The sequence below is a fragment of the Myroides sp. DW712 genome (assembly GCF_046557355.1).
In the GTDB taxonomy this organism is placed as follows: domain Bacteria; phylum Bacteroidota; class Bacteroidia; order Flavobacteriales; family Flavobacteriaceae; genus Flavobacterium.
Window position 1 is genome coordinate 1 of the sequence record NZ_JBKFDO010000011.1, and the last position, 57,671, is coordinate 57,671.

Sequence of the window (57,671 nt, forward strand, 5' to 3'; positions counted from 1 at the left end):
AGCGTTTTGCCGTTGTCGCTGACATCACGGGATATGAAAACCGATCGGCAACGATTTGCTACTGGTATGACAGTCGTAATCGGGCTCGCGATATTGTGGAGTTGCATCGCGATACGATTCACTTTGACCCTCAAGGGAAAGGCACGCATCAGATACTTCCCTTTTCTAATTTTTGGAAGACTTTTGAACAACAAGTTCCCGAAGGCAAGGGAGAGGAATACGCCATCTTTTTTACCTTGTCTGAAGAAATTGGTTTATCCAATGTCAAAAGAGAACTATTCAAGCAACACGAGGGGCTACTGGGGCATGTTTTTCCGATGGATACGGTGAATACTTATGGGTATATTCCCAAAAAATACCGCATTGAGGCCTATTTTAACACGGCCAACCACCGCCGTCTAATTCGACCGATTCTGTATAAAGAACCCATTGAGGTTGAGGTCATCCGCATTTTGGGGCGTTATGATCAGCATGAAATTCTCCCTGATACTGTGAAGGTAACCTTATATGAAAATACCAATCAGCGTTTTTTAAAGTTGGTATTTAAGGACAGAGAAGCGGCTTCGTTTTCCCTTGCTTTTCCCAAGGGAGAACACGTGATTTATCACCCTTTAGACACGAGTGATCACGCGATTTACAAGGGTAATACCCATAAAAAAGACAAGGGATTGGGAAGTAATCCCCGTGTGTTTTACCTGGGAATTAGCTATGAAGCCCAGACCAAAGACCCTTTATATGGCCAAACGAACTATTTCATAGAGAAAAAGAATGTAGAGGTTTTATACCCCAAGGGATACGAGCGAAACTGGGCCAATGATCACCTGTTGATGCAACCGTTTAAACCCGAAATAGAAAAAGGATTGCCTCGTACAGTGGCACAAAAAAGAGCCCAAGAAAACCTCCTTCATTTAGCTGCCTATCACAAAGACCATAAACGGGGCTACCTCTACCTGCATCAACTCAAACTGGTTCAAGAATTTGTGTTTAGCCAAACCTTTAAGGAACACAGCGTACCGATTGTGGTGGAGCGTAGACCAACAACGAAACAGGAAGTTGTACCTGATTCCCATTCCGATTGTCCAAGATGCAAGGCTCCTGTAACAAGCGTCCAATTAATGCAACTCTTTCCAGGGTCAGATGCGGTTGTTCTAGACGCCATCGCAAAAGCTTACACGGATTATATGGCTGTTTTTGAGATGAATACCTGTTGGAACAAAGCGCATTTTTTTGCACAAGCGGTTATAGAGTCCGGTCGACAAATAAATATCAAAAAAGGAGAGTCCTTTGCTTATGATTTCAGTACAGCAGCAAAAAGAAAATATTTCTTGAATTTATTTTGTTCGGTTTTTTTCAAGGGAAAAAAAATAAACAACAAATGGGTTTCTGAGCGCGATCCCTTAGCCTTATTCAAAGATGAAGAAAACCGAGTATTTAAATCTGAAGAAGTCTACAATACCTATGAAGAGATTCGAGTAGCTAGCAATGGAGTAAACCGAGAAAAAGAACAGCTAATTGCCAATTTTGTCTATGGTGATCGATTGGGCAATAAGAAAGATATCTCAGGAGAAGGATGGCGATTCAAAGGCAGAGGGCTTTGTCAGATTACAGGAAGAACCAATCATACCAATGCGTATGACCACATCAAAGATCATTCTGCATTTAAAGGTTTGCAAATGGCAATTCAAGAAGACGCAGATAAAATTGTTGCTCTTCTGGATGCAAATGCTTATTTGATTACGGCGTTTTCTATGGCACATTGGAAAAATGCAGTATTAAATCACCGATCAAATGGAGAGGAAGACACCAATCAAATTTCCCCCTTGATTGGTACTGATGTCGCTTGGGGTGAAAAGAAAAAAGTATTCGATACAGAAACTTCAGTGCTATTTGAAACCAACACCTGCACTTTTACCTACTTTCCCGATTATGGAGACGGCGTATTAGAAATGATGAAGCGCTATGCCGAGAAGGGAAATAAATATAAAATGGACAACAACCGTACCAGTTTGAAATACAAAGATATTGTTGAAGTTGATTGCTCAGAATTTGTCTGTATTTATTTGCATTTGTTGGGTGTAACAAAACAAGTTGCCCATATAGTTACTCGAGGAATGATAACAGAAGAAATATTCCGTAACAATTTAATCTCTACATTCAATGAAAATTGTACCCTTGATTTTGTGTCAGGTAAAAATCCTGATTTTGAGCCTTGCCCTGGAGATATTTTTGTATGGAGTATATCCTCCTCAAAAGGTCATTGTGGTATTGTATATAAATATGATAAAGAAAAAAAAATAGTTACCGTTCTAGAAGCCTTAACTGAAAGTGCTGATATGAATACACATTTAAATAACAAATTTCCCAATTTGGATAAAAATGAAAAAAATAGAATAAAAGAATTAGGAATGGATAATAATCATACTCGAATTTCATATTATTTACTAAAAGGAAAGGCGCTACAGGGACATGATGGTTGGGTTGGGTATTATCGCCCTAGAGGTTATAGTAAAAAACTAAAATAGAATAAAATGAAGATTAATATAGTGTTCATATTACTGAGTTTGACTAGTTGTCAACAACAAAATACAAAGTTAGCTAGAGTAGAACAAACAATAGGCACAGAACAGCGAAAGGAACAAGAAAAAATACATTGGAAAGACTTACCCCAGTATTTTGATCCTAAAGATCCTTTATTTAGAGAAGTCATGAAGGGAAGAGAAACAAAATATCAAGAAGCCATGGAACGAATAGAATATGCAGGATTAAATGAACCTCCTGCTTATGGCTATAAAGAATCTAATTACAGTTTAGATGATCTTAATTTATTAAATGAATTGTATTATGAGGGATTAAAGAATCATGGTTTTCAATTTCCAGACGAAGCCACTTTTGCCGAAGGAATTCTAAAAGTGTTTGGGGTAGATATATATGCAGATTACACTAATAACCCACACATAACGACTATTGGAGATTATTTAATTTTATCTTCTAAGCTACACACTGAGGATTTATATAGGAAAGTTCCCTTTCTAAGAGTTTCTTATCCTAATTTCATTTTCGATCGTAAAAATAGATACTATATTGATGGAGTGACAGGGATTTTCGAAGAAGAAGATGATTTTGGAGAATCGTATTATATATATCCTATAGGAAATCAAGATGTAGCTAGTAATAATTATATCTTTTATGAAAGTAAAGCAGCATTAAATAGTATTTATTATTCGTTTTTTATACCACAATTAGTTGAATATGGTGGTTATGAGGGATTTCCGTCAGACTATGACAATTTATACAAAAGAATTCAAATCAAATGCATGGATGAATACAAAAAAATGAGTAGCCTTTCTCGCGAAGGCTGGGATTATCGCATGTATGATCGTTTGTTTTTTTCTCGTGGGTTTGATGGAAAACTAATTGTCAAGAAGAAAATGCTAGCTGCGGCTGTAGAATTAGCCAAAGAAGAGGAAGCCTATATTCGCGTGCCGTTGAACTACTATTTCATTCAAATGACAACAAAGTATATTCCCAATGAATATGCCGCTGAATACAGCGAAGTAGATAATTACTTCACCCAACGAGAACCCTACTATACTCCGGAAGAGCGTGCCATGATTTGGGTGTATACTTCTCTTTTGGAATTGCATCTCCCTCCGAGTGAAACGAATACTTCACCTTATACCTTTATTGGCCTAGCCTTAAACTTTCCTGAATTATATGAAGTAGCCAAAGAACATAACTTCTTTGGAGAAGATATGTCAGAGGTGTTGTCGTATTTGTAAGTAGTGAATCGTGAATAGTAAAGAAGGGAAATAAGAAAATGGTAACAAAACAACACTCTAGTTGACTAGTCAACTAGAGTGTTGTTATATCTTCTAAATCACAGAAGCTCAACCTTCTATTTCTTGACGATTTTTTCGGTTGTTTTGATTCCATTGGCAAATACAATGGAGAAAATATACGTTCCTGAAGGTAGCGCTTTACAATCAATAGTTGTTGTGTTTTTAGTCGCTAGTACCTTACTTCCGCTCATATCATACACTTCAACAGTTTTCACTTCTTCTGGGGAATGAATACTAACGAAAGCAGTAGTCGGGTTCGGGTAAATTTGATAGCTCACTTTCTCGAATTTCTCCGTGTTTAACACTCCATTCACCCCTTGGGCAAAATAATACAACGACAGCGGAAAATCTCCTTGTCCGTCTTTAAATTGCGCATCGGGTACGGTAATTTTAAATTCGTGTACCCCCTCCTTTAGATTCGCAATTGGCAATATTCGATTGGGAATCACATCTCCTGGACACCAGTTGTTCCAACTGGTCCAATCTTCTTCTGTCATTGGGCGTGTGCTATAAATTCCATTGCCTTGGGTATTGTACTGACGATAAGGCTCACACGATTTTCCACCAGGTGTATACGTTTCGATTAATTGCCCATCCAAATACACTTGATGCGTACGGCGTATATATTCTTCCCCTCCTTGATTAGCCCCGTGATTGGAGGTAATCAAGTGAAAAAACGATTCGTTAATTTCTTCATCTAGGATAAATCGATACATCTTTGTAGTGGTACCAACGACATCTGTGGCATTGTAATTATTAAAGGAATCTCGACTAGCTAGAGGTGCCAATAAGAAAGTATCCATCGGATTTCCGTTGTCTTCCGACTTTATTTTCAAGGTTCCCTCAAAGACATCGCTTCTCCCTGCACAACCCGAAACTTGGGTATTAGCCGCATAAGGCACGCCAAAAACGTTAAATTCTATCCAAAAATCATAGGCAGCAAAAGAGGTATCTTTAAACAACGGCACTAAATGTGTCAAATCAAAGACATAAGGCACTGTGGTTGGCTGGCGATTTTTATTCATAAAAGGCGTGATAAAACGACCAATTTCAATAGTTCTTTTGTTTTGCTCCGTTAGGGGCTGTCCTTCACGTACAAGGGAGAGGAATACCCCTCCAATGCGATCATAATTATCGCAAAGTGCCCCTATCGTTACCTCTACTTCTAGCGTACTCAGAATTGCCTGGCGTTCTGCTGTGGTCATTTTTTTTGCATACAGCGAATTGCTCAATCGCACCACACCAGGTGGTGTAGCTTCTTCCGATGGAGTGGCATAGCCATCGTAAAAAACAATTTTGTCAAAAATTGTCGTTATATATGTCTGTTCTTGAGCAAAACTCAAGGTGGTCAAAAAGCATGTTGTTACCAAGCTTAACAAGGGTAGTTTTTTCTTCATTTATTTTAAATTAATCGATTGGTTTTCTAATTGTCGTCTGAGGATATTTTTATTGAACTCACTCAACTTATACTCCCCATCACTTCCTTTGTTTTGCTTCACTTTTCTTCCAATCAACAGCACCTTAAACAAAAAAAATCCACAATAATTAACTTAAAATTATCACAAAACAACGAGAAAACAAAACTTATCTACCCTAAATAGCGGCCCTACTCTTACTTTTTCATAACCATCAAAAAAAGCCCACAAAAGTAAAAGTACTTCTGTGGGCTTGTTTATTGTTATAGCTCAATTTAATTCAGCTCATATTGCATCCAAACATTGGGTTCTATATATGTCCCTTTGTTTTTTTCGAGATCTATTTCAATGGGATTCAAGGCAAAGTCAATGACATAGTGCCCAGAGCTTTGAAAGGACTGTCGAGTCCATCGTTCCCATTCTTGTACCGTTCCTTCAACAGCCATTGCTTTCGAACAAACATTGACAATATGCGCCCCATTTTTTTCATGGGTGCGAATCCAAGGATCATAGGTCTGCTCTTTTTCATTTTTCCACCTTATATACTCTTGCATCGATTGCAGCGGATAACGGTGCTTGAGTGTCGGGCGAATCGGTAAAATAAAATGGTTAAATCGTTGTTCCTGCGCAATAGCTTTCATGAAACGAACAAGCATCCCACTAATTCCTTGTCCCTGATAGCTTGGATTAATCCCGATTTGCAAAGCACACAGCGTATTGGGTTTCTTTCCTGCTTGTTTATCCAAGAATGCACGTTCTAAAGCCCAGTCCCACCCTTCTTTAGGTAAGTGTTGCAATTCCTCCTCAGTCAAACTTAAAGGCACGCAATTGCCATTACCTACAACCTCTTGCCCATCGAGCAGAAAAAACTGATACATCGGAAATTCAACATACAATTCTTCCCAATACTTTACATTCATGCGATCCTGTAGAATAAATTCAGGCCAAACACTATAAGCATTAACCTTTTCTAACAACACATCGTATTGAGGTAAATACGTTTTTGATGTTCTTATAAAAGAAAAATGACTTGTATCTCTGTCCATGATTTTAAATTTGCATATTATTAATTGGGTTCCTATTTAATGAGCTCAAAGATAGTCTTTCTTCTTTAATCCCCTCGCCCTTTGATTTTTTTATCTCCCTATTTGTAGGGGGATTCCATAACTCTTGTTCTTTTCTTAACTAAAGCGTAAAGTCTTATTCTTTTCTATCTAAAAATAATTCACTAATTTAGAAGAACTTAAACGCTTTAGATCGTTCATTTAGAAAAGGAAAACTTTTCTTTTTGAAAAAAAGTATCTAATAGTATGCGTGCATATTATTTTTTTCTTATATTTGAGTTTAACCAACTTGAAATGAAGGACAAAACAATAGACTATACTTTACGAGCAACTTGGCAGGCCGTGGCTAGAATGTATAACGAAGAAGCTGCAAAATATGACGCTACGATGTCATTGGCTTTTGCTTTATTAAGTATTGATAAGAACGGTACACCTTCTACTCTATTAGGTCCCAATATGGGTATGGAAGCAACGAGCTTAACTCGTACGCTAAAAAAGATGGAGGAAAAAGGATTAATCACAAGAGAAAAAAACCCCAACGATGGTCGAGGGGTTATCATTAAGCTTACTCCTTTAGGTTTTGAAAAAAGAGAACTCTCAAAAGAAAAGGTAAAGCGCTTCAATGAAGCCATACGCAAACACCTAACGGAAGAGCAAATTGACAACTTCATTACTGTTACAGAAACAATCAATCAATTAATTGCAGACAAGGCCATATTTGATTCGAAGAAGTAAGCATACAACTACAAAAAATAGTATTAACCATAGGAATTATATAAACACATGAAAAGAAGAATTAAAAAAGTGGCTGTCATTGGTTCAGGTGTGATGGGATCAGCGATTGCATGTCACTTTGCCAATATTGGTGTTGAGGTATTGTTAATGGATATTGTTCCCAATGCTTTAACTCCAGAGGAAGAAAAAAAGGGGTTAACCTTAACTGATCGCGCGGTTCGCAACAAAATTGCACAAACGCATTTAACAAATGCTTTAAAATCAAAACCTGCTCCTATTTATACGCCGCGTTTTGCCAATCGTATTACGGTAGGAAATCTAGAGGATGATTTAGCTAAGATTAAAGATGTCGATTGGATTATTGAAGTGGTCATTGAACGATTAGACATTAAGAAATCCGTTTTTGAAAATATCGAAAAACACAGAAAACCAGGCACATTAATTACTTCCAATACTTCTGGTATTCCTATGAAATTACTGGTTGAGGGTCGTTCAACCGATTTTCAACAACACTTTTGCGGAACGCACTTCTTTAACCCTCCGCGCTATCTACCTTTATTCGAAATTATTCCTGGTCCACATACTGCACCAGAAGTTATCGATTTTTTCCAAAACTACGCTCGTTTGTATTTAGGTAAAACTCCTGTTTTATGTAAGGACACACCTGGTTTTATTGGAAATAGAATTGGGGTATACTCTATGGCGATGGTCATGCAATTGACGCAGGAAATTGGGCTTACAATTGAAGAAGCAGATACATTAACAGGCTCCTTCTTAGGTCGCCCAAAAACGGGAACGTTTAAATTGGGGGATTTAGTTGGTTTAGATACTGCAATCAACGTCACGATGGGATTAAAACAAAACTGTCCGGATGACGCGATGATTCAAGAGCTAAAAGACAACGCAGCGTTAAATTTCTTACTTGAACATAAATTCTTAGGAGACAAAACCAAAAAAGGGTTTTACTATAAAGAAACAGATAAGGAAGGTAAAACCAATCGCTTTGCCTTAGATTTAACTACCTTAACGTATAGACCACTTGAACGTGCGAAGATCGAAGCGGTTGAAACAGCTAATCAAGCGGGTGGTACAAAAGCCAAATGGTCGGTATTACTTGCTGATCAAGGAAAAGGAGGAACCTTAATTCGCAAACACTTCGCCTCTCTATTTGCCTATGTATCCCAACGTGTTCCTGAAATCACGGATACGCTATTCTCCATTGATGATGCTATGCGCACAGGATATGCATGGAAATACGGTCCTTTTGAAACATGGGATGTATTGGGCTTACAAAAGGGAATTGATTTAGTGGAAAAAGAGGGGTATCAGGTAGCTCAATGGGTCAAAGATCTTGCAGCTACAGGAGCTACTGGATTCTACAAGATTGAGCATGGTAAAAAGTTATTCTACAATCAACAAACAAAAACATTTGACGCGATTCCAGGGCAAGAGGCTTATATTATCTTAAATAACATTCGCAATACAAATAAGGTGTGGGGCAATAGCGAAGCTACCCTACTCGATTTGGGTGATGGTATTGTAAACCTAGAATTCCATTCCAAAATGAATACCATCGGCGGTGGTGTTTTAGCTGGGTTAAATAAAGCAGTTGAAATCGCTGAGCGTGATTTTGATGGTTTAGTGGTTGGAAACCAAGGATCAAACTTCTCAGTTGGTGCGAACTTGATGATGATTTTTATGATGGCGGCAGAGCAAGATTGGGATGAATTGAATATCGCAATTAAGATGTTCCAAGACACCATGATGAAAATGCGCTATTCGGCTATTCCTGTTGTTGCTGCTCCACATGGTATGACCTTTGGCGGTGGATGCGAATTGAGCTTACATGCGGATAAAGTTGTTGCAGCGGCAGAAACTTATATTGGCTTAGTTGAATTTGGTGTTGGATTAATCCCTGGCGGTGGTGGTTCAAAAGAAATGACGGTTCGCGCTTCGGATTTATACCGCAAGAATGACGTAGAGCTAAATACACTACAAGAGCATTTCTTAACAATTGGAATGGCCAAAGTAGCTACTTCTGCAGAAGAAGCATTTGATTATAATATTCTTCAAAGAGGAAAAGACGTGGTAGTAGTCAACAAAGACTTACAACTAGCACAAGCGAAACGAGAAGCTTTAGTATTAGCGCAAGCGGGATATACACAACCTGCTAAACGCAAAGACATCAAAGTACTAGGTCGTCAAGCCCTAGGGATGTTCTATGTTGGAACCGACAGTATGATGGCTGGAAAATACATCTCTGAACACGATCACAAGATTGCTAATAAGCTGGCCTATGTGATGGCAGGTGGGGACTTATCAGAAGCGGCACTTGTATCCGAACAATACTTACTTGATTTAGAAAGAGAAGCATTCTTGTCTTTATGTGGAGAACGCAAAACCTTAGAGCGCATCCAACATATGCTAAAAACAGGTAAACCTTTGAGAAACTAATTAACCAACTAATTACAGAAACATGAAAACTGCATATATAGTAAAAGGATATAGAACAGCTGTAGGTAAAGCTCCTCGTGGTGTTTTTCGCTTTAAAAGACCCGATGAGTTAGCAGCAGAAACCATTGAATATTTAATGAATGCGCTTCCCGAATTTGACAAAGCTCGTATTGATGATGTCATGGTAGGGAATGCTATGCCTGAAGCGGAACAAGGGCTAAACATGGGACGTTTAATCTCATTAATGGGGTTAAAAGTAGAAGATGTACCTGGCGTTACCGTTAATCGATACTGTGCTTCTGGAATTGAAACTATCGGAATGGCAGTAGCTAAAATTCAGGCGGGAATGGCCGATTGCATTATCGCGGGTGGTGTGGAGAGCATGAGTTATATTCCCATGGGGGGATATAAACCTGCGCCAGATTATACCGCTGCGAAAGCGGGACATGAGGATTATTACTGGGGTATGGGATTAACCGCAGAAGCTGTAGCAAATGAGTTCAAAGTATCTCGCGCCGATCAGGATGAATTTTCCTATCAATCTCATATGAAAGCTTTACAAGCACAAGCAGATGGGAAATTTGTGGATCAAATTGTACCCATTACTGTAAACGAAGTATTTATCAACGAAAAAGGAAAAAGAGAAAGTAAATCCTACACCGTTACACAAGATGAAGGACCTCGTAAAGGAACTTCAGTTGAAGCCCTATCAAAATTAAGACCTGTATTTGCTGCAGATGGATCAGTAACAGCAGGGAATTCTTCTCAAATGAGTGATGGAGCTGCTTTTGTTATGGTAATGTCGGAAGAAATGGTGAAGGAATTGAATATTGAACCTATTGCGCGTATGGTCAACTATGCAGCGGCAGGGGTTCCTCCTCGCATTATGGGAATTGGCCCAATCAAGGCTATCCCTAAAGCACTAAAACAAGCAGGATTACAGCTAAAAGATATTGACTTAATTGAACTAAATGAAGCCTTTGCTTCTCAATCCTTAGCCGTAATTCGAGAATTGGGAATTAATCCCGAGATCGTCAATGTTAATGGTGGTGCAATTGCGCTAGGACATCCTCTAGGTTGTACAGGAGCAAAACTATCGGTTCAATTATTTGACGAAATGAAACGCAGAGGCTCTAAGTACGGTATGGTTACCATGTGTGTAGGTACAGGTCAAGGAGCAGCTGGAATTTACGAATTGCTATAATCTACTATTAACCATAAAAAAATTAACCATGAATACAGCTATAACAAGAGGAGGTCAATACTTAATAAAAGAAACAAAAAGTGAAAATATCTTTACTCCTGAAGATTTCACTGAGGAGCAACTCATGATGCGTGACTCGGTCAAAGAATTTATCGATAAAGAAATTTGGCCCAATAAGCAACGCTTCGAAGACAAAGACTATGCTTTTACCAAAGAATGCATGCAGAAAGCTGGAGAACTGGGGCTTTTAGGGGTTGCAGTTCCTGAAGCATACGGTGGTTTAGAAATGGGATTTGTATCAACCATGCTCGTTTGTGATTATATCTCTGGAGCAACAGGGTCGTTCTCTACAGCTTTTGGAGCGCATACTGGAATTGGAACGATGCCAATTACCCTATACGGAAATGAAGAGCAAAAGAAAAAATACGTTCCCAAATTAGCAAGTGGTGAGTGGTTTGGTGCTTACTGTCTAACAGAACCAGATGCAGGATCAGACGCTAACTCAGGAAAAACCAAAGCTGTTTTATCGGAAGATGGCAAATACTACAACATTACGGGACAAAAGATGTGGATTTCCAATGCGGGATTCTGTAATGTATTCATCGTTTTTGCTCGTATTGAAGACGATAAAAATATCACGGGATTCATTGTTGAAAATGACCCATCGAATGGAATTTCTCTAGGAGAAGAAGAACACAAGTTGGGAATTAAAGCTTCTTCGACGCGTCAAGTGTTTTTCAATAATACGAAAGTATCTGTTGAGAATATGCTTTCAGAGCGTGGAAATGGATTCAAAATTGCTATGAATGCACTAAACGTAGGACGTATTAAACTAGCGGCAGCTTGTTTAGATTCTCAACGTCGCTTAATTACAGAGGCAATTAAATACGCCAATGAACGCATCCAATTTAAAGTACCTATTTCTAGTTTTGGTGCGATTCGCACAAAGATTGCCGATATGGTGACCAATGCCTATGTTGGAGAATCTGCTTCATATCGCGCAGCTGGAAGTATCGAAAAGCGAATCAACCAACGCATTGAAGAAGGAAACACACACCAAGAAGCTGAATTAAAAGGAGTGGAAGAATTCGCCATCGAATGTTCTATTCTAAAAGTTGCAGTTTCAGAAGATGTACAAGCGTGTGCAGATGAGGGAATTCAAATTTTTGGAGGCATGGGATTCTCTGAAGATACGCCAATGGAAAGTGCGTGGAGAGATGCTCGTATTTCTCGTATTTACGAGGGAACGAATGAAATTAATCGCATGCTTGCCGTGGGAATGTTAATTAAAAAAGCAATGAAAGGACATGTGGATTTATTAACTCCAGCCATGCAAGTAGCGGATGAGTTAATGAGCATTCCTAGCTTTGACACCCCCGATTATACAGAACTGTTCACAGAAGAAAAGGAAATGATCGAGAAATTGAAAAAAGCCTTTTTGATGGTAGCTGGAAGTGCCGTTCAAAAATTTGGTCCTGATTTAGAAAAACACCAGGCTCTGATGATGGCTGCTGCGGATATGATGATCGAAATCTACATGGCCGAAAGTGCTATTTTAAGAACAGAGAAATTAGCGAAGAGCAAAGGAGAGCAAAACATCAAAGAAGAAATCGCCATGGCTCAACTCTATTTGTACCACGCAGTTGACATTGTTGCACAGAAAGGAAAAGAGGGAATTGCTTCTTTTGCAGAAGGAGATGAACAACGCATCATGTTAATGGGACTACGAAGATTTACAAAATATGTAAACCTTCCGAATGTAAATGCATTACGCGAAACTATTGCTCAAAAAGCAATAGATGCTAACGAATATGTTTTCTAACGAAAACAAACGATTGGTTTAGTTTGTTAAAAAAAAGACCGCTTCTTTCGTTTAATCGAAAGAGCGGTCTTTTTGATTTAGTATAAAAAGCAAAAGAAAAATAATCGCCATTATACTCATCAAATGTTTTTTACCCATATTTTTTGTAAGTTATGTATGTTTTTTATAAAAAAATACTAAAATAACTGATAAAATCATTTTTTTAAAACAATAAATTTATCTTTAGCCTATTAATCAAAACAGACACAATGTATAATGGGGACCTCAATAAACGGCAATTATTTGACATTAATGGAGAGAAGAAAGAATTTATTATCACCAAGCTACAACATACGTTGCGGCTGGAGAATAGCTATACAACTAAAATGAGCAAAGATGATTTTTTTCAGCTCATTTTCATCACTGGAGGTACAGGCGTTCAATATATCGATTTACAAGCTTATGAAGTTAAAGCTGGAGATGTTATTTTTTTAAATACGTGGCAACAACACCGCTGGTCCTATAACACATCGACTCAAGGTTACCTTCTTCGTTTCACCCCTAGCTTTATCACGCAATTCGTTTCAAATCATCTCTTCGTTCACGACTTGCCTTTTTTCAAACGATTTACTCATCATCATGTACTTAGCTTGGAAGGTGATTTGAATACAACCTTACGACTAACAGTAGAACGCATGCTCAAAGAATATGAAACCGAAGATGGGGAGTATCTTAATTTACTGCGAACCTATCTCTTGGAGGTTTTATTGTTGTGTAAAAAAGAAATCGATCATACATCTTTTGTCAGTCTAACTGAAGCAAAATCAAATGAATTAATTAAATCGTTCGAATTGCTCATAGATAAACATTTTTATGAATATCGCTTTCCAAAAGAATATGCCAAAGTACTCTTAATAACTCCGAATTACTTAAATGCTATGTGCCAGAAAATTAGACAAAAATCTGCAGGAGACCTGATTCGCGATCGTATTCTTATTGAGTGCAAGCGACTGCTTATTCACACCAATCTCTCCGCTAGTGAAATTGCCTATCAATTGAATTTTAAGGACAACTCCTACTTCTCTAAATTCTTCAAAAAACACATTGGTATTTCGCCCGATGAGTTTAGACGGAGATAGGGAACAGTTTACGGTTGACGGTTGACGGTAAACGGTTTATTGTCAACCGTCAACCGTAAACTGTCAACTATTCCCCCCACGGCAGTGCAGGGTTATACCATAATTTTCCTTGTTTTACTTCTAGGGGAGCCTCTATGTTATTGGTATATAAAGCACCTGTTCCCAGACCTTGTGGCATGGAATTATTCAACGTAAACGTCCATTGAGCAATCGCATTAAGTCCAATATTGCTTTCTAACGCAGAAGTAATCCACCATTTGATTTGCAAATGCTCAGCAAGTTCTATCCACTCTTGACTCCCTCTAAATCCCCCAACTAAGCTAGGTTTTAAAATAATATACTGTGGGCGAATCGCTTCGAGTAGCGCTCGTTTAGCGTCATAGGTTGTTACGCCAATTAACTCTTCATCTAAAGCAATGGGCAATTCAGTGGTTTGGCAGAGCTTAGCCATATCTTGAATTTGCTGTTGCTTGATTGGTTGTTCGATGCTATGAAGATTTAGCTGTGCCAATTGTTTTAGTTTAGCAGGCGCTTCTGCTTTAGTAAATCCTCCATTGGCGTCTACTCTCAATTCAATTTGATCTACGGTATATTGTTTTCGAATATTGCGTAACAAATGAAGTTCTGCATCAAAGTCAATCGCACCAATTTTCAATTTCACACAAGAGAAGCCTTGAGCTAATTTCTCGTCAATTTGTTCTTTCATGAAGCTTTGTTCTCCCATCCAAATAAGTCCATTGATGGGGATGGCCTGTTCTCCTCTCGTAAATGCAGAAGGAAAAAGTAGATAGGGCGTATCACTTGCCAGCGACATAAAAGCTTGCTCAATACCAAATTGAATCGATGGCCAGTCGCGCAGTTCTTCCCACAAAACCTCTTTTCCTAAATGGATGTGATCCACCACCCATTTTAACTTTGCTTCATAATCTGGACGATCATCAAAACTTAGGGAACGCAATATTCCACACTCCCCTATTCCAATTTTGCCATTTTTCTCCAATTTAAGCAACCAAGTTTCCTTTTCAGTCATTATCCCTCTAGAGGTGCCAGAAGGTCGCTTAAATTGAAGTATATACTTGCTATACGTTGCTTTCATCTTTCTTATAGCGTTAAGCTTTCTCCAATAGCTAAAAGCATCAGATCTTTCCCTGATTCAAAAAATTTGCGTTTTGCCTCTTCGTGGTCAATTTCAATATAGCCAAACGTATCAAAATGATACCCCAATATTTTGTCACACTGAACAAAATCTGCAGCAATTACTGCTTCATCTACTCCCATAGTAAAATTACTCCCGATAGGAAAAACAGCCAAATCTAGAGCAGTAAATCGAGGAATTAATTTCATATCCATCGTCAGTGACGTATCTCCAGCAATGTAGATATTTTTATTTTTACTTTCAATAACAAACCCGCCAGGTTGACCACCATAACTTCCATCGGGAAAAGAACTCGAGTGAATAGCTGGTGTATATTTTACTTTACCAAAATCAAACGACCAGCTTCCTCCGTGATTCATTGGATGTGCATTAAAACCTTTAGCTTCATAATGCCCTGCAATTTCGGCATTAGACACAATAATTACCTCGGGGTTATTTTGGGCAATCAATTCGACATCTGCAATGTGATCCCCATGTGCATGCGTCAACAAAATATAATCTGCTTTTATCCCTTTTACGTCAATTGCCTTTGCTTCTGGCAAAGGATTTCCTGTAATAAATGGGTCGACAACAATGTGAATATCTTCTATTTGGATGCCTAAACAAGCATGCCCATAATACGTTATTTTCATAATTTTTATTTTATAAGATTAAAGCTAAGGAAAAAAGGACAGAAACCAAAAAAGTACTCAAGGCTACTATTTTCATTTGGGTATCTAATTCTTTCGGGCTAGTATTGTTTTTCACATAGATTAGGTGTTTGACAAAGGGAATATACCCTAGAACAAAGGCAAAGTTATACCACGGTTTTGCACTGTGAATAGCGTAGATAACAAAGGCCAGCAGCGCGAACCCAATAATACAATAATGGTAGTACTTTGCTTTTTGACGGCCTAATTTTACAGCGAGTGTATTTTTACCGACCATTTTATCCGCGTCTAAATCGCGCATATTATTAATGTTCAATACCGCAATGCTTAGATTACCAACAGCTACCGCGGGTAAAATAATCCAAGGAGTCAAGGTTTGTCCATATAGATAAAAGCATCCCATCACACTGACTAATCCAAAGAAAATAAAAACAAACAGATCCCCCAAACCGCGGTATCCATATGCAGATTGCCCCACGGTATACTTAATGGCTGCTGCTACACAACTAATCCCCAAGACAAAGAAAAACAACGAGGTAAGAAAATGATCTTTCCCAAAGGCGAGATAGATTAAAATCATCGCAGAAACAAGCGATAATCCTGCGGTAACGATAATCCCACTTTTCAAGGCTTCTTTGGTCAACAACCCGCTTTGCAAGGCACGTTGAGGACCAATTCGATTTTCGTTATCTGTTCCCTTTACCCCATCCCCATAATCATTTGCGAAATTGGACAGAATTTGAAACAACAAAGTCGTCAAAATAGCAAAGAAAAAAATCAAATAGAAATTAGCGTGGTTTCCATAGTATGGAAATGCACAAGCCGTTCCGACAATAATTCCAGATATGGATAAAGGTAACGTGCGCAATCGCGCAGCAGAAACCCATGTTTTTATTTTTGACATATATACACGTTCAACGGACAAATACCCTCATTTGTCTCCTTGCGCAAAATTAAGGATAAAACCAAGTAAATACAACCATGTCCCTGTTTTGATTTGGTTCTCCTTTTGTTTTTACACCCGTGCTATTTTACTCCAACTAAGCTACCTTTTGCAACTAGTACATCTCGACGTTGTTGAATGCTATTTGTCAATAATCACAAATCAAAAAACAAGAATACCAAACCTTGTTTTCTTTTACTACCTAGTTATAAAATCATCATTTTTAATTTAAAAAAACAATTAAAGCAATACTTTAACTAAAGACATGTAACTCATTTACATTGCTTAGAACGAGTAAAAAATAAAAAAAAATATTTTCTATTTTCAACCTCAAGTGTTTTTAATTTAACTTATACTCATACTTTAATTAAAAAGCTATAAATATATAAAAATCAACTTATTATATTTCCAAACATATACTCATAACATATAGTTATATGTTAACAAACCCATAAAATAGTATATTTACCGCTTTGCTTTCTCACATTTTCTTACAGCACAAGGAATATGTTACATATTTAAAAACCATATCTCAATCTCTGATAAAAGAATCAAATATAAATTCCGATTTTCCTCCTTTTAGCATCTTTTTTTTTATTATTCCCCTACTTCTTCTTGCCAGCCTAAACCGTGTACTTCTTCTTTTTTCGACACTATTTTCACCTTCAATAGACTCTCTTTTTTTGACTAAATAGACAGAAAAAAGAGCGATGAATCCTCCCTACTTTTCTTTTTTCTTCGTATTAAATTCTCTTTTTTATCCTTTTATTCTTTCGTTTTTACACCTTATTCTAATCGTTGATTTATTAGAAAACTGTACGCACTTTTGCATTACTATTACCCCCTTAATACACTTTAAAAACAGCTCTTTCTTTCCATCTATTCTAGCCAATATAGCATAACAAAAGGGGGGCAAGAATATGAATTCTTGCCCCCCTTTTGTTATGCTATCTAAACTTTTTTATTGTTTTTTCAAACGGTAATTTTCAGCTAAATCTCCTGTAATTACATTCCCCTCGATATCTAAAACTAACAAACTTCCTTCGTGAACTGCTAGTTGTTTTGTACTTCCATCTTTCAATGTAAGAATGATTTTGCTACCTGTAGTATCCCATTCGTACTTCCCTTCTTCTTCGAAATGTCCGTCTTTTCTTTCTTGGTAGTGGTCTACTAACTTATACGTACCATCTTCCTTAATTTCGATTGTTTCATGGATACCAGGGCAATCAGCACACGGAATAGTTCCTGAATAAGTTCCTGCCCAATCTAATGAAGTTTTAGAATTGTCGCCCATTGTTTCAGTTGGAATCACTTCTTCAACTGCCGTTGGTTCTTTGGTTTCTTTTCCTTCGTTCTTACAGCTTACAAGTGTTAAAACACTCATTGCTGCAACTGTTACTACTGTAAAATACGTTCTTTTCATTTTATTTTTTTGTTATTATAAATCAAATTTACGACTAATTTTTAATACTTATACTGCTCGCCCTCTAAAAATAGAGCGATAAATTTTGCTAACAATCTACATTGATCTATTCTTTATTTTAAGACGGATGGAGACAAAAAACCAAGCGTTTTACCTATTCGTATCGATTGGCTATTCTCTTGTATTTCAATTCAACCAGATGATCTGCATCATTTAAAATCAGTTCATCTCCGTTAATTTGATAGCTATTTGCCTTCCAAAATGCCATTCGATAAGCTTGATCTTCTACCTTTTCACAAGGAGTTTTAAACGAGGAAATACCCGCTTTTAAAGTTAAGGTCGATGCATCCTTTGCTTGAATAGTTCCTTTATAGCGATTGCACCCATCCTCTCCAAAAACCGTCATTTCATTCAAATCAACAATCAAAAAAGGCAACTTGTCTGGAAATAAATCATGTACCGTTTGGTTGGTAATTGTTTCGGTTTTGATTGCTGTTAACTCCCACGCGCCCGCTATGGAAGGAGAATTCACCGCTTGTTTATGATTTATAGTACTGCTTTCTTTTTGCATCGCTTGGCTTTTACATCCAACAACAAAAATAGCAGCAGCTATTCCTAAAATTCCAATTACTTTATTCATTTCTGTCTATTCGTTATTCAATTTGTTCTAAATTTTCCGTATATAATCCTACTAAAACGCTGTTGCCTTTTGAATCGATGCGAAGGCCGCCGAATTTGGCTTGCTCATAGAGGGTATCTTTACCTTCTTGAAAGAAATAACTTTCTGCCCCAACAGAAAGGTCAAACCCATCCCAATTAAAGTACTTCACCGCAACGACATCATCTCCATCTACAGCAGGTAAATCTGGACTAATCCCTTTAAAAGTTCCTCTATTTTGTGCATCGAGGCTTAAGAGGATGTACCCGCGTTTGTGCAGGTCTTCTTTCTTTATTGTACTATTGCGCAAGTCTGTATTAATTGCGTAATTCAATCGCATATAATCCCCTTGGATGAGTGATCGCGGATCAACTGGTGCCAACGGGAGCAAAATGAGTTTACCTTCTTTTATAGTTTCTTCTTTTTGCAGCACCGCACGAATAAAAAACAGTGCAAATAGCACTAAAGTAGCTGCAAGAATATTATTTCTTCTATTTTTCACGATTCCACTGATTATATATTACAAAAAGTCCCAAAAAGAAAAGCCCAACGCCCATTAGGATTAAAGACTTAACTAACAAACTCACACTCAAATAGTAATAATAGGCTACTAGCGATAAAAGTAGTGTAAAAATAGCCAGTATTATTCCTTTGTGAAAGCGAAACTGATACGACCATACACATAGAAAGAGGCTAACTACTAAAGGAATTCCAAATCCGTACATAAAAAAGGCCATTCCTAAAATAAACAAACTACTTATTCCTATCCAGAGCGTTCTATTTTTAATGCGTATTTTTAATTCTAGTTGTTTACTTGTTAAATAGGTCAAGGCAACTAACACTAGAGCCGCAAAACCTAAGTAAAAACGATGTCCCAGTTGGTTATAATCAAAATACCTGGAGTGATTCAGCCAATTGGTAGGATCAAGTAAGGAGATATTATCTTGAATCAGTTCTACAAAAAGAATAAAAAAGCAAGCATGTAGCACCGCGCTATATTTCTGTGACCAGAATTTGCTCGTTGTTTTGAGGGTTACTTCGTTGCTAAACAGCACGTAAATTCCAACAAAAACCAACCAAAATAGCACCAGTGTAGCATATCCCCAATGAATCAAACTCAAGTAATACACCAAACCATAGTATAGGCCTATAACGGACAAGAATTGAATGATTTTACTTTTAAACAAAAAGAACCCCAGGATACTCAAAAGAATAAGACACAGTAGATTATTTCTTTCGCTCCATTGAAAATCGATACAAGCCGCTAGTAAACAAACTACAGCACTTATATACGTAGCCACAAATACCCCATCTCTCAAAGCAGGTTCGGTCTTTTTATTTCCCAGAAAGCTCAGAGCATAAAGTAGTATGCCAAAAAGGAAAAAACTCATATAGCCTAAGGAATCTCCGATGGTCAGAAATAAGAAACCAAAGAAAAAACCCATCGCTAATAAACTTCCTAGAATAGCTACAACCTTCAAGAAAACGTATTTAATCGCGTTTTCTTCCTGTATGCGACCTGCTAATTGATCCTCTATGACCACCCCCTGTTGTTGGACGTCCAGCAACAAGTCTTTCCACAAATTAGTTTTCATCCTTCCACGCTTTAGATTTGTTCGACACTAGTTTTATGATAAAAAAGATTCCCCCTAAGGCGTACAACATATAGACCAATAGCCCTTCGGCTGTATCCTCAAACAGTTTCATCCAAATCATTAATCCACAGCTTACAGCTGCAATTAAGGCATAAGAAAACAAGTAAATTTGTTTCTGTCTCCATCCTAATGCAACTCCACCACCAATCAATACTATAGCGAGTATAAAATTCCAAAGCGCCCCTTGTAACTCGTTTGGACTGTAATTGGTTTCTTTACTAAAGACCCAAAAACCGAATCCTGCTGTAGCCAGTACATAAACAGCAATACTTTGAATTTGTTTGTATAGATTTCCCAATTCAAAATTAGGGTGTACGAATCGAAGCTGTGGCAGGAGCAGTAGCAGGAGATTTGTTGAGATTAAATAAATAATACCCAAAAAAACAGACGCTACTTCTAGTACTTGTACCAAAGCTAATATCAGCGTTGTATTAGCCAGTATGCTAAAAAACAACCATTGATACGTGGACTGACTCACCAATGTTAAGGGCGTAACAACAATCAACCAGGTAAGAAACAAGTCATACGCATTGGCTCCAGTTTGATACGTTTGTCCAAAAACCGCGAGCAATACCCCAATCAAAATGGAGGTAGCAAGTAAACTAATCGTATTGATTCCTTCCTTTACTCGGGAACTCATTGCTCCATAGGCACTGACTACAATTCCCAGCCCCACAATAGAGAATTTGATCCAGACAGACATCTGATCCCAATTAAAGGCAAAAAAGAACCCAATACCACTTAAAAGGAATCCTATTCCACAAACCAATAAGGCGTAATAACCGAACTCCTTCCACTGTTGTTCCGAAGCTACTCCATATTGGAGGTATAGCCGTTTAAAATAAGCATGATCAATAGATGAATGTTCTTGAAGTAAGAACAAATCATGCTTTGTAATTTTCTTTTCTTTTTCTTTCATATTCAATTTATTACCCAAGCGCGTTCATATGCCCCGCTCGTTACGCTACGATGCTAAAATTTGAGCCGCATGATCTTTGGTTTTCACCTTCTCAATAATTTGACTCAGTACTCCTTCCTCATTGATTACAAAAGTCATACGGTGAATTCCATCATACGTTCTTCCCATGAATTTTTTAGGCCCCCATACGCCAAAAGCGTGTAGTACTTCTTTATTTTCATCCGCTAACAAAGGAAAGGGCAACCTATTTTTATCGATAAACTTTTGTTGTCTTTCCGCAGAATCGGCACTTACACCAAGTAATTCGTAGCCTTGCTTCTTCAGTTCTTGGTAGTTGTCTCTCAAATTACATACCTCGGCCGTACAACCAGGCGTACTTGCTTTCGGGTAAAAGAAAACCACTAATTTCTTCCCTTTATAGTCACTTAATTGATGTTTTACTCCTGCTTGATCTATACCAACAAAATTTGGTGCTTGCTCACCAACTTTTAAATGTGTCATAATTTTTCTTCTTTATTGTGAATAGTAAAAGTACTTTTTTTTTAGTTAGACGCCTCATTTTCGACCTGCTCTTCTCTTTTATCTTTCATTTTTCCCTCTATTTTCAAGAAAGTTTTTCCTTATTTGATTCACTGGCCATCATCTATTCATGATAATCAACCACTTATAAAAAAAACAACAATTTACTTAAAATGATTCTAAATAATTCTATATTTGCGACTATTGAAATTATTTTTAATAAGTCTAAATAACATAGCGTTAGTTTGACTTTTACTTTATTCTCATATACCTATGAATCGCATCTATCTTGTTCTCTTGTTTTGTTCTAGTTTACCTATACTAGGGCAAACAGAAGCCCAGCTGGACAGCCTATATCAAGTCATGTCAACCGATCTTGGCGAAGTTGTAATCCGTGTAAACAAGCCCATATTTCAGCAAAAGGCTGATAAAATGGTATTTAGTGTTGAAAACAGTACCTTATCTGAAGGAAGTACCGTATTAGAAGTTCTCGGGCGTGCACCGGGTGTAGTTGTTTCTCAAGAGGGTGAATTATCCCTACGCGGAAAGAAAGGAGTCAGTGTCATGATTAATGGTAAATTGAGTTCCTTATCTTCCAAAGAGTTGGCGAATTTACTGCGTTCTACAAATTCAGCAGCCGTTAAAAATATAGAAATTATTGCCAATCCTTCGGCTAAATATGATGCAACAGGTAATGCCGGTATTATCAATATTGTCTTGAAGAAAAGTGCGCTAGAAGGATTAAATGGCAGTGTATACAGCAGTGCAGGACGTGGCAGGAAAAATCGCATGAATTCTGGAATGACGATTAACTACAACCGAAAAGGTTGGAGTTTCTTTGGAGATTACAGCTATACTTTTAGAGGAGAAGAAGAACGCAAAACCTTTGAACAAGATTTTTTTGATGCTGCAGCTCCTCTTACTCCAATACGACATACGTATCAACGCTATAAAACAAGTGAACCCTTGACATCCAATAATTTTAAAATTGGAACCGACTATCAGTTTAACGCAAAGACTTCTCTTGGCTTTTTAGTTGATGCTAAAATTGGTCGTTATGAGAATAAATCCCAAGGGATTAGTCAGGTTTACTCCCCTAGTTCCATCTTATCTTCCTCCATTGCAACGGATAATTACAACCGCGAGCATTGGTATGATTATACCTATAGTGTGCATGGAGCGCATCAGTTCTCGGATGAAGGTACTCGTTTAGATTTTGACTTAGAATACGAGGAATCGAAATTTCGCTCCCTGCAATCCCAAATCCAAGAAACCTTACTGGAAACCGCAGAAGCCTATGCTGATCGAAGAGGAAAAATCCCCTCTACTTTACGTGTTTTCAATGGAAAGCTAGACTTTACTATTCCCTTAAAAGAAAATCACACCCTTGAAATAGGTTGGAAATCGACGATAAAATCCAACGATAACCCTTCTGTATATGAGATAGAAGAAAACAACCAATGGATTATTGATCCAGAAACAACCAATCACTACGATTATAAAGAGGATATACACGCAGCTTATGCCAATTACAAAGCGAATATAGGGCATTGGCAATTTCAGTTGGGATTGCGCAACGAATATACAGATCGCAATATTCATCAAAAAACAACGGACGAAAGACACCAAACAGATTACAACAAGCTATTTCCTAGTGCTTCCATTAAGTATGAGACTGATCAGGCCCATAGTTACTATGCTTCCTATAGTAAACGTATCAATAGACCCAGTCATTTTGACTTGAATCCTTTTCGTTTTTACAACGACCCTTTCAACTATTGGCAGGGAAATGTTAAATTAAAACCTGAGATTACCCATGCAACCGAAGTAGGCTACAGCTGGAGTAACTATTTGATTGCCACGCTTTACTTTAGTCAAACCCAAGACGTGATGACACAAGTTTATAGCTACGAGCAAGATCAGACGATTATGGTGAAGACCTTGGAAAATTTAAGCAAATCCTATCATTATGGTGCAACAGTAACAGCTACAGTAAATCCCACTGATTTTTGGACCATGAGCACAATGTTCAACTTATTCAACAACCAGTACAAAGGGGAATATCAAGAAACAACCATTGACAGTAAACAGGTGGCCTATACCTTAAATGCACAAAATAGTTTTACCTTTTCTAAGGGAATCAAAGCGGAAATCAATGCGCAATACTTCTCAAAATCGAATATTGGTTTATATAAACGAGAAGCCTATTTTGATTTATCCCTTGGAGCTTCCAAAAGTGTATGGAAAGACAAAGGAAGCATTAAACTAGCCTTAACGGATGTATTGAAAACCAACGACTTTACAATCGTGGGGACTAACTTTGATTCTAAAGTAAAACAGAAGTACGATTTAGATAGTCGTATTGTGACCCTTTCTTTTAATTATAAGTGGTAAATGGTGATGCGTAATACGTGAGTGGTGAGATTGGGTGAGATCACTCATCACCCTCAAAAAAGCAACCAACAAAAAAACAAAAAAGCCGAAAATAGGTGGTTGAGCTTGGGTGAGGCCGTAAACCGTTAACCGTAAACTAAAAAGCCAACGCTTTGCGTTGGCTTTTTTTTACCATAAAATTGAGACGAGGCTACTTGTCTAAATTTGATTTTTACGTTTTGTAGTGTTTACTTTTAAGATTTCTTAAAATTCTTCGATGAAGACGTCTTCTTAAAAGTGGGGGACTTTTTTGTTTTATTGTGGATGCAAAGTAGTTCAAATAATTTGATTGTCAAAACCTTAAAATATTTTTATAAAATTTTCCAAACAAGCCGAATCAAATACGAATATACCTTTTACTTTAACAAAATCTAAATAAATTATATTCAAAACCAAGTAATAATTAACAAAAAAGCTACTCGCTTGATAGTAGAAATTGTTCGATTAAAAATATAAACAGGTTACTTTCTGTCTGATGCTTCTTTATTAAGCGTTCCCAAAGGCTTTTAGTCATCACTATTTTTGTATCATTACTATCTGTATACGTTCTAGTTCCATCGCTATCTTTTGCTAAGGTTGCGGACTGATTGGTTGCCTTATAGCTTAGCTCACCAGTTGAGGTCGTTTGAATATCAAATGATTTTTTCCCATGCTCATGTTTAATTTGTCTATGACCGAAGATATCTTCTTTTGCAGTGAGCGTTTTACCTTGATTATCCGTTAGAGTTAATGTTCCAAAAATATCTACTTTGTACGATGCTTCATATCCCCTAATTTGCATATAATCTAGCACTAAATCCTGAAAAAACATGGATTTAGTATCGGCTTCGTTGTAATTTACCCCCATTTTCTTTTCCAGATACGCCTTATTAAAGGTTATGATATTGTTATTTGAATCTGAAAAGGTCAAATCGTCAAAGATATTTTTCTTCAACTTCGCCTGGTAGTGATCGGATTGATACACGAGATTATTAAAAACATCTTGTTGAATACGCTGACCATAGCTCATAGACGTACACAGAATAAAAACCATAGCTAGTATGGTTTTGCGCCATAGATTTACCTTTTTCATGGGATATTCTTTTTATTTTTGGATTAATTTCTTCGCTTGTTCCCAATACACATCCATTTGTTCCAGATTCATTTCAGCTAGGGCCTTATCTTCTGCTTGGATGAGTTCTTCCATGAGTTGAAAACGCGTTAAAAACTTATGATTGGTTTGACTTAGTGCATGTTCGGGATCAATTCCGACAAAACGCGCATAATTAACCAAAGAAAAAAGAATATCGCCAAATTCCTTTTCCATCAAAGCTTTATTACCGACTTTCTCTTCTACTTTAAACTCTTGAATTTCTTCTTCAACCTTAGCCCAAACCTCTGCTTTATCACTCCAATCAAAACCAATACCACTTGCTTTTTCTTGCATACGCAAGGCTTTGATAATAGCAGGTAAACTAGTAGGTACCCCCTCAAGCACAGATTTTCGTCCTGCTTTTAGTTTGAGTTGCTCCCAATTTTGCAGTACTTCTTGTTCGTTGGCTACTTTTGTATCTCCATAAATATGAGGGTGTCTATAGATTAGTTTCTCACAAATACCATCGGCTATTGTTTTAACATCAAATAAGCCTTGTTCACTTCCTATTTTAGCATAAAAGACAATATGCATCAGCAAATCCCCCAACTCCCCTTGCATTTCTTTGGTATCGGCTGTAGAGATGCTATCCGCTAACTCATAAACTTCCTCAATAGTCAAGGAACGCAGCGATTCAAACGTTTGTTTTTTATCCCAAGGGCATTGCACGCGTAACTCATCCATAATGGTTAACAAACGCCCAACAGCTTCTAATTTTTCTTGTTGTGTATGCATAGCAACTTGTATTAATTCCTGTAAAAATAAAAAAAGCTCGTTGTACAACGAGCTTTTTATCTATTCTTTTTTCTTATTTATTTTCTTCAACCGCTTCTTGGAAAGCCTCTTGAATTAATCCTCTTTTTTGTACGATATTATACCAGTTGATTACCTTTTTAATATCAGAATTGTATACACGCTCTGCATCATATGTAGGCAATACTTCTTGGAAATAAGCTACTAATTCTGGATCAGAAACTTTGTGTGAAATTGCCTCTCCATTATTCTCTTTTGTCGCGATATTTTTGAATACGTCAAAAAGTTTAATTTCTCCTTCGTGCGTATATATTGAGATTTCAGATAATAAACTAACATTGTTTTTCAATCCTACTGTGCTTCTTTTCCCGTCAGCTAATGATTCTGCGATAAATCCTGTGCGTGTTTGAACAATTAACTCGAATAATCCTGGTTTACCAGAAATAGCTAATACTTTTTCTAAACTCATTTTCTAAAATTTTTCTTTTGTAACAAATATCTTAATTACTTCTTAATTTCCAATTTTTTATCTACCTTTTTTAGTAGCAAATTTCATTTTATAATCTGTAAACACTTTACCTTCCATAATATTCTTTAATCGCTTGGCAATTAATTTCTTTTTTAGGCTTGATAATTTATCCGTAAACAGAATTCCCTCAATATGATCATATTCGTGCTGAATCACACGAGCAGCTAAACCATTGATTGTTTCGGTGTATTTGGTGAAATTCTCATCGCAGTATTCGATGGTAATTTGTTCTTTTCGCACCACTAATTCGTGTACATCTGGAATACTCAAGCACCCTTCGTTGAATGCCCATTCTTCTCCTTCTTCTTTTATAATTTTAGCATTGATAAACGTTCGTTTATACTGACTTAAAAATTCTTTTTCTTCAGGTGTATTATCTTCAATATCAGCAAAAGGTGCACAATCAACTACGAATAGACGAATTGGCAATCCTACTTGAGGAGCTGCTAATCCTACTCCACTAGCCGAATACATAGTATCGTACATATTAGCAATTAATTCATCTAAATTGGGATAATCTTTTGTTATGTTCTCTCCTACTTTACGCAAAACAGGATCTCCATAACCAACAATAGATAGTATCATAGTTGTTCTTTTGTAACTTTATTTATTTAAACGCTTGCAAAATTAGTCAAATTTATAGTATTCTAGCAGACTACAAAACTTTTTTCGATTTAACTTTTTGCCTTTATTCTTTATTTTTAAGCATTTGAAAGTAAAATTCCCTCACTATTTTTCACAATCAAATGATTAGTTTACTGATTACTAATTTCTTAAAGGAATAAATTTCACTTTCAGTCTTTTTTACCTATAAAGAAAGGAGAGTTATTTTGATCTTCTTCTTTATTCTTCTTTGTCTTTTAAGAATTCAACCAGTTGACTTACTGCTCTTCCTCTGTGACTTACCGCATTTTTTTCTTCTAGGGTCAATTGCGCAAACGATTTGGTCATTCCTGTTGCCTGGAATAAGGGATCATAACCAAAGCCTCCTTCTCCTTGTTCTTCTTTCAAAATTTCTCCTTCGACAATTCCTGTAAACAGGTGTTGTACTCCGTTGTAATGCAAGGCAATAACGGTCTTGAAATTCGCTTTCCTATCTGATTTACCTTCTAATTCACGCAACAATTTGGCATTATTGGCTTGGTCATTTTTATCCTCTCCAGCATATCGAGCAGAATATACTCCAGGTGCTCCATTTAAGGCGTCTACTTCTAATCCTGAATCATCTGCAAAACAGTTGAAACCATAGTGTCTTTTGATGTAATCTGCTTTTAATAAAGCATTTCCTTCAATGGTATCTGCTGTTTCAGGTATATCTACCATACAACCAATGTCTTCTAAACTCAGTATTTCGATTGAATCTGGTACTTGATTTTTAATTTCTTTAATTTTATTCTTGTTGTTTGAGGCAAATATGAGTTTCATTTTTTTGTTTGGTTTTTGTAGTTTGTGCGATTTGTTCTTTACACCATTTAATTCACGGTCTCAAAATTACAAAATGATTAGGTAAAATGCAGTTTTTTTATGACGATTGATACATTCCAACTCACCAAGCCACAATCTACAGCAAACAATAAAACTACAATGGAAGTACTTTGACCTCTCTTCAACCTCTCTTCAACCTTCCTTCAATAGAAAGTGATATTTTCCTAGTATTCTCGAAGCATTCTCGAAGAAGTGTCGAAGAAAACAAGAACAAACCTCCTCTATCTCCCGTTTCACAAGGCGAGTAAAGTCTTGTCAATTGAGTTTCCAGTTTTCACGTTTGAGGCCCCACTTTTACCCGTTTGGGTTGTTTTTTTTCTTTTTCATTCCTATTAAAGTGTACTATTGTAGTAGGTTAAAACTTGTGAAAGGAAACAACAATGTTCTATGCTACGGTGTAAGTATTCTTTTTTTGATATAAAATGGTTGAGTTAAAATTTTATTAGAATCGCTTATATCTTAGAACAATAATTTCTTTTACTAGGTTAGTAATTGATAAGGTGAATGAGAAGAACAAACTTGTAATGAGTTTGTTCTTTTTTTATTCTAGTACGTGAATAAAAAAAGGTTTAATCTGCAATAGATCAAACCTTTTTTTAGATAACTTGTTTTTTGTGGGTTGGTTTTTGCTTTTTTGTTGGAATTATCTTAAGTACGCATCCAAGCATCACCCCTTCACTATTTCTTATATTCTTTCACCACTTGGTTAATTCTTCCAAAGATGCTTTTTCCTTCTTTGTCCATCATTTCAATTTCGATACGATCCCCGAACTGCATGAATGGTGTAGTTGGTTTTCCGTCTTTAATTGTCTCTAAACAACGAACCTCAGCTAAACAGCTTGATCCTGTAGGGCTTCCTTGGTTGGCTACAGTTCCGGATCCGATTACGGTTCCCGCCATTAACGAACGTGTTTTTGCTGCATGAGCTACTAGTTGTCCGAAATTAAACGTCATATCGATTCCTGCATTTGGAGATCCCACTAATACGCCGTTTAACGTAGAGTGTAAAGGCAAGTGTACTTTTCCGTCTTTCCATACCCCTTCTAATTCATCCGGTGTAACAACTACAGGTGCAAATGCTGTCCATGGTTTAGACTGATAGAAACCAAATTGTTTACCTAATTCCGCTGGAATTAAGTTTCTCAAAGAAACATCATTTAAGATGGTGATTAACTTGATGTGTTTCAAGGCTTCCTCTGCAGTTACCCCTGGAGGAACATCATCTGTAATAACCGCTACTTCTGATTCGAAGTCAATCCCCCATGCTTCACTTTCGATTTCGATATCATCTGTTGCACCAATAAACGCATCAGAAGCTCCCATATACATCAATGGATCGGTCCAGAATGACTCTGGTAATTCTGCATTTCTTGCTTTGCGTACTAATTCAACATGGGTTACATACGCACTTCCATCTGCCCAGTGGTATGCTCTCGGAATCGGTGCCATTACTGCAGCTGTTGTAAAATCAATCACATTAGATAGTTTTCCTGCGTTTAAGTTGTCATATACTTCTTTTAAAAGTGTCTCTTTTGTTGCCCATTGATCTAATGCTGCTTGCATGGTTGTTGCAATTTCACTTACTACCACTGCTTTTGTCAAATCTTTTGAAACAACGACTAATTGACCATCTCTTGTGCCATTGTTGATACTAGCTAATTTCATGAATTATATTTTTAGTTTTTATTGTTGGTTTACTCTTTTTCTTACTATTCTAAAAAGAAAAGCCGAAGGTATAAAAAAAATAGAGAATACTATAATTTCGTTTTGTTTGCCCTTTGAAGTATATTTTACTACGATAACACTTGAGTAACAAGGAGTTTGATCGTTTTTGCCACACCATCCTGATCATTCGTTGGAATGCGATGGGTAGCAATATCCAAAATTTGAGGATGGGCATTTCCCACGGCATAGGTATTAGCGTGTAAGCTCAACATCCCTTGATCATTTATGTTATCTCCAAAAAGGTGTAAGTTTTCTGCTTGAATACTGTACTGTTCTTGTAGAAAGGCAATTGCATTTTCCTTGGTTGCCTTTGCACTAGAGACTTCCAATACAAATTGATTGGGGATATACTGATCTTGCATCAACAAACATTGAAGTTCTGCACCAAAATGTTCTTGAATGTACAACTTTAGCGGCACTAAGGTTTCATATTCCTCAATAAACATCAAAACGAGGCTTTGAGTCTCCCAAGATTTTTGTTGTTCCGCCAAATGACTCACTTCCATAAATCGAGGATCATTGGGACGTTTGTCCATAAAATAGTTCAATCCTTTACTGGGGTTACTTTGATAGAAGATTCCTTCCTCAAACGATTCATTTAACGTAAAGATAAAAGGTGATATTCCCTCTGCTTTCCCCAGTTTCAATACCTCCTGTACAGCGGTGGCTTCCATCCCTTGAATCTTGACAACCCGCTGGGTTTGCCAATCGTAAATCACAGCACCATTGTTGAGAATCACGGGAAAATTCCAAGGGATTTGTTGAACAACTTTGGCTGTACTAGTCAGTCCTCTTGCCGTAGCAAAACCGAATTGGTGTGGGGTTGTTTCTATAATCTCACACAGTATTTTTTCACTTGTATTACTGAGTGTTCCCTTACTATGGAGTAGAGTTCCATCTAAATCGGAAATAAAAATATGTTTCATTTGACTTTATTCGTTAAGCATTGCAATAAATACCTCTAGCATCAATTCGTCTGTTGTCCAAGAGGTAATCAATCGAACTGCTGCATAGTCTGCATTAATCGGTTTCCATACATAAAAGTCGAATTTCTCTTGCAAGCGTTCAATAAGCGTCACTGGTAAAATGGGGAAAATCTGATTACTAGCAGGTTCTACTAAAAAAGCATGTCCTTGAGCTTGAAAAGCTTGGGCTAATTTCATGGCCATATCATTGGCGTCTTTGGCTAGTTTGAAGTATAAATCATCTTGAAAAAGCGCTAAGAACTGAATTCCTAAAACACGTCCTTTCGCTAAAAGTGCTCCTTTTTGCTTGAGGTTATAATCAAAATCCACTGCTAAATGAGGAGTTGGAAACACAATTGCTTCTCCAAATAAGGCTCCGTTTTTTGTGGCACCGATATAAAAAACATCTACGAGTTCGGCAATACGCGCTAAACTTAAGTCGTTGTTTTCTGCTGTTAAAGCATGTCCTAGACGTGCGCCATCCATAAAGAGAATTAATCCTTCTGCCCTACAATACGCTGCTATCGCTTGCAATTCACTTTCGGTATACAATGTCCCGTATTCTGTTGTATTGGAAATGTACACCATTTTGGGTTTAACTACGTGTGGGCGCAATTGAAATCCTGCTACCGTTTGTTTAATTTGGTTGGCTGTTAATTTTCCATCCTTACTTTCAATGGGAATTACTTTGTGCCCTGTGGCTTCAATAGCCCCCGTTTCATTGGCATAAATATGCCCCGTATTCGCGCTAATCACGGCTTCATATGGCCGCAATAAAGAAGAAATCACCAACAAATTGGCTTGTGTTCCTCCTGATACAAAATGGATTTCCGCTGTTGGCGTATTGAGTTTTTGACGCAGCAAGTATTTTGCTTCTAAGGTATATTCATCTAGGCCATATCCATTTTGCTGTATAAAATTGGTTTCTAGTAATTTATCTAAAATAGCAGGGTGAGCACCTTCTGCATAGTCTATTTTTAGGTTATACATATCGCAGTTTTTAGTCAAGTAAAAATAGGACTTTCTCTTGCAACATACGATGATTCAAGGGAAAACTTTAGTAAAAAAAAGAAAGAGCTCTTCTTTGTTTCGTTTAAAAAGTGTAATTTTAAATAAAAATCAAAAGATATGGATCACAAGAAAGTATACGCAGGAAGCGAAGTCATGGTTTTAGCTGTTCGAAACCTATTAGAAGAACACAACATTGCCTATATCATTCGCGATGATATTGAAGCAGGACGCAGTGCAGGTTATGGTACCTTAGGTAAGGCGGTTCACGTCTTTGTAGAAGAACAGGATGTAGAACGCGTTGAGGCATTATTAAAAGCAAATAATTTAGAGGAATAATTCAGTGAGTATTCAATCAAGACATAAACACAAGAGGCGCACCATTGATGCGCCTCTTGCGTTATCTTTTCTTTCTATTTGTTAGGGTGTTGCTTGATTTTGATCTTTCACGCGGATTTGCGGATTTGCAACGGCACCACAGGAAACACCAGAAACACGAAGGGTTGCCTGTTGTGACTTCGTTCCATCGCGTGCTTCGACCACATAGTGTACCTCAGCCACATCTCCAGGCTCAAAATACGCATTGTCTAAGGTTAAGGTTACTTCTTCTCTACTTGAAGAATAGCTCCATTCACCTACATTCGACTGCGTATAGGAACTCCCTACTTCGTTGCCACTGCTATTGACAAATTGAAATGAACTTGCATTTACCGAAAAGTCAAGATCCTCAAACAGCGGAATGGTAATTTCGGCTCCTCTACTTCCTCCTGAATCACTAACGCACATATCAGCCTGTACATCCTCTAAAATTAGAGCGTTGGGAATGGATACTTTTACGTTTCGAATAATGGTTTTTTGCTGGGTAAAATTACCCGTTGATGCTGTAAACCCTACTTTTACTCGTTCGGGAATCGGTGCTCTAAAATCATAGAGATTATTCGCCTTATCATAGGTCTTGAAAGACGATTCATATTTAAACTTATCAATGAGGGTGATTTCACTACGGTCTTCTTTAGCTTTTACGGTTATATATAAAGCCTCTCCATCACTAGCGGGTTCTAATTCTACAATGATTTTTTGAAAGTTTGGATTAGCTTGTGTACCTCCATTTCCAACATCAAAACTGTCTCCATCGGTATTGTGATCAAAATGATACTCCCCTGTGCGATAATCCAAACTCGCCATAGATAGTTCACCAGCGCTCACCGAAGCTCCTCCAAAGTACTTGGTATACAACACGGGGTTTCCGTTATACCCTGCTGCTATATAATAGTTGGCATGTCCTCCTCTTAGCGTGATGTGGTTTCGTTGATATCGACCGAAATCATTCTGATAATACCCTGCAGCTTGGAAACGAGCGGGTGAAATTCCCTCTCGTCTATGTTCATTGGTTTCAAAAAAATTTTTAAATCCTCCACCAATATCAAAGCCTACAGCCAAATAAGCGCCTTTCAGACTTGATTTCCTTCCAATTACCCCATTCGCTTCGTTATAGGCGTACCCCAAAGCCTCAAAACCATATCCTAAATCTAGTCTTTCCTCGGCATCATAAAGAAACAGCGCCATCCCTTCTCCTTTTCCATACGCCGGTTGATTTAAGGTTGCCATGGCATATTCAAATTCTATCGTCACCCCTTCTCTTAAATCGATCTCCAAATTATCAATGGCAAAGGCGCTATGAGCCACCCTTTTATTGGTTAAGACAAGTCCTTCGGAGGTATAACGCTCATAACCTGAAGGTGAATTTCCACCTGTATCTGATTGTTCCACAATACCTGGAGGCGGCGTTCCATTTCCTTCAGTTAAGGGTAGATTATAGAAGCCACTTCGTGTATTTTGTGCTTGTATAGTAAGTAAACTAAAGCAAGCCAACACGACATAATAATACTTTTTCATTTTTTGCTTATTGTGCTTCCAGTAGGATTAACCCTACTGAAAAGCCATGAATACTTATTTTACTTCTAAGACAATATTGAAGAAGGTTCTTCCTGTTGGTTGCGCACCACTTCTCATTTTATATGTCATGACCCCGTCATTGCTCATTTGTACGTCATAAAATACGTTGGTATCATAATAGGTCACGTGGTAATTCAATTCATTTCGACCTGCAACAGGTAAAGAAGGATAGGATCCTGCACCTGAATTAGATACCATCGGACTAGAAAACTGATCTCTATATTCATCATATACTTTTAAAGTACCTGAGCCCCCCGAAACAATTTCTACATACATCGCAGGTAAGTAAAAGAACTTCGGCATCCCTCCGTTGTCATTTCCTCCTGATTGTGCTTCTTCAAAAGAAGCCCCTCCGTTTCCGTCTGCGGTTAACACATAACCTGAACGTGCACTACCAGAGTTTATTTTCTCTTCTTCAATTCCCTTATCCTTCACAACACTGCTGTGTACTGCATCTACGCGTAGCTCATTATATCCCACGGCATCTGATGCTATTTTCTCATTGGTAATGGCATTGTTTTTAATCACATCTCCATACACAGATTCGCTATCTAGCTGATTGTATCCCACGGCATTATTATCGATTTTATCTGTAGTAATGGCTTGATTTCGAATCACACTTCCATACACTGAATTTCCTTGGAGTTGATTGTATCCAACCGCATCATTTTCAATGTGTTTTGTATCAATAGATCGGTCATAAATATCCAATCGAACATCGCGCAGTACAGCATTTTCTCCATTGGTTACTTTCACAGGTCCATCACCATACAATTCACCTGATCCAGTATTTCCTGACGCAGCTTTAAATTCTGCCCCTCCAGATCCATTTGCGGTTAACACATATCCTGAACGTGCATTTCCTGAATCAATTTTATCTTCATTAACCCCTTGATCTTTCAAGATAGCCCCATATACAGCATCACTTCTTAGTTCATTATACCCTACCGAATTACTAGCCATTTTTTCGTAGGTTACGGCATTATTTGCCAATTCATTTGTTCCTACGGCTTTGGTATCAATTTTGGCACTAGTTACCGCTCTATCTGCTAATTCAGCTGTATCCACTGCTTTTGCTGCAATCTTGGCACTGGTAATAGCTTCATTTTTAATTTCAGCCGTTCCTACTGCATTATCTGCAATGTGTTTGGTTTTAATTCCTCCTCCTTTAATATCTAGTGTTACATCTTTCAATACGGCTAAATCTCCATTTTGAACATCAAATAATTCACTGTCTTTACTCGTTAGATTACCTTTAGCAATAGAAGCTCCTGTTGGGGCTTTAAATGCCACGTTTCCATTCGCTTCAACTGTCAATACATGTCCTTGCGTTGCGTCTTCTGCATTTATTTTAGCTACAGTAACCGCTTTGCTCGCTAAAGCACGTGTACTTACGGCTCCATGTGCAAAATGCTGTTCTTCTATATTTTGAATATAGATGTGGTTTTTTCGAATCGCCGCGTTGACGATTTTAGTATCGGTAATCGTATTGTTTGCAATTTTTTCTCCTGTTACAGCAGCTGTATCTAATTCATCTGTTCCTACAGCTTTCGTGGCAATGGTTCTGGTATTAACTGCGCCGTCAGCAATTTTAGCATTGTCAATACCTCTATTCGCTACGCTAATGGTCACATCCTGTAAAGCGGCTTTCACTCCTCCTTCAATAGCAATCCCTGCACCTTCTTGGATCGTTTTTCCAGCTCCAGTCATAGCCTCTGTGATACTAGAAAATTGAGCAGCTCCTTGTCCATCAGCTGTTAACACTAAGCCTTTGCTAATTCCCGCAGTTCCGATTTTTTCCTCTGTAACTGCTCTTTCACTTAGGTGCTTATTTAGTATTCCATCCGTGGCAATTTTGATATCCAAGGCTTGTAAGACTGCTTTGTTGTTTGCTGTTACTTGAAGTGATCCATCGGACGTTACCGATTTTCCTTGCGTTGCTGCCAAATCACTAAATGTTTTGAACGCTGTATTCCCGCTACCATCAGCGGCTAATACTGCACCATTTACGGCATTCGCTGTACCTACTTTGGAACTAATTTTTTCGTTGTTAACTGCTAAGTTATCAATGTGTTTGTTTTTCACTCCTGCTTCTGCAAGGGCAATTTTCGTTTCGCTTAATAACGCTTTATTATTAGCTGTTACTTCGATGGAAGTATCAGAACGTAAATCCGCTCCATTGCCCACAAAAGCATTTTCATTCAACGCTTCATAAGCTACATTTCCATTGCCTTGCGCTGTTAAAACACTATACGGAACAGCATTACCTGATGACATTTTACTTACTGTAACTGCGGCATCAGCTAATTTTACTGTTTCAATTCCTCCATCTTTAATATCGATGGTTGTCTCCGCGAGTACGGCATTTTTACCTGTAGTACCTTCCGTAAATACTAAGGAAGTTCCTAGATTTAAATCTACTCCACCAGCTTCGACCGCATTTTTCGGTACGTAGTCAAAACCACCCTGTCCATCTGTAACCAATAAATGATCCATTGGTACATTGGTTACACCATCTTTGGAACTTAATTTGTTCTTGGTGATACTGTTTTCCGCAATACCGAGTTTCACATCTTTCAGCAGTGTATTCACCCCATTGCCATTAGTCATTTGAATAATATCATCTGTGGTTAAATTCCCAGCGGTATCCGTTACTATATCGCCTAATTCTCCCCAAACTACCTCGTTATTCGCTCCGCTAATCAACACACTTTTTGCTGTTACCCCTTGCGAAGAGAGTTTCGTTGCTGTAATTGTTTTCTCTGCAACTTGCGCATTTGTTACCGCTTGATCCGCTAATTGTGTTGTTCCAATTCCCTTAGCTTTAATGCTTAAGTTCACATCTTGTAACACTTTGTCCACGCCATTTTCAGAAGCGATAATAATACCATCAGTAGTAATATCCCCTTTGTTGGTAATGCGATCGGCAGTCAGTGGCAAATAGCTCACCGATGTTCCATTTGCACCAACTGTAGCCACAGCTCCTTCTAGCGCACCTCCTCCATCTAGTTTTGTTGCTTTGATGGAATGGTCATTTATACTTAGTTTTACATCTTCAACTACTTTACCTACACCATTGTCAGAGGCGGCAATAATTCCATCCGTTGTAATAGTACCTTTTTCCGATAATATGGTAGTCGATAGTGGCTGATAACGCACCATTCCTGCTTCGTTGGCCAAAGCCACGCGATTGGCTACTCCTGTACCTGCTGTTAGTTTTGTTGCTTGAATGGTTTGATTAACAATATGCTCATTTTTAATTGTTTCTGAAGCAATATGGGTTCCTTTTACTCCCCCTTCATTGATTTTCAGCTTCACTTGTGTAGTTGATCCTCCAAACAATACATTTTCTCCATCTTCCACCACAAGAGAAGAATCACTCACTAAATCCCCTTGCATTGCTGGGGCAACTACAGTATTGGCGGTAATAAATTGAGTATTACCCGATCCATCTGCGGCTAATATTGTTCCTCTATTCGCATCTTCTGAACTAATTTTATCCGTTGTTACAGCAAGATTTTTCAGGTGCTTTGTCTCAATTCCACCTGCTTTTACCTGTAGTTCTACTTTTTCAAGTAAAGCAGTTGCTCCATCTCCTGTAATTTCCAAGGATGTATCTACGGTTAAGGGTTGTCCTGTTACCGCTACCGTCATCGGTTGATAGGCTACAGAGCCATCTGCTTGTACAATAGGCACATAATTAGCTTTATCTACACCTGCCCATAGTTTATCTTCCGTAATGGCCTTAGGTGCTACTTTACTATTCGTTACTCCTCCTTCTTTCAAACTGATAGTCATTTCATTCAAAGCAGCTTTTGTTCCCCCTTCAATAGCGATAGCTGCATCAGAAGTAACGTCTTTTCCTTGGGCGGCTACGACATTAAATAGTTCCTGTTTTACCTCAACGTGAGCCAATACTTCGGTTATATTTTCAATCACCGTTCCTGGAATATCAATAATCGCAAGTGGCTCCGTTTGAGATTGATCATAAAAGGCATAAGCCCCGCTTCCCTGATCCACAATAGTTAGCGTATTTGCATCGAATGCAACCCCTGGTCCAACAATTGTTCCATTCGCATCAATATCTGCTTCACTATAGTATACAAAGGTTCCATTATCGTTTACCTCCAATACCGTTACTTTTTCATTGTCCTGCACAATTTCCTTGATAATCGGATCCGATTTATCCACCCATTGGGCTTTGCCTGCTTCATTAGTAACCAGTACTTGTTTGGCATTTCCTCCTTTTATTTTTGCAGGAGTTACTGCCTCATCTGCAATACTCAGCGTCATAGCTTTGAAAACGGCATCCGCTACTGTCGCTTGTCCGTTAACTAAGATTCCATCTCCCGATAAAGGCGCTTTTTCAATGTCGAGGTTTTCTAACTGTTCAATTTTTTGTGTCAAGCTAATAATAGCTTCTTCTACATTGTTGTAGGAGATTGAATTATCTTCAAATACAATTGATTTAGCTCTCGTATCGATTGTGGCTAAAATCGTTTGCCCTGTGCGATCGGCTTTATCTCTAAACTCATACACAAAAGGTTGAGCTTGTCTAATAAATAGTGTATTTGCATCAAAGTCTACTCCCCTTGCATTGGGTTTGATATTTCCTTCGCTATCTACCTGTTCTTCATTATAATAGGTCAAGGTTCCATTCCCATTATCTACCAAACGCGTAATGGACTCATTGGCTTCTACGATAATTTTGATCAACTCATCACTTGTACCGACCCATTTTACCTCCCCTTGACTATCTGTAGCTAAGATTTTATTGTTCCCATCTGGTGCAATTTTAGCTGTTGTTACCGCTTTATTTCTCAATTTTAAGGTAGAAACGGCCTCATTCGCTAATTTTATTTCTGTGATTCCGAAATTGGTTACATCTAAGGCTACATCTTGTAAGGCCGCATGTTCGCCTCCTGTTACGGTAATAGAGGGGCCACCAGTAATTTGTTTTCCGCCATCACCTAAGACATCACCTAGCGTTTTAAACTCAGCTCCCCCTTGACTATTAGAGGTTAGTACTAAGCCGTCTCCAACATCTAAAGAGCCAATCTTATCAGCCGTAACGGCTTGATTATCGATGTGTTTGGTTTTAATCCCACGTTCAGCCACATCTAAGCTCACATCTTGTAACACTGCCTTATTTGCTGTAATCGTCAACGTTTGTTCTGCGGAGGTCATCACTTTTCCTTGTTCGATAGCAATCGCCTCTAAGGTTTTAAAACTTGCATTACCTTGTCCATCTGCAGCTAATACCGTACCATCTGCAGCAACTTCTGCATCAATCTTTCCTACAGTTACCGATTGATTGGCTAAATGTTGGTTTTGAACCCCACTCGGTGCAATTCCAATAACAGTTTCCGTCAATACAGCATTATTTTCTTGTGGAATTAGCAAAGAGCCATCTGATTTTAAATCGGCAGCTGCCCCATCAAAAGCTGCTTCGTTTATTTTTTTATAGGCTACATTTCCTTGTCCATCAGCGGTTAACACGGCATTTTCGTCCGCACCTTGTGCAGAAATCTTCGCTGTCGTTACCGCTGCATCTGCTAATTTAGACGTTGAGATTCCACCAGCTTTAACATCCAACGACATGGGAGCTAAAACGGCATTTAGTCCATTCGTTCCATCAATAAAATCTAGCGCACTTCCTAAATTCAAATCGACACCTCCTGCTTGAACCGCTTCTTTTTCAACATAGTCAAATCCTCCTGCACCATCCGTAACCAATAACATATCGCGCTCCATATTGACATTTCCTTCTCTGGAAAGCAATTTAGATCTGGGGATACTATTCTCTTTAATCCCCAATTTAATATCGTTAAATAAGGTATTAATACCATCACCTTCTTTAATTTCAATGATTGTATCTGTTGTTAAATTACCCGCTGCTTCTGCAGCTATGTCATCTAATTCTCCCCATTTCACAATACCGTTTTCATCAATTACCATCACACGTCTAGGCGGTTCATTACCTGCTGATATTTTATCTACGGTAATCGTAGTAGGTGCAATTTGATCATTGGTAATGGTTTGGTTGGCAATTTGGGTTGCTGTAATAGATTGCTCAGCAATACTTAGCGTTACTTCCTTTACTAGGGCATGTTCGGTTTGAACTCCACCGTTTACTTGGATAATTCCATCTGTTTTTAAGGGAGCACTATCCGTTAAGTTTGCCCCTTTTAAGGCTTGATAACTTACCGTACCATCAGCATTTGCTGTGGCTATCTGTCCTGCTTGAGCCCCTTGTGCGCTTAATTTTGCGGCAGTAACCGAAGTATCTTCAATCCCTAAATGCACATTGCTCAACACTTTACCTTGTCCCTGATCTGATACCGATACAATACCATCGGTGGTAATATTTCCTTTTCCACTGATAGTTTCTGCCTGAATCGGTAAATAGCTTACCGTTCCATTTGCATTAACCGTTGCTACTGCTCCAACTTGTTCGCCTGTTGCATTGAATTTAGTTGCTTGAATCGTTTGATTGGCAATATTTTCATTGGTAATGGTTCTATTTCCAATATGTTCTCCTTTTACACCGCCTTTGTTAATCCCTACGGTTACTTTTTTGTTCTGATCACCAAATAAGACATTTTCTCCTCCTCCTTGAATGGTAATCACACCTGCTTCACCTACTAAATCTCCTTGCATAGCAGGTCTAACAGCCTCATCTGTGGGTTGGAAATGTGCTTTCCCTAATCCATCAGCTGTGAGTAGAGTTCCTTTTAACGCTTGTTGAGAGTTTATCTTCGCTGGAGTCACCACACCGTCTGCTAAGTGTTTCGTTTGTATACCCTCTTCATTAATATTGATAGTCACACCATGTAACACTGCTTTTTCTCCTCCTTCAATAGACAAAGATGAATCTGTACTTTGCACTTGTTTTCCCTTGTTAGCTACCGTAGTATAAATAGAATTTTGAACGTGCGTATCGTTTAAAATTTCTTCTATATTGTTAATGACACTCGCTGCTACATTAATGGTACCAATCGGTATAGTATCACTGGATTGATCGAAAAATTGAAATACACCTGTTCCGTTTCCTTGTGCATCAAGCAATTCTTCAATATGCAAAGTATTGGCATTAAACGTAACCGCATGTTCCGGATATATCAATACCCCATCTTTGTCAAAACAAGCTTCATTGTAGTAGGTAAAAGTTCCATTTCCATTGTCTTCAACATACGTAATGGCTTGATTTCCTTTTAAAATCTCTTTAATTACTGAATCTGTAGCGTCCATCCATTGCACTTCTCCACTGTCATTGGTCACCAATAACTGTCCTTTTTTTACTCCTGGAGCTATTTTTTCAGTGGTCACCGCTTGAGGCGCAAGCGTCATTGTCGTTACTCCCTCTGGTGCAATATCGAGCTTCATTGCCTTTAACACCGTTTTATCTCCATCAGTAATCGCAATCGATTGATTGGGTGAAGTCACGTGTTTTCCTTGTGCTGCTACAGTTTCAAAAATCTCTTCGCGTACTTCATCTTTGTTCAAAATCTCCGTAATATTTTCAATTACGGTTCCCAGAATATCAATTTCGGCTAAAGCATCTCCCGTTCTTGTATTTCCATCGCGGAAAATATATTTTCCTGCTCCATTATTTTCAATAGTCAACGTATTGGCATCAAAGGAGATACCAGATCCTGTAATTTGTCCGTCTTTATCTACATTTTCTTCGTTATAATAGACAAAAGTACCTTGCTCTTGATTCACGGTCAAAAGTGTAATCTTTTCATTATACGCCACAAGGTCTTTGATTACTTCATCTGATGCAGCTACCCACTCTACTTGTCCATTTTTCGTAACTAAAATATATTTATCTCCACCTGGTGCTATTTTATCTGGCGTAACCCCTTGAGAAGCAATCGATATTTTCGTTTCATGCAATACCGATAAGGCGCCTCCTTCCACTAAGATAGAGGCATCTTCATTTTTCAACTCTTTTCCTTTTGTCGCAATTTGTTGGTAGATTTCTTCAACTACTGTATCATGGCTCAAAATTTCTGTAATATTTTCAATTACAGTGCCTACAATATCAATTTCGGCTAAAGGAGTTCCTGTTTGTGTTTTTTTATCACGGAAGATATACTTGCCGTTGCCATTGTCCGTAATGGTAAGCGTATTGGCATCAAAATGCACCCCTGCACCAATTAAGTTTCCAGCGGCATCAAAATCACTTTCATTGTAGTACACAAAGGTTCCATCGTTAGCAGTGGCATCGAGAATTGTAATTGTTTCGTTCTTGGTCACCACTTCCTTCATGATGTCATCTGTCACAGGAATCCACTGCACTTCTCCCTCTTTGGTAACCAATATATGTTTATTCGTTCCTGGAGCAATTTTAGCTGTTGTTACCGCCTGACTTTTAATTTTGGAAGTCGTAACTGCATTAGTGGCTAATTTATTTTCCGAAATCGCTCCATCGGCAATGGTTAATAGCATCTCTTTCAATACAGCTTCAGCTAAACTCGCTTCTCCATTGACTAGGATTCCCTCTCCCGTTAAGGTAGCAGGTGCGGCTTGTGCAACCTCTATTTTGTTGATGATATTCTCAATCACCTGTTGAACGTTATCTCCCGCTATAACCGTGCTGTTGTTGTCAAAGTAAATAGCATTGGCGCGTGTACTGATCGTCATCAAAGGATGTTCAAGTGAAGTCATCCCATCATAAAAGTCATAAATACCGCGTTGTGCATCTCCTTCTCTTTCCTTAATTCTCAAGGTATTAGCATCAAATACAACGCCTCTGTCGCGAATGAGCGTTCCTGTTTGACTGTCAATGGCATTTTCATTGTAATAGGTAAATGTCCCATTCTGGTTGTCTTCTAAAATCGTTACACGTTCATTAGTGCGTACCGCCTCTTGGATGACTTCATCAGTTACCGCCACCCATTTTACCTCTCCTGTAGCATCTGTAATTAGTATCTGTTTGGTACTACCTGGTTTTATTTTTCCAGTTGAAATACTGCTGTCTTTCACTTTCAGTGTAGTGGGATGTAAAACAGTTTTTTGTCCACCTGTTACCTCAATAATTTCATCCCCACTTAGTTCTTTGGCATGTTCGCTAATCACTTGTATAATGGCATTGATTACCGACTTATCCTCTAAAATAATAGTAATATTTTCAATCACATCAGAAGGAATGTCAATTATCGTTTGCGTCTGGTTCTCCGAGGTATAGGTATATTTTCCTCTTCTATTGGGTTGAAGTGTCGTTAAAATATTCACGTCCGCCAAAGGCACTGATACGATGTGATTTTTAGAATCGCGCAAGAACAATGTTTCCTCCACAAGATTAACGGCTAGCTCTTCATTAATCGCAACATCTTTAAGAAAGTCATCTGTTGAAGTGATCAAGCGTACCCAGCGATTGGAAAACCAATAATAATAGCCAGGTTTTAACTCTTCATTAGCTGTGGTATTAAACACCAGTAAACTATTGGGTGTTTTTCCACCACTAAGATTTGAACTATCGGTAATTGAGCGCAAGGGAATTCGCGGAATAAGAACTCCTTTATACTGTCCTGTTTTGGCTTCAACATCTAAAAGTGCAGCTGCATTTGGATGAGCAGTACCGATTCCTACCTGTGCCCAGGTGATTCCCGTTACCATAAGTAACGCAATTGAAAGTACATTTTTTTTCATAAACCCCTATTTATTTCAATTATGTATTTTTTTTACTCAAGTAAACCCTAAAAAAGCGAAGCTTTCTTCACTTTTGTTACAGTAATCAAATATTATACCAAATGCGAACTTTTTGAATTTTATGTTATTTTTATAAAAAGAAGAGAAATTTATCCTCTTTTATAAACTACTAAAAATCAACAATTTTCATTTCAAAAAGCAATAGGACTATTTTTTTAAATAAAAATCAAAAATTAAACGAATACTGTATTTCATTTCTTTTTAAACTCTCCTGGTTTCCTACCTATTTCCATTCTTTATTTTAATCGCACTTTATTTTTCGTCCTTATTGTCTTTTTCTTACTTTAACTTTTTATATTAAATAAAAAGTTAAAAAAACAGTAATACAACTATTTTATTAAAATAAACATAACACATTATTCCTATCCTTTTAAATTAAAAAATATAATTATTTTCAATTTAAAAGGATAAATATAAATAACATAATAATCATTTCACATAAAATAGCTTTATATTTTTTTATTTTAATCTTTAAAATAACGTAAAAAAATTAACGTCTCCTTTACTTTGCTTGTCTTTCTTCGTTGTTTCAAGTTCTCTCGATGTCCTCCTTTGGCGATACTAATTCACTCTTTGTATAGGGAATTCCGTCAATCTTTGGGTATAAAAAAAGCTTACCGCTGAGGATTCAGCAGTAAGCTTTGGAAATTAAATGTATAAAATAATTATTTTGCTTTTATTCTACTTAAGGTCTCTTGAGAAACTCCTAAGTAAGAAGCGACAATTTTATTGGGTAATCGCTGCACTATTTTCGGATTTTGCGCCAACAACTGTTGGTAACGCGTAGTAGCATCCATGGTAACTAGTGCAAAAAAACGACTCGTATTATTGATATAGGCAAATTCTAAATACTTGCGATAGAATTTTTCCCATTGTGGAACTAAGTCAAGTAATTCATAAAAGTGAGTATGAGAAATAACATACACATCCGAAGCTTCTAAGGCTTGCATATATTCCTCTTCACTTTGTCCTTGGATGAAGCTAACTAACGTAGTGGCGAATTGATTTTCGAAGGCGAAGAACCTCGTGGTATCTTGTCCTGCCTCATTAATATAGAAGATGCGCAAACAACCTTTACAGACAAAATACATTTTTTGCGTTTGATTTACGCCTGTATTTAACTGCTCTCCTTTTTTCAGTTTTTCATAGGTAAAGAAAGAGAGTATCACATCAAGCTCTTCGTCTGTAACGTCAATACGCTCCTGTATATAATCAATTAGTTGCTTCATGTTCCTCTAATTTTCACTAACAAAAGTACGATAATACACGATATCGGCAATTGTTAGCACCGTCATTTTGTGTTCGATGGCAAATTCAATAGCTTCTGGTAGACGAGCCATTGTTCCATCGTCATTCATCAATTCGCATAATACAGCTTCGGAGGGTAACCCAGCCAGCTTCATCAAATCCACACTGCCTTCTGTATGGCCATTGCGCTCCAATACACCGCCTTTTTTTGCGCGTAATGGGAAAATATGTCCTGGTCGGACCAAGTCCGTTGCTTTGGCGTTTTTATCACTGGCTGCACGAATCGTGGTTAAGCGATCGGCTGCAGATAACCCTGTGGTTACTCCTTTAGCGGCCTCAATCGTTATTGTAAAAGGGGTTTGAAACTGACTCGTGTTCTCTGTTACCATATAAGGCAAGGCTAAGGTATCCGCTTTTTCATTACTCAAACACAGGCAAATTACTCCACTACAGTAGCGTATTAAAAGTGCCATATCTTGCTCTGACATTAAATGTGCGGAATAAATGACATCGGCTTCATTTTCTCTGTCCTTATCATCCAATAACAATACTCCTTTTCCAACTTTTAAAAAACTCAACGCGCGTTCTACGCGTTCTTGACTACTTTTTCCAAATTCTCGTAGCTTGTCTTCCATGCTATTATGCTTTAATTAATTTTTCTGCGTATTTTCTAGCTCTTGGAATAATCAAAAAGGCAGAGGCATACGCCACAGGTAGCATCACACTCCACGCTTTTAGGAATAAAAAGAACCATCCCTCTTGAAAACCATAGTTGCGGATTAATCCCACAAAGGCCATAATCAACGTCATAGGAATGACAACGAATAAAGTATTGACATACTTGTAATATTTACTATTCATATTTGATAATTTTACTGATACAAAGATGAATAGTTGGAAGAAGAAAGACATTGACTTAGGTCAATAAATGGTGGAGGGAAATGGGTGAAGGGTTTGGTGAGAGTTGGTGAGATTTGTGCGGTTTGTGCGGTTTGTGCGGTTTGTTTTTTAAACTCTTCTTTGGTGAAATAAACGTCCTTTATACCTGATGGTTTAATAAAGTACAAAAGCCAAAGAACAAAAAAAGGTTTAATCTTCAAAAGACCAAACCTTTTTTCTCGAGAATTCCCTGTTAACTGTTAATTGTCAACCAAACTATCCATCATGCAAGGTTTGTGAGATTTTTTCAAGATTCAAACTACTAGCCATGGCAGAGAAGATATCATAATAGGTTTGTTTATTGTCATACAACACCTCATGAATACCACTTTCTACGACTTGCCCTTTCTCCATGACGACAATATGGTGTGAGTCAATAATTTGCGAGATACTATGAGAGACAATGATTACGGTTCTATTTTCTTTAATGGCATCTAAACTTCGTTTAATTTGTTCCGTTGCAATAGCATCCAAACTAGCGGTTGGTTCATCTAAGAAGATAATTGCGGGATCCTTGAGAAATAAACGAGCAATGGCAATACGCTGTTGTTGTCCGCCGGATAACAGACGCGCATCGGATTCATATCCTTGGGGTAGATCCATTACCTGCTCGTGTATATACGCTTTTTTTGCTGCTTCGATAACCTGTTCTCGTGTGGCCTGTTCTTCTCCATAGCGGATATTTTCTTCAATACTTCCCTGAAAGATATGATTCTTCTGTAAAACTAATCCAATGTGTTTTCGCAATTCTTTGGTATCATATTCCTTTAAATCTATTCCATCAAGGAGAATTTGTCCTTCATTGGGTTCATAGAACTTATCCAATAAATTGATAACCGTACTCTTCCCTGCTCCACTCAACCCAACTAAAGCGGTTGTTTTTCCAGGTTCAATGAGCATAGAAACTTCTTTCAGTGCCCGTGTTCCATTGGGATAATTAAAGGATACATTTTTTAGTTCAATGCGTCCCTTTATTTTTTGAGGAATATAAGTTCCTGTGGTTTCTACCTCATTGGCTTCTATAATTTCAAAGAAGCTCTCCGAATAAATCATCGCATCATTCACATCATCGTAAATGCGGTGTAATTGTCGAATAGGTGCGGTGACGTTGTTGAACAGCAAAACATGGAACATAATCATCCCTACGCTCATTTGTCCTTGGAGCACAAAATAAGCGGTAAGCAAGATAATCACCACTAATCCAAATTGTTCTATAAAACTCTTAATAGCATCAAAAACGAAGCTCATCTTACGCGTATGCAACTGATTTTCGGTCATATCCATTTGAATGGCCTCGTGTTTTTGAGATTCTAATGGCTCGCGAACAAAAGATTTAATTACGGTAATAGAGTTAATCAAAGAGATTATTCCATTGTTTTTATTCTCGCGATAGCTCCTCATTTTACGTCTAAATCCCTTCAGTTTCTTAGCCTGCAATTGACTTACATAGAAATAAAGAGGAATCATAGCAGTACTTACTAAACCAATATATACATTGGCAGAGTAAATAAAAAAGAGAGCTACAATTGCATTAGCAAAAAGAGGCAAGATGTCAATAAAGAAGTTTTGAACTAAACGCGTAATACTACTAATCCCTTGGTCTATACGTGTTTGTAACTTTCCACTATCGTTTTCAGAAGAGGTATAAAACGCCATTTTAAAAGTTAAAATGCGTTCTACCACCAATTGAGAAATATCTCGAGAAGTATAAATACGCAGTTTTTCTCCAAAGTAACGTTGCCCAAATTGAATACAGCTAAAGGCTATTTCCTTGACGATTAGAATGACACTGCACCACAGTAAAATCTGGAATCCCCAAGACAGGGTTTCTTCTTGCGTTACTACTAGGTTCAATGCATCTACCAAACGACGAAGGACTAAAGCATTCACCTGTACAGCAATGGATCCTACGGCAGTTAACAAGAGTGTTCCAATCACAAGTCCTTTATACGGAGCTATAAACGGTTTTATTTTTTTTAATATGGTATATAAATTCATGGCACAAAGGTAGCATTCTCTTTGTTCTCGATTCTTGATTTGTATCAATAAATAAACACGAGATGCTGCTACTGTTTAGGATGTTTTATTTTACATTGAAGTAGAAAGTCACGGTTATTCAAGCCGCAGTTTTAACACCAAGCGCTATCACATAGACTAGATTTTCTACTTTCTTTATTTAGAATAAATATAAACAATTATCTTTGTCTTACTCTCAAACAAATAAGAAAAATGAAAGTATCCTTGCTATTCTTGTTGGGCTATGTAGCAGTCTGGCTATGTCCAACTGATTTAACTGCTCAAACACCAATAACAATTGGTCAATCGTACACGTTGAACTCCCGCATCTTGGATGAAGAGCGCAACATACAAATCTACCTACCTAAAACCTATAAAGACAGTACTTTAACACCCCAGTCTTATCCTGTCGTATACTTATTGGATAGTGAGAGTAACTTCCACTATTTCACGGCTTATATTGAAAAACTAGCGAAGTACCCTTATCCAGCAATTCCAGAACTCATTGTTGTTGGCTTAGTTAATACGAATCGAACAAGAGATTTGACCCCTACGGTACGCAAGGAAGAAGCTATGACAGAGGAACAAAAAGCGAAAATACAAGGAGAAACTGGTGGAAATGCGTTGTTTTTTGAGTTTTTAGAACAAGAAGTTAAACCTTTTGTAGAGGGAGAATTCAGAACCAATGGTTATGCTCTTTTAGTTGGGCATTCCTTCGGAGGGATTACTGCTTTAAATAACTTATTGAATTATACCACCATGTTCCAGGCTTATATTGTACATGATCCTAGTATTTGGTGGGATAATCGCTATATACTAAACGCCTATCAAGCCCAACCGGCCAAAGATTTTCAGCATCGTAAACTCTTTATTACCCAGGTTGGTGACAGCGAAAACAAAGGCCATTTGGAAGAACATTACAGCGCGATTCAAGCGTTCAATACTTATATGAGTCAAAGCAGTCCGTTACATCTTGAGTACCGCTTTCAACAATACGAAGGAGAAAATCACGGTAGTATTCCCCTAAAAGGGAATTTAGATGGGTTGCGTTCTATTTTTGAAGATTATCCGCTGAATTTCAAAGCGATTCAACAAGATCCTGATTTAGTTCGCACTACGTTTGCGCGTCTAAGCAAATCCTTACACTTTGATTTTCAGCCAAATGAAGCTTATTTAAACTATATTATTTCCTACTATGGCAGACAAAAAAATACAGCGTTAGTCGAATATTTTGTTGCCTATTGCCTAGAACTATATCCGAACAGTAAAATACGTCAACAGCTACTTACAAAAAACTAAGTATCTCTTCCCTCAACAATTGGAGAGATTCACCCAATATTTATTGTAAACCTTCGTGATTAGTAGGTTATTTACCTTTATATCCCCTAGCGCATGTCCCCACTACTGCTTCATGGGGTAAAAAAAGTTGTTTCCTATATAGTAAGCGAAGTATCGCCAAACAAAAAGTCTACTTTCCCGTAGACTTTTTTTATGTACGTTACTGTTACAAACGCAAGAGTAATTTTTCCGTTTCTCCTCCATCAATTCCTTCGTGAGAAGTATGGAATACTACTTTGCCATCAGCAATAATCAACAATTGAGGAGATTCGTGCTGCACTTGGAAACGATCTGCAATATCCAAAGACACCAAGCGATTCTTCTTTACATCAACACAATAACAATCTACTTGTGTGGGATTCGTAAAAGAGCGTTCAAAATTTTTCAACGCCATCTTACTGATGTAGCACGTGGTGCTATTTTTAAAAATAATACAAGGTTTCGTTGCACTATGGGCAATTAACTCCGATAAGGTAGCCGTTTCCGTAAGTTCAATCCAGTTCATAAGACATTTTTTCAGTTAAATAGAATGAATATTTCCCAATAAATGACGTTTTGTCACCATTATATACAAATATAGAAAATATTTTGGACAGAAAGTCGTAAATTTAAGAATGGAATACATCTTGTTAAAAGTAGAATACAACACAAAAAAAAATAGAAAATGAATTTGAACAATTTTACAATAAAATCACAGGAGGCCTTACAGCGTGCACAAGTCATCGTACAAGGATTAGGCCAACAAGAAATTGAGAACGAGCACCTTTTCAAAGCCATCCTAGAGGTGGATGAAAATGTGACTCCCTTTATCTTAAAAAAATTAAATATTAATATTGAGGCCTTTCAATCGGCTTTAACAGCGGCAATACAGCGTTTTGCTAAAGTGGAAGGTGGACAAATTGGTCTATCGAGAGCTGCAGCTACGGCCTTAACGGAAGCACAGGCCATTGCCACGAAAATGAAGGATGAATATGTTTCTATTGAACATTTGCTCCTGGCGATTTTTAAATCGAAAAGCAGCGTTGCCCAGATGCTCAAAGATCAAGGTGCTACAGAAAAGCAATTAGAAGCTGCTATTCAAGAGATTCGCAATGGGGCGCGTGTAACTTCTGCATCTGCAGAGGAAACATATAATTCACTGAATAAGTATGCCAATAACTTAACTCAACTGGCGTATGAAGGTAAACTAGATCCTGTTATTGGTCGCGATGAAGAAATTCGACGTGTGCTACAAATTTTGAGTCGCCGTACAAAAAACAACCCGATGCTAATTGGTGAACCAGGTGTGGGTAAAACGGCTATTGCAGAAGGCTTAGCTCATCGTATTGTGCAACAAGACGTACCAGAAAACCTCAAAGACAAACAGATTTTCTCTTTGGATATGGGAGCGTTGATTGCTGGAGCCAAATACAAAGGGGAATTCGAAGAACGATTGAAATCTGTAGTGAAAGAAGTTACGACTTCCGAGGGACAAATTATCTTGTTCATTGACGAAATCCATACCTTAGTGGGTGCAGGCGGTGGTGAGGGTGCCATGGATGCAGCCAATATTCTAAAACCAGCATTAGCCCGCGGGGAGTTGCGTTCTATTGGAGCGACAACCTTAGATGAGTATCAAAAATACTTTGAAAAAGATAAAGCCTTAGAACGTCGTTTCCAAAAGGTAATTGTTGATGAGCCAGATACTGAAAGTGCAATTTCTATCTTACGTGGTATTAAAGAAAAATACGAAGCACACCACAAAGTGCGCATCAAAGACGAAGCCATTATTGCAGCTGTTAATCTGTCGGAACGCTATATTACGAATCGTTTTTTACCAGATAAGGCCATTGACTTAATGGATGAAGCAGCAGCTAAATTACGCATGGAAATTAACTCTAAACCAGAAGAATTAGATGTTTTAGATCGTAAAATCATGCAATTAGAAATTGAGATTGAAGCAATTAAACGAGAAAATGATGAGGATAAGTTGAAACTTTTAGGACTAGAAGTTGCCAATTTAAAAGAAGAACGCAATGAAATTTTCACCAAGTGGCAGTCCGAAAAAGAAGTAGTAGATCGCGTCCAACTGTGTAAACAAGAGATTGAAACCTTTAAGTTAGAAGCGGAAAAAGCGGAACGTGAAGGAGATTATGGAAAAGTAGCCGAGTTGCGTTATGGCAAGATTAAGCAAGCGCAAGAGGAGCTTGAAAAAGCACAAGCTCAACTCGAAGAAAATCAGAAAGGACATTCGTTAATCAAAGAAGAAGTGACCAGCGATGATATTGCGGAAGTCGTTGCCAAATGGACGGGAGTTCCTGTAACTAAAATGCTACAAAGTGAGCGTGAAAAACTCTTGCATTTAGAAGATGAATTACACAAACGTGTAGTGGGTCAAGAAGAAGCGATTGAAGCCATTAGTGACGCAGTACGTAGAAGTCGCGCTGGATTACAAGACCCCAAAAAACCGATTGGTTCGTTCTTGTTCTTGGGAACCACTGGAGTTGGTAAAACAGAATTAGCGAAAGCCTTAGCAACCTACCTCTTTGATGATGAGAACTCCATGACGCGTATTGACATGAGTGAATACTCAGAACGTCACAGCGTAAGTCGATTAGTAGGTGCACCTCCGGGATACGTGGGCTATGATGAGGGAGGACAATTAACTGAAGCGGTACGCAGAAAACCCTATTCGGTAGTTTTACTCGATGAAATTGAAAAAGCGCACCCAGATACATTCAACATCTTATTACAAGTATTGGATGAAGGGCGATTAACGGATAATAAAGGGCGTTTGGCCGACTTTAAAAATACAATCATCATCATGACCTCTAATATGGGAAGCCACGTGATTCAAGAGAAATTTGAAAATACGACGAATTTAGAACAAGCTTCGGAAGAAGCGAAAGAGGAAGTACTGAATATTCTAAAACAAAGTGTACGTCCAGAATTCTTAAACCGTATTGATGAAGTAGTAATGTTTACTCCGTTAACTCAAGACAATATCTTATCTATTGTTGATATTCAATTGCAAGGAGTAATGAAAATGTTAAACGAACAAAACATTCACTTGGAAGCAACGAAAGAAGCCAAAGAGTTCTTAGCTCGCAAAGGATTTGATCCACAATTTGGAGCTAGACCTGTAAAACGAGTGGTTCAACGTGAAGTATTGAACAAGTTGTCTAAAGAGATTTTAGCAGGAAATATCAAAGCAGAAAGTATGATCTTGCTAGATTCATTTAACGATGAACTCGTTTTTAGGAATAAATAAAATGAAAATGGGTGATGAGTAAAGGATGGTGAGCGAAATTTTCTGATAAAAAAGGATTTGGTCTTTTGAAGATCGGATCCTTTTTTTGTACGGTTTAATGAAATAAATCATCTCATCGCCTCCCCGATAACCCATCACAAAAAAAAGCAGTAAACGCTCGTTTACTGCTTTTTTTATATTCAAAGTTTATCTTCTGATTAAGATAAAGCTGCTTTTACTTGGTCTGCTGCTTCTTGGAAAGCTACAGCTGATAAGATTGGCATACCTGATTGATCAATCAATTCTTTTGCCAATTCAGCGTTTGTTCCTTGAAGACGTACAATGATAGGCACTTTAATATCGTCACCCATATTTTTGTATGCATCTACAACTCCTTGAGCAACACGATCACAACGAACGATTCCACCAAAGATATTGATTAAGATTGCTTTTACGTTTGGATCTTTTAAGATGATACGGAAAGCAATTTCCACACGTTTAGCATCAGCTGTTCCTCCTACGTCAAGGAAGTTTGCTGGTTCAAAACCTGCATATTTGATTAAGTCCATCGTAGCCATTGCTAAACCAGCACCGTTAACCATACATCCTACAGTTCCATCTAAATCCACATAGTTTAACCCTGCTTCTTTAGCTTCTACTTCGATAGGACGTTCTTCTGTGATATCTCTGTATTCTGCGTAAACTTTTTGTCTGTATAAAGCGTTGTCGTCTAACGTTACTTTAGCATCAACTGCTAAAATTTTGTCATCTGATGTTTTTAATACTGGGTTAATTTCGAACATCGAAGAATCACTTCCGATATAAGCGTTGTACAAAGCGTCAACGAATTTAACCATTTCTTTGAATGCATTACCTGATAAACCTAAGTTAAATGCAATTCTTCTTGCTTGGAATCCTTGTAATCCTACAGCAGGATCGATTTCTTCTTTAAAGATTAAGTGTGGTGTGTTTTCCGCAACTTCCTCAATATCCATTCCTCCTTCCGTAGAATACATAATCATATTTCTACCTTTAGAACGATCTAATAAAACAGACATATAGAATTCGCTTACTTCGCTTTCCCCTGGATAGTAAACATCTTCTGCTACTAATACTCGGTTCACTCGTTTACCTTCTGGTGGAGTTTGTGGAGTGATTAAGTCCATTCCAATAATTTTTCCAGCTAGCTCTTTTACTTCATCTAAGTTCTTAGCTAACTTTACTCCTCCTCCTTTACCTCTTCCCCCAGCATGGATTTGAGCTTTTACTACATACCAACTTGTACCAGTTTCCTCTGTAAGTTGTTTTGCTTTTTCAACAGCTTCATCTGCGTTGTTAGCTACTAACCCACGTTGTACTCTTACCCCGTAGCTAGCTAATATTTCTTTACCTTGAAATTCATGTAAATTCATAGTGTAATACGTTTAGCTTTTAAAAATAAACAGATACAAAAATAATAATTAGGTTTGAATTTCCCTAATTTAATTCGGTATATGTCCCGTTTATTCTTGGATTTAACTTTATTAAATTTAAAAAATATTCGATTTTTATCGGTCAGATTTAGAAAATATCAATTGATCCTTTTCCTTCACGGATAATTTCAGGTTCAAATCCAGACAAATCAATCACGGTAGACGCCTGATTATCACCATATCCTCCATCAATAATTAAATCGACGGTCGTATTCCATTTTTCTGCAATCAATTCAGGATCTGTGGTATATTCTAAAATTTCATCCTCATCATAGATAGAGGTAGAAACAATAGGATTACCGAGTTTGCGTACAATTTCTCGAGCGATACTATTATCTGGTACGCGGATTCCCACCGTTTTTTTCTTTCTAAACTCTTTGGGTAAATTGTTATTTCCTGGCAGAATAAAGGTATAAGAGCCAGGTAAGGCCTTTTTTAGAATCTTAAAGGTAGCGGTATCAATTTGCTTGATATAATCGGAGATATTACTTAAATCATAGCAAACAAAAGAGAAATTGGCTTTTTCTAACTTTATTCCCTTAATACGTGCAATGCGCTCCAATGCTTTGGTATTGGTAATATCACAACCTAATCCATATACGGTATCGGTTGGATAAATGATTAACCCTCCGTTGCGCAGCACTTCTACTACTTTATTGATCTCTCTCTCATTTGGATTTTCTGGATAAATCTTTACAACCTGTGCCATATATTTGATTATTTATTGTTTTATACAATTTACGCTAAAACTTGAAGCTTCGCAAATCGAAGTAATAATTTTTTAATCCCACCCACATCAAAGTTAATTTCTGCTTTGCGGTCTGCACCTACTCCTTCTAAATTTAGGATGATGCCTTGACCGAATCGTTCATGCATGACGCGTTGACCAATACTCAGCCCACTATTCGATGCATCTCCACCTCCTGAAGAAGTAGTAGCAGAATTCACTGGTTTCAATTTGCGGATATTGCGGTCCAACACGGGTTCTTCACTATTTTTCAAATAGGCTGGCGGTGTTCCCTTCACTGGTTTAGACAAGCGCAATTTGCTCTTGTCTACATCGCCAAAAATATCAGCATCAATCTTAGGCGTATAGCGATAGTTAGTCTCTACCGGCGTTAGGAATTCCAAATATTGGTCGTCAATTTCCTGAATAAATCGAGAAGGATCACAATCAATCAATTTTCCCCAACGGTATCTCGATTGCGCATAGGTCAAATAGGCTTGGTGTTCCGCACGCGTTAAAGCTACGTAAAACAGGCGGCGTTCTTCTTCTAACTCCGTTCTTGTATTTACACTCATCGCACTCGGAAAGAGATCTTCCTCCATTCCCACACAGAAAACAGTTGGAAACTCAAGTCCTTTCGCTAAGTGGATTGTCATTAAAGCCACGCGATCATCATCTCCTGTATCTTTGTCTAAGTCCGTTGCCAAAGCAACATCTTCCAAAAATTCTGATAAAGCTCCTCGTGCACCATCAATTTCGCGCTGTCCTTCAATAAAATCCTTAATACCATTGAGCAATTCCTCAATATTTTCCATACGAGTAATTCCTTCTGGCGTGGTGTCTTTGCGCAGTTCTTGGACTAATCCAGTCTTTTTCACTACGTGTTCTACCATTTCATAAGCATCTTTGGTTTGTTCCAACGCTTGAAAAGCTTTGACCATATTGACAAAATCCGTCAATTTATTCTTGGTTCCTGCCGTAATTTTCAAGTCGATCTTATCGATATGCGACATTACCTCAAAAATTGAACGCTTGTAATGATTGGCCGCAATAGTCAATTTATCAAGGGTGGTAGCTCCGATTCCGCGAGCAGGATAATTGATAACACGCACAAGTGCTTCTTCATCCTTAGGGTTGATAATTAAGCGTAAATAGCTCAATACATCTTTAATTTCTTTGCGTTGATAGAAGGATAATCCCCCGTAAATACGGTAAGGAATATCGCGTTTACGCAACGCATCTTCCATGGCACGCGATTGTGCATTGGTACGATATAGAATAGCAAAATCACTGTTATTTTTCTGATTTTGCATTTTTTCTTCAAAAATAGTTGAGGCGACAAAACGTCCTTCCTCTCCATCAGTTAGCGAACGATGTACGCGAATTTTAGGTCCAAAGTCATTGGCCGTCCAAACGACTTTCTCCAACTTTACCTTATTCTTATCAATGATGGTATTTGCCGCTTCTACAATATTTCGAGTCGAACGGTAATTCTGTTCCAAACGATACAATTGTACATTGTCAAAATCTTTTTGGAAGTTTAGAATATTGTTGATATTCGCTCCACGGAAGGCATAAATACTTTGAGCATCATCCCCAACGACACAAATATTTTGAAAGCGATCCGAAAGTGCGCGTACAATTAAATATTGGGAGTTATTCGTATCTTGATACTCATCCACCAAAATATAGCGGAAGCGATCTTGATATTTAGCTAAAACATCGGGAAAACGAGTCAGCAGCTCATTGGTTTTTAGCAATAAATCATCAAAATCCATTGCTCCAGATTTAAAACAGCGTTCCACGTAGTGCTCGTAAATTTCGCCAATACGCGGTCTTTTACTCATGGCATCTGCTTCTTGGAGCTCTAAATCGTTGAAATAGGCCTTCACGGTCACCAAGTTATTCTTATAAGACGAAATACGACTCGCTACTTCCTTGGGTTTATACACATCTTTATCCAATTGTAACTCCTTGATAATCTGCCCAATTAGGCGTTGTGTATCTTGAGAATCGTAAATGGAGAAATTGCTAGGATATCCCAAATGATCCGCTTCAGCCCGCAAAATACGAGCAAAAACAGAGTGAAAGGTACCCATCCACAGGTTTTTAGCTTCACTATTTCCCACAATTTGGGCAATACGATTTTTCATTTCACGTGCTGCCTTATTGGTGAAGGTTAACGATAGAATATTAAAAGCATCTACCCCCTGATGCATCAGGTAAGCAATTCTCAAGGTTAGTACTCTTGTTTTTCCCGAACCTGCTCCAGCAATCACAATCATGGGGCCATCTTTCTGTAAAACAGGTGCTCTTTGAGCTTCATTAAGTTGATCAATATAACTTTGCATAGTGTCTAAAACCGTAAAAAGCCAAAATTACAACTACTATTGCTTTATAACAAGTTTTGTTCTCATTAAAGCGTTTTAATCTTTCACAATAATGTTTACTTTTGTCTAAATTTAATTGGTATGAATCTCGATTTTTTCCTTACCTCCCTTCAATATATAATTCCAGCTCTTCTTGTAGCGGGGTTGGCCTATGTTTTTTTTCAAAAGATCTTGGAAAAACAAGCCCAAAGGGATCGTTTTATTATTGCGCAACTCTCGAATAAAGAGACAGGTATCGACACCAAAGCATTGAAATTACAAGCCTGTGAACGGCTGGTTATTTATGCAGAGCGCAGCGATTTGAAGAAGTTAATTTTGAGAGTACAACCTCTTAGTACAGACACCCAAGCCTATGCGCATTTGTTGGTCCAACACTTAGAACAAGAATACGAATATAACGTCACCCAACAGCTCTATGTTTCACCTGAACTATGGGCTATTGTCGTGCATACCAAAAACGCCCTTATTACCACGATTCAACAAACCGCTAAAGTGCCAGAAGCAACTTCAGCTATGTTGTATCAAAACCTCTTGTTAAATGAATCGATAAAAATCCAAAACAAAGTGGATCTTTTACTTCGAGCAATTAAAGAAGAGACAAAATCTAATTTATAGCAAATCAGTTCAATAACAAATTAAAAAAGGTATGAGAAGAATTTTAGTAAGCGCTTGTTTATTGGTTGGTGTTTTAGGAGCAGCACCTACCGTACAGGCACAAAGTAAATTAGGAAATGTATTGGGTAATTTATCCCAAGATCAAATTGGAAAAGGGTTAAAAGAAGCGTTAGACAAAGGAATCCAAGAACAAGTAAGTCAGTTGGCCAAACCTGATGGGTTCTTCAAGAATGAAATGGTCAAAATCATGCTACCTGATGAATTGCAAAAGGTAGATAAAACCCTTCGTTCAATGGGAATGGGTAACGTAGCAGACCAAGGGTTACAATTATTGAATCGCGCTGCAGAAGATGCAGTAAAAGAGGCAACTCCTATTTTCGTTCAAGCCATCAAAGATTTAACATTTACCGATGCTAAGAA

General features: G+C 37.8%; 41 protein-coding genes and 1 pseudogene (1 of these 42 running past the window's edge). 13 read left to right on the forward strand and 29 right to left on the reverse strand.

Features of this window, described 5'->3' with window-relative positions; translation table 11 throughout:
• Positions 1-2,522: pseudogene (locus tag ACLJX0_RS10020) on the forward strand (hypothetical protein); the annotation flags it as partial.
• Between the two features lie 6 nt (positions 2,523-2,528).
• Entirely contained in the window at positions 2,529-3,779 is a 1,251-nt protein-coding gene (locus tag ACLJX0_RS10025; RefSeq protein WP_410880102.1) for a hypothetical protein, read from the forward strand.
• Positions 3,780-3,895: 116 nt separating this feature from the next.
• On the opposite strand, the gene ACLJX0_RS10030 is transcribed toward ACLJX0_RS10025, so the two are convergent.
• Positions 3,896-5,236, reverse strand: a complete 1,341-nt coding sequence (locus ACLJX0_RS10030) for a peptide-N-glycosidase F-related protein (protein ID WP_410880104.1) — start codon at positions 5,234-5,236, stop codon at positions 3,896-3,898.
• A 293-nt stretch (positions 5,237-5,529) separates the two neighbouring features.
• Positions 5,530-6,300 (reverse strand): GNAT family N-acetyltransferase, encoded by a 771-nt coding sequence (locus ACLJX0_RS10035; protein ID WP_410880106.1) that lies wholly within the window; start codon positions 6,298-6,300, stop codon positions 5,530-5,532.
• A gap of 312 nt (positions 6,301-6,612) precedes the next feature.
• On the opposite strand from ACLJX0_RS10035, the gene ACLJX0_RS10040 reads away from it, so the two are divergent.
• The 5 genes from ACLJX0_RS10040 to ACLJX0_RS10060 all read left to right on the forward strand — a co-directional run bounded on the left by ACLJX0_RS10040 (position 6,613) and on the right by ACLJX0_RS10060 (position 13,651).
• The gene (locus ACLJX0_RS10040; protein WP_410880108.1) at positions 6,613-7,053 is read left to right on the forward strand and encodes a MarR family winged helix-turn-helix transcriptional regulator; all 441 of its coding nucleotides are present in this window, start codon (positions 6,613-6,615) and stop codon (positions 7,051-7,053) included.
• Positions 7,054-7,101: 48 nt separating this feature from the next.
• The gene (locus ACLJX0_RS10045) at positions 7,102-9,507 is read left to right on the forward strand and encodes a 3-hydroxyacyl-CoA dehydrogenase/enoyl-CoA hydratase family protein (protein ID WP_410880109.1); all 2,406 of its coding nucleotides are present in this window, start codon (positions 7,102-7,104) and stop codon (positions 9,505-9,507) included.
• A 22-nt stretch (positions 9,508-9,529) separates the two neighbouring features.
• Positions 9,530-10,711, forward strand: coding sequence for an acetyl-CoA C-acyltransferase (locus ACLJX0_RS10050; protein ID WP_410880111.1), 1,182 nt, complete (start codon positions 9,530-9,532; stop codon positions 10,709-10,711).
• A 28-nt stretch (positions 10,712-10,739) separates the two neighbouring features.
• Positions 10,740-12,533 (forward strand): acyl-CoA dehydrogenase family protein, encoded by a 1,794-nt coding sequence (locus tag ACLJX0_RS10055; protein ID WP_410880113.1) that lies wholly within the window; start codon positions 10,740-10,742, stop codon positions 12,531-12,533.
• A gap of 248 nt (positions 12,534-12,781) precedes the next feature.
• Positions 12,782-13,651 (forward strand): helix-turn-helix domain-containing protein, encoded by an 870-nt coding sequence (locus ACLJX0_RS10060; RefSeq protein WP_410880115.1) that lies wholly within the window; start codon positions 12,782-12,784, stop codon positions 13,649-13,651.
• Positions 13,652-13,718: 67 nt separating this feature from the next.
• On the opposite strand, the gene ACLJX0_RS10065 is transcribed toward ACLJX0_RS10060, so the two are convergent.
• The 9 genes from ACLJX0_RS10065 to bcp all read right to left on the reverse strand — a co-directional run bounded on the left by ACLJX0_RS10065 (position 13,719) and on the right by bcp (position 21,556).
• On the reverse strand, positions 13,719-14,747 hold the full coding sequence (locus ACLJX0_RS10065; RefSeq protein ID WP_410880117.1) for an o-succinylbenzoate synthase: 1,029 nt from the start codon (positions 14,745-14,747) through the stop codon (positions 13,719-13,721).
• A gap of 5 nt (positions 14,748-14,752) precedes the next feature.
• The gene (locus ACLJX0_RS10070) at positions 14,753-15,439 is read right to left on the reverse strand and encodes a metal-dependent hydrolase (protein ID WP_410880119.1); all 687 of its coding nucleotides are present in this window, start codon (positions 15,437-15,439) and stop codon (positions 14,753-14,755) included.
• A gap of 10 nt (positions 15,440-15,449) precedes the next feature.
• Positions 15,450-16,361 carry a 1,4-dihydroxy-2-naphthoate octaprenyltransferase gene (menA, locus tag ACLJX0_RS10075; protein ID WP_410880121.1) on the reverse strand — a complete coding sequence of 304 codons (912 nt, stop codon included), beginning with the start codon at positions 16,359-16,361 and terminating at the stop codon, positions 15,450-15,452.
• Between the two features lie 1,000 nt (positions 16,362-17,361).
• Positions 17,362-17,823, reverse strand: a complete 462-nt coding sequence (locus ACLJX0_RS10080) for a copper resistance protein NlpE (RefSeq protein ID WP_410880123.1) — start codon at positions 17,821-17,823, stop codon at positions 17,362-17,364.
• Between the two features lie 154 nt (positions 17,824-17,977).
• On the reverse strand, positions 17,978-18,463 hold the full coding sequence (locus tag ACLJX0_RS10085) for an META domain-containing protein (protein ID WP_410880125.1): 486 nt from the start codon (positions 18,461-18,463) through the stop codon (positions 17,978-17,980).
• Between the two features lie 13 nt (positions 18,464-18,476).
• Positions 18,477-18,983 carry a GDYXXLXY domain-containing protein gene (locus tag ACLJX0_RS10090; RefSeq protein ID WP_410880127.1) on the reverse strand — a complete coding sequence of 169 codons (507 nt, stop codon included), beginning with the start codon at positions 18,981-18,983 and terminating at the stop codon, positions 18,477-18,479.
• Entirely contained in the window at positions 18,973-20,076 is a 1,104-nt protein-coding gene (locus ACLJX0_RS10095; RefSeq protein ID WP_410880129.1) for a DUF4401 domain-containing protein, read from the reverse strand. The genes ACLJX0_RS10090 and ACLJX0_RS10095 overlap by 11 nt, the downstream gene beginning before the upstream one ends.
• Complete coding sequence (locus tag ACLJX0_RS10100; RefSeq protein ID WP_410880131.1) at positions 20,066-21,055, reverse strand: DUF2157 domain-containing protein; 990 nt, start codon at positions 21,053-21,055, stop codon at positions 20,066-20,068. Before ACLJX0_RS10100 ends, ACLJX0_RS10095 begins: the two co-directional genes overlap by 11 nt.
• 45 nt (positions 21,056-21,100) lie before the next feature.
• Complete coding sequence (gene bcp / locus ACLJX0_RS10105; RefSeq protein ID WP_410880133.1) at positions 21,101-21,556, reverse strand: thioredoxin-dependent thiol peroxidase; 456 nt, start codon at positions 21,554-21,556, stop codon at positions 21,101-21,103.
• A 291-nt stretch (positions 21,557-21,847) separates the two neighbouring features.
• Between bcp and ACLJX0_RS10110 the strand changes: the two genes are divergently transcribed.
• On the forward strand, positions 21,848-23,968 hold the full coding sequence (locus ACLJX0_RS10110) for a TonB-dependent receptor domain-containing protein (protein ID WP_410880135.1): 2,121 nt from the start codon (positions 21,848-21,850) through the stop codon (positions 23,966-23,968).
• A 454-nt stretch (positions 23,969-24,422) separates the two neighbouring features.
• Here the strand turns inward: ACLJX0_RS10110 and ACLJX0_RS10115 are convergent, their stop codons facing one another.
• The 8 genes from ACLJX0_RS10115 to ACLJX0_RS10150 form a co-directional block, all read right to left on the reverse strand.
• Positions 24,423-25,079: a hypothetical protein gene (locus tag ACLJX0_RS10115; RefSeq protein WP_410880137.1), complete on the reverse strand. Its 657-nt coding sequence runs from the start codon at positions 25,077-25,079 to the stop codon at positions 24,423-24,425.
• Positions 25,080-25,091: 12 nt separating this feature from the next.
• Entirely contained in the window at positions 25,092-25,874 is a 783-nt protein-coding gene (gene mazG, locus ACLJX0_RS10120; protein WP_410880139.1) for a nucleoside triphosphate pyrophosphohydrolase, read from the reverse strand.
• A 73-nt stretch (positions 25,875-25,947) separates the two neighbouring features.
• Entirely contained in the window at positions 25,948-26,361 is a 414-nt protein-coding gene (locus tag ACLJX0_RS10125) for a DUF5606 domain-containing protein (RefSeq protein ID WP_410880141.1), read from the reverse strand.
• A gap of 57 nt (positions 26,362-26,418) precedes the next feature.
• On the reverse strand, positions 26,419-27,006 hold the full coding sequence (gene def / locus ACLJX0_RS10130) for a peptide deformylase (RefSeq protein ID WP_410880143.1): 588 nt from the start codon (positions 27,004-27,006) through the stop codon (positions 26,419-26,421).
• Between the two features lie 258 nt (positions 27,007-27,264).
• Entirely contained in the window at positions 27,265-27,846 is a 582-nt protein-coding gene (locus tag ACLJX0_RS10135; RefSeq protein ID WP_410880145.1) for a non-canonical purine NTP diphosphatase, read from the reverse strand.
• Between the two features lie 738 nt (positions 27,847-28,584).
• On the reverse strand, positions 28,585-29,571 hold the full coding sequence (locus ACLJX0_RS10140) for a fumarylacetoacetate hydrolase family protein (RefSeq protein WP_410880147.1): 987 nt from the start codon (positions 29,569-29,571) through the stop codon (positions 28,585-28,587).
• Positions 29,572-29,699: 128 nt separating this feature from the next.
• Positions 29,700-30,557, reverse strand: a complete 858-nt coding sequence (locus ACLJX0_RS10145; protein WP_410880149.1) for an HAD-IIB family hydrolase — start codon at positions 30,555-30,557, stop codon at positions 29,700-29,702.
• 6 nt (positions 30,558-30,563) lie between these two features.
• Complete coding sequence (locus ACLJX0_RS10150; RefSeq protein ID WP_410880151.1) at positions 30,564-31,586, reverse strand: threonine aldolase family protein; 1,023 nt, start codon at positions 31,584-31,586, stop codon at positions 30,564-30,566.
• A gap of 138 nt (positions 31,587-31,724) precedes the next feature.
• Between ACLJX0_RS10150 and ACLJX0_RS10155 the strand changes: the two genes are divergently transcribed.
• Complete coding sequence (locus ACLJX0_RS10155; RefSeq protein ID WP_410880153.1) at positions 31,725-31,943, forward strand: putative signal transducing protein; 219 nt, start codon at positions 31,725-31,727, stop codon at positions 31,941-31,943.
• Positions 31,944-32,024: 81 nt separating this feature from the next.
• On the opposite strand, the gene ACLJX0_RS10160 is transcribed toward ACLJX0_RS10155, so the two are convergent.
• The 6 genes from ACLJX0_RS10160 to ACLJX0_RS10185 all read right to left on the reverse strand — a co-directional run bounded on the left by ACLJX0_RS10160 (position 32,025) and on the right by ACLJX0_RS10185 (position 47,462).
• Positions 32,025-33,500, reverse strand: coding sequence for a hypothetical protein (locus ACLJX0_RS10160; protein ID WP_410880155.1), 1,476 nt, complete (start codon positions 33,498-33,500; stop codon positions 32,025-32,027).
• Between the two features lie 54 nt (positions 33,501-33,554).
• A complete protein-coding gene (locus tag ACLJX0_RS10165; protein WP_410880157.1) occupies positions 33,555-43,217 on the reverse strand; it encodes a hypothetical protein in 9,663 nt (3,220 codons plus the stop codon).
• A 725-nt stretch (positions 43,218-43,942) separates the two neighbouring features.
• Complete coding sequence (locus tag ACLJX0_RS10170; RefSeq protein ID WP_410880159.1) at positions 43,943-44,506, reverse strand: Crp/Fnr family transcriptional regulator; 564 nt, start codon at positions 44,504-44,506, stop codon at positions 43,943-43,945.
• Between the two features lie 6 nt (positions 44,507-44,512).
• Positions 44,513-45,160 (reverse strand): 3,4-dihydroxy-2-butanone-4-phosphate synthase, encoded by a 648-nt coding sequence (gene ribB, locus ACLJX0_RS10175; protein WP_410880161.1) that lies wholly within the window; start codon positions 45,158-45,160, stop codon positions 44,513-44,515.
• Positions 45,161-45,164: 4 nt separating this feature from the next.
• Positions 45,165-45,386, reverse strand: a complete 222-nt coding sequence (locus tag ACLJX0_RS10180) for a DUF2798 domain-containing protein (protein ID WP_410880162.1) — start codon at positions 45,384-45,386, stop codon at positions 45,165-45,167.
• A gap of 294 nt (positions 45,387-45,680) precedes the next feature.
• Entirely contained in the window at positions 45,681-47,462 is a 1,782-nt protein-coding gene (locus ACLJX0_RS10185) for an ABC transporter ATP-binding protein (protein WP_410880164.1), read from the reverse strand.
• A gap of 231 nt (positions 47,463-47,693) precedes the next feature.
• Here ACLJX0_RS10185 and ACLJX0_RS10190 point away from each other — a divergent pair, with 231 nt between their 5' ends.
• Entirely contained in the window at positions 47,694-48,779 is a 1,086-nt protein-coding gene (locus tag ACLJX0_RS10190) for an alpha/beta hydrolase (RefSeq protein ID WP_410880166.1), read from the forward strand.
• Between the two features lie 205 nt (positions 48,780-48,984).
• Here ACLJX0_RS10190 and ytxJ read toward each other — a convergent pair whose 3' ends face one another.
• Entirely contained in the window at positions 48,985-49,323 is a 339-nt protein-coding gene (gene ytxJ / locus ACLJX0_RS10195) for a bacillithiol system redox-active protein YtxJ (protein ID WP_410880168.1), read from the reverse strand.
• Between the two features lie 159 nt (positions 49,324-49,482).
• Between ytxJ and clpB the strand changes: the two genes are divergently transcribed.
• Positions 49,483-52,068: an ATP-dependent chaperone ClpB gene (clpB, locus tag ACLJX0_RS10200; protein WP_410880170.1), complete on the forward strand. Its 2,586-nt coding sequence runs from the start codon at positions 49,483-49,485 to the stop codon at positions 52,066-52,068.
• Between the two features lie 197 nt (positions 52,069-52,265).
• Here clpB and sucC read toward each other — a convergent pair whose 3' ends face one another.
• The 3 genes from sucC to ACLJX0_RS10215 form a co-directional block, all read right to left on the reverse strand.
• Positions 52,266-53,459 carry an ADP-forming succinate--CoA ligase subunit beta gene (gene sucC / locus ACLJX0_RS10205; protein ID WP_410880172.1) on the reverse strand — a complete coding sequence of 398 codons (1,194 nt, stop codon included), beginning with the start codon at positions 53,457-53,459 and terminating at the stop codon, positions 52,266-52,268.
• A 148-nt stretch (positions 53,460-53,607) separates the two neighbouring features.
• Positions 53,608-54,228 (reverse strand): L-threonylcarbamoyladenylate synthase, encoded by a 621-nt coding sequence (locus ACLJX0_RS10210; RefSeq protein WP_410880174.1) that lies wholly within the window; start codon positions 54,226-54,228, stop codon positions 53,608-53,610.
• A gap of 29 nt (positions 54,229-54,257) precedes the next feature.
• Positions 54,258-56,597 (reverse strand): ATP-dependent helicase, encoded by a 2,340-nt coding sequence (locus ACLJX0_RS10215; RefSeq protein ID WP_410880176.1) that lies wholly within the window; start codon positions 56,595-56,597, stop codon positions 54,258-54,260.
• A gap of 120 nt (positions 56,598-56,717) precedes the next feature.
• Here ACLJX0_RS10215 and ACLJX0_RS10220 point away from each other — a divergent pair, with 120 nt between their 5' ends.
• Both ACLJX0_RS10220 and ACLJX0_RS10225 read left to right on the forward strand, forming a co-directional pair.
• Positions 56,718-57,251, forward strand: coding sequence for a hypothetical protein (locus ACLJX0_RS10220; RefSeq protein WP_410880177.1), 534 nt, complete (start codon positions 56,718-56,720; stop codon positions 57,249-57,251).
• A gap of 31 nt (positions 57,252-57,282) precedes the next feature.
• Positions 57,283-57,671, forward strand: the 5' portion of a protein-coding gene (locus tag ACLJX0_RS10225; protein WP_410880179.1) for a DUF4197 domain-containing protein. It continues 439 nt past the right edge of the window; only the first 389 of its 828 coding nucleotides appear in the window; it begins with the start codon at positions 57,283-57,285; its stop codon lies beyond the right edge, outside the window.

Bases quoted from the DNA above. Each gene is read 5' to 3' on its own strand.
- ACLJX0_RS10025 (WP_410880102.1), top strand. From the start codon at position 2,529: ATGAAGATTAATATAGTGTTCATATTACTGAGTTTGACTAGTTGTCAA.
- ACLJX0_RS10030 (WP_410880104.1), bottom strand. From the start codon at position 5,236: ATGAAGAAAAAACTACCCTTGTTAAGCTTGGTAACAACATGCTTTTTG.
- ACLJX0_RS10035 (WP_410880106.1), bottom strand. From the start codon at position 6,300: ATGGACAGAGATACAAGTCATTTTTCTTTTATAAGAACATCAAAAACG.
- ACLJX0_RS10040 (WP_410880108.1), top strand. From the start codon at position 6,613: ATGAAGGACAAAACAATAGACTATACTTTACGAGCAACTTGGCAGGCC.
- ACLJX0_RS10045 (WP_410880109.1), top strand. From the start codon at position 7,102: ATGAAAAGAAGAATTAAAAAAGTGGCTGTCATTGGTTCAGGTGTGATG.
- ACLJX0_RS10050 (WP_410880111.1), top strand. From the start codon at position 9,530: ATGAAAACTGCATATATAGTAAAAGGATATAGAACAGCTGTAGGTAAA.
- ACLJX0_RS10055 (WP_410880113.1), top strand. From the start codon at position 10,740: ATGAATACAGCTATAACAAGAGGAGGTCAATACTTAATAAAAGAAACA.
- ACLJX0_RS10060 (WP_410880115.1), top strand. From the start codon at position 12,782: ATGTATAATGGGGACCTCAATAAACGGCAATTATTTGACATTAATGGA.
- ACLJX0_RS10065 (WP_410880117.1), bottom strand. From the start codon at position 14,747: ATGAAAGCAACGTATAGCAAGTATATACTTCAATTTAAGCGACCTTCT.
- ACLJX0_RS10070 (WP_410880119.1), bottom strand. From the start codon at position 15,439: ATGAAAATAACGTATTATGGGCATGCTTGTTTAGGCATCCAAATAGAA.
- menA (WP_410880121.1), bottom strand. From the start codon at position 16,361: ATGTCAAAAATAAAAACATGGGTTTCTGCTGCGCGATTGCGCACGTTA.
- ACLJX0_RS10080 (WP_410880123.1), bottom strand. From the start codon at position 17,823: ATGAAAAGAACGTATTTTACAGTAGTAACAGTTGCAGCAATGAGTGTT.
- ACLJX0_RS10085 (WP_410880125.1), bottom strand. From the start codon at position 18,463: ATGAATAAAGTAATTGGAATTTTAGGAATAGCTGCTGCTATTTTTGTT.
- ACLJX0_RS10095 (WP_410880129.1), bottom strand. From the start codon at position 20,076: ATGAAAACTAATTTGTGGAAAGACTTGTTGCTGGACGTCCAACAACAG.
- ACLJX0_RS10100 (WP_410880131.1), bottom strand. From the start codon at position 21,055: ATGAAAGAAAAAGAAAAGAAAATTACAAAGCATGATTTGTTCTTACTT.
- bcp (WP_410880133.1), bottom strand. From the start codon at position 21,556: ATGACACATTTAAAAGTTGGTGAGCAAGCACCAAATTTTGTTGGTATA.
- ACLJX0_RS10110 (WP_410880135.1), top strand. From the start codon at position 21,848: ATGAATCGCATCTATCTTGTTCTCTTGTTTTGTTCTAGTTTACCTATA.
- ACLJX0_RS10115 (WP_410880137.1), bottom strand. From the start codon at position 25,079: ATGAAAAAGGTAAATCTATGGCGCAAAACCATACTAGCTATGGTTTTT.
- mazG (WP_410880139.1), bottom strand. From the start codon at position 25,874: ATGCATACACAACAAGAAAAATTAGAAGCTGTTGGGCGTTTGTTAACC.
- ACLJX0_RS10125 (WP_410880141.1), bottom strand. From the start codon at position 26,361: ATGAGTTTAGAAAAAGTATTAGCTATTTCTGGTAAACCAGGATTATTC.
- def (WP_410880143.1), bottom strand. From the start codon at position 27,006: ATGATACTATCTATTGTTGGTTATGGAGATCCTGTTTTGCGTAAAGTA.
- ACLJX0_RS10135 (WP_410880145.1), bottom strand. From the start codon at position 27,846: ATGAAACTCATATTTGCCTCAAACAACAAGAATAAAATTAAAGAAATT.
- ACLJX0_RS10140 (WP_410880147.1), bottom strand. From the start codon at position 29,571: ATGAAATTAGCTAGTATCAACAATGGCACAAGAGATGGTCAATTAGTC.
- ACLJX0_RS10145 (WP_410880149.1), bottom strand. From the start codon at position 30,557: ATGAAACATATTTTTATTTCCGATTTAGATGGAACTCTACTCCATAGT.
- ACLJX0_RS10150 (WP_410880151.1), bottom strand. From the start codon at position 31,586: ATGTATAACCTAAAAATAGACTATGCAGAAGGTGCTCACCCTGCTATT.
- ACLJX0_RS10155 (WP_410880153.1), top strand. From the start codon at position 31,725: ATGGATCACAAGAAAGTATACGCAGGAAGCGAAGTCATGGTTTTAGCT.
- ACLJX0_RS10160 (WP_410880155.1), bottom strand. From the start codon at position 33,500: ATGAAAAAGTATTATTATGTCGTGTTGGCTTGCTTTAGTTTACTTACT.
- ACLJX0_RS10165 (WP_410880157.1), bottom strand. From the start codon at position 43,217: ATGAAAAAAAATGTACTTTCAATTGCGTTACTTATGGTAACGGGAATC.
- ACLJX0_RS10170 (WP_410880159.1), bottom strand. From the start codon at position 44,506: ATGAAGCAACTAATTGATTATATACAGGAGCGTATTGACGTTACAGAC.
- ribB (WP_410880161.1), bottom strand. From the start codon at position 45,160: ATGGAAGACAAGCTACGAGAATTTGGAAAAAGTAGTCAAGAACGCGTA.
- ACLJX0_RS10180 (WP_410880162.1), bottom strand. From the start codon at position 45,386: ATGAATAGTAAATATTACAAGTATGTCAATACTTTATTCGTTGTCATT.
- ACLJX0_RS10185 (WP_410880164.1), bottom strand. From the start codon at position 47,462: ATGAATTTATATACCATATTAAAAAAAATAAAACCGTTTATAGCTCCG.
- ACLJX0_RS10190 (WP_410880166.1), top strand. From the start codon at position 47,694: ATGAAAGTATCCTTGCTATTCTTGTTGGGCTATGTAGCAGTCTGGCTA.
- ytxJ (WP_410880168.1), bottom strand. From the start codon at position 49,323: ATGAACTGGATTGAACTTACGGAAACGGCTACCTTATCGGAGTTAATT.
- clpB (WP_410880170.1), top strand. From the start codon at position 49,483: ATGAATTTGAACAATTTTACAATAAAATCACAGGAGGCCTTACAGCGT.
- sucC (WP_410880172.1), bottom strand. From the start codon at position 53,459: ATGAATTTACATGAATTTCAAGGTAAAGAAATATTAGCTAGCTACGGG.
- ACLJX0_RS10210 (WP_410880174.1), bottom strand. From the start codon at position 54,228: ATGGCACAGGTTGTAAAGATTTATCCAGAAAATCCAAATGAGAGAGAG.
- ACLJX0_RS10215 (WP_410880176.1), bottom strand. From the start codon at position 56,597: ATGCAAAGTTATATTGATCAACTTAATGAAGCTCAAAGAGCACCTGTT.
- ACLJX0_RS10220 (WP_410880177.1), top strand. From the start codon at position 56,718: ATGAATCTCGATTTTTTCCTTACCTCCCTTCAATATATAATTCCAGCT.